The sequence below is a fragment of the Pseudoalteromonas sp. P80D2 genome (assembly GCF_036680945.1).
GTDB lineage: Bacteria > Pseudomonadota > Gammaproteobacteria > Enterobacterales > Alteromonadaceae > Pseudoalteromonas > Pseudoalteromonas shioyasakiensis.
In genome coordinates, this window is sequence record NZ_JAZDAR010000034.1 from 1 (window position 1) to 57,671 (window position 57,671).

Here is a 57,671-nt window from a genome sequence, read left to right on the forward strand (position 1 = left end):
AATCCCCATTACGATAAATAGGTATATTAGTTTGCTTATTATGGGTGATGAAAGTCGCTTTTTGCTTACGCTGAATTTTATAAAAAAAATTATGGAAATTAAAGACAGTAAAATAACTTGTAGTATTCTTTGATGGTTATGATAATCAAAAGAAATTACAGGAATAAATGGTAGAAGCGTTGAAAGGAAATAAAGTACACAAAGAAGTGTTACAAAAGGAAATGTTTTCATCTTGAAAAGTTAAAGCGCCTCTGAGAGGCACTTTAACAAAATTAAATATTAAGACTGTGGGCAGCTTTTTGGAGCTAAATCTTTGTTATCTGCAGATAAGCCTGTTGTAGCACAAGTCCAAGCTCCTGTTGAGTTATCTCTAGTCCAAGTCACAACTGCGCTAGCTAGTTGTGATGGTGCATTTACAATAGTACAAACAATTGTTGAGTCAGATGCTGTAATTGTACAATTTTTCGTTGAGGTGTTTTTGATACTTTTAAGATCGGAAACACCAGAAATTGTTTCACCGTTGTTTTTCTTGATTTCAAACTCGGTCTTCGCACCAGTAATTTCAGCTAAACCAGCTGTTAATTTTGATGATGCTTGGTAGTCAGAGTATGCAGGAAGTGCTACTGCAGCAAGAATACCGATGATTGCAACTACAATCATTAATTCAATTAGGGTGAAACCCTGTTGGTTTTGTTGTGTCATTTGTTCCTCTCCTAAAGGATATGATGATTTAGTAAGTTTAGCTGTAACTTCAGCGTTGTAAAACCACAGCTCAATTTACAGGATAAATCTTACAGTTTTACTTAAAACTACTTTTATTAACCTTTAAATGTTAACAAAGCAGCAAAAACTTTACTTGTTAAGCGTGTATAAATTTACTTTAGCATCAATAAATGTTTTTGGAAGCTATTTTCCTGTTCAGTAAGCAGTTTTTCAGAACTTTCCTACCTTTGTTTGATGTAAAATAAGCTTAGTTACACATATTTGTACTATTTATAGACACCGCATCCTTGCAGGAACTTATTGAATTGATTGCAATCTTGTGTAGGTTCAGGACGTGCGTATACAAAATAGTCAAAAGCGCTGAAAAGATATTGATTTTTTGTTATCTGTTCGGCTTTTTACGTATTTAATGCTTTTTTTATTTTCTTGTCAACGAATTAGGTAAAACATTAAATACGTATAAGAGAAATTTTAGCCTTTAAATCTCATTGAAAGATCGATTGATTGTAAATTTTTTGTAAGTGCGCCACTTGAAATAAAGTCAACACCGGCCTGTGAATAAGCTTTTAAAGTTTCAAGTGTCATGTTGCCAGATACCTCAAGCTTTGCTCGCTTGTCTGTAAGCACAACAGCTTGTTGAATTTGCTCTACAGTAAAGTTATCAAGCATGATGATATCAGCACCAGCTGTTATCGCTTGTTCAAGCTCAGCAAGTGATTCTACTTCAACTTCAACTGGTTTAGTCGGGTGGTTTAATTTAGCTTGAGCGACTGCTTTATCAATACCACCACAGGCTGCAATGTGGTTTTCTTTAATTAAGAACGCATCAAAAAGGCCTATGCGATGATTCGCGCCACCACCACATTTCACAGCGTATTTTTGTAGCGCACGTAAACCTGGAATTGTTTTACGAGTGTCGAGTAGCTGCGTAGTCGTGCCCTCAAGCTCTTTTACATAATGAGCTGTTGTTGTTGCTGTACCTGAGAGTGTTTGTACAAAGTTAAGGGCAGTGCGCTCTGCGGTTAAAATTGCGCGAGCTGAGCCTGATGCTGTAAATAGTGTACTATTTGCTGCTACTTTGTCGCCGTCATTTACGAGTACTTCAACATTTACTGTAGGGTCGACTTGCTTAAATACTTCTAAAATAATGTCTTTACCACAAAACACACAGTCTTCACGAGTAATTACTTTGGCATCGGCTAGCTCGTTTTCTGGAATTAGTTGCGCGGTAATATCACCGTCATTTGCGCTTTGGTAATCTAAATCTTCATCAAGGGCGAGTTTTACCAGTTGGCTAATTAGAGTGTGAGGGACTGACATGTCGAAAGCTCATTGTTTATTAATAAATTGGCGAAATTTTACTATGTTTAACCCCTTAATAGAAGACAAAGATCGGCCACAGTAAAGCATCCTTACTATTACTTTAAGTGATTGAATCAAAGCAACTAGACCCTGAGATTTTAACCCTTTACACTATTTAACTTTGTTGTCATCGTTAGTTTTTAATATGCATATAAATGAATTGGGTCAATTAAACAATGTGTTACAAAGGCCCTGTACACATTACGATGAGCGCCCTGAGGGCGAGGTATCATTGCTTGTTATCCATAATATCTCATTGCCAGCTGGGCAGTTCGCAACGCCTTATGTTGATGACTTGTTCATGGGGGCAATTGATTGCACGGCACACGAAAGCTTTATTGATTTAAAAGGCTTAAGAGTGTCTGCGCATTGCTTTATTCGTCGCACTGGTGAAATTATTCAGTATGTGCCTTTTGAAAAAAGGGCTTGGCACGCTGGTATCTCAACGTTTGAAGGTCGAGAGCGCTGTAATGATTTTAGCGTGGGCATTGAGCTTGAAGGTACCGACAACCAAGCGTATACCCAAGCCCAGTATAATGCATTACACTTAGTAACTAAGGCGTTGATGGCAAAGTACCCTGAGATAAACCGTTCACGCATTGTTGGCCATTGTGATATTGCACCGGGCAGAAAAACTGACCCTGGAGCGAGTTTTGATTGGCAATACTATTTTGATTTAGTGTTTTAGTTAAAGGATATAGGTAAAAGCATGATCTTAATTTCAATAATTATTGCTTTGGTAATTGAGCGTTTAGGGGCTCGAGCTAACTACTGGCAAATCGGTTTTTATGCCAATACCTATCTTAAGCACTCGCAAAAACAACTCTCAGAAAAAGGCTTATTTAATTCACCAATTGGCTTTTTGATTTGGTTAATGTTGCCTGTCGTGGCTGTTGCATTAATTTATCAACTATCCGAATTTATCATCTGGCAACTAGCTGTGAATGTTGCTGTTCTGCTGGTGTGTTTTGGCTGTGCTAAGCAACGTGCTCTATATAAGTCTTACTTAAATGCGTTAACCCGCAACGATCAAGAAGCGGCTACCTTATTTGCATTACAGATGGGTCAAAAGAAGACAGAAGATGATCCTCAAGGTGAAACTTTTGGCCAAACTTTAGCTTGGTTAAATTTTCGCTTTTACTGTGCAGTTATTTTTTGGTTTGTGGTTTTAGGTGTACCTGGCGCGGTTCTTTATGCGCTAGTTCGAACCTTTGCTGATAAAGTAAGAGACGACCACCAAGTGGCTTACGCTAAACGTTTTAAACTGATCCATAGCTTACTATTTTGGCTCGATTGGTTACCAGCACGGGTTGCAAGCTTTGGTTATTTAGTGATTGGTAACTTTAATAAAGGTACCAGTTGTTGGCTGAAGTATGTGCTCGACTTTACAGTGAGTAACCGAAAAGTAGTTACGCAAACTGCACTTGCCGCTGAGCAAATTGAGCAGCAACATTTTGGCTGCACTTACGAAGCCACTTGCATGATGAAGCTTGTAAAAAGAAATGTATTGTTCTTTTTAGTGATCATAGCAGCATTAACCCTGTTTGGTGGGTTGGCTTAGCCGCGATTTTTATATCGCGTTTTGATTTATAGGTGTGTACGAGTTTTGTCGCGGGGTAAACCCGCTGCTACAAAGCTACTCAATTCAACTAACATCTAAAACCTGACCTCTAAAAGCTTTTGTCGCGGGGGGAAACCCGCTGCTACAAAGCTGCTCAATTCATCTAAAATCTTAAATCTGGCCTCTAGTAGCTTTGTCTATCAATCTGGTCTGACCATTTATTTTTTATTGTTTTTTCCTTCAGAAAAAGCCACTTTAATCCATACTGTTTAATCTTTAGACGAATTACGTTAGGGTGTAACTAGGCGCTGAGCGTAGTGAAATTGACAGAAATACGGGTTTTTGATAACGTATGCGACAAATTTGGTATGACCAATTTACCTTTTTGGTCAAGGCACAAGGCTAAATACCCGATATTTATGGGGTTAGCGCATAACAATGCGGACGTTAATAAATGTCTTTAAAGATTAAAGCAGCAAAATTATCTGATGTTATTTTACAACAACTTGAGAATATGATTCTTGAGGGGTCGTTAGCGCCAGGCGAAAAGCTGCCTCCTGAACGTGAATTAGCGAAACAATTTGAAGTATCGCGACCTTCATTGCGTGAGGCGATTCAAAAGCTAGAAGCCAAGGGGTTAGTAACGCGTCGCCAAGGTGGTGGAACGTTCGTAAAAAATCAGCTTGAAGAGGGGCTCACTGATCCGCTTTTTGATTTGATTAGTAAGCATCCAGAGTCACAATTTGATTTACTCGAATTTCGTCATGCCCTTGAAGGAATCGCAGCATATTATGCAGCTATGCGTGGTACCACCAATGACTTTAAAAAAGTAAAACAAAGCTTTGATAATATCGCGCTCGTTAATGACGACATTGTGCAAAAAGCAAAAGCAATTAATGCATTCCATTTTAGTGTGGCAGAAGCGTCTCATAACGTTGTACTGCTACATTTAGTACGTGGTATGCAGGCCTTGCTAGAGCAAAATGTATTGCAGAATTTAACTGTACTGTTAAAAAAACCACAGATCAGCCAGCAGCTCGCAGAACATAGACGACTGTTGATGGATGCGGTTATTGAAGGAAACCCAGAGCAAGCACGTCTTGCTAGTAATGCTCACTTAGCCTTTATCGAAGAAGCCTTGCTTGAGGCTGGCAAAGAGCATTCGCGGATTGAACGTAGTTTAAGACGCACCAAACAACATTAAGCAAGTGATTAGCTAAGTTTAGTTAACTACTTAATTTAAGATTTATTAAAATAATTAGTATTTTAAACATAAGGAAACCTCCATATGTCTGAAGTCAATAAAATTGACGTAGACGCGCTAGAAACACAAGAGTGGTTACAAGCCCTTGAGTCTGTTGTGCGTGAAGAAGGTGTTGAACGTGCTCAATTCTTACTTGAGCAAGTGTTAGAGCAAGCCCGTTTAGACGGTGTTGATATGCCTACTGGCACAACCACTAACTACGTTAATACCATCCCGGTAGATCAAGAACCTGCTTACCCAGGTGACGTAAACATTGAACGTCGTATTCGTTCAATTATTCGTTGGAATGCGATCATGATCGTATTACGCGCGTCGAAAAAAGATCTAGACTTAGGCGGCCATATGGCTTCTTACCAGTCTTCAGCTGCATTCTATGAAGTATGTTTTAACCACTTCTTCAAAGCACCAAACGATGTAGATGGCGGTGATTTAGTTTATTACCAAGGTCACATTTCTCCAGGTATCTATGCACGTGCATTTGTTGAAGGTCGTTTAACAGCTGAGCAGCTTGATAACTTCCGTCAAGAAGTTGATGGTAAAGGTCTTCCTTCATACCCACACCCTAAGTTAATGCCTGAATTCTGGCAGTTCCCTACGGTATCAATGGGTCTTGGTCCAATTGCATCAATCTACCAAGCTCGTTTCTTAAAATACCTAGACGGTCGTGGCTTAAAAGACACTAAAAACCAACGCGTGTACGCTTTCTTAGGCGACGGTGAGATGGATGAGCCAGAATCACGTGGTGCAATCTCATTCGCTGCACGTGAGAAGCTAGATAACCTATGTTACCTAATCAACTGTAACTTACAGCGTTTAGATGGCCCAGTAATGGGTAACGGTAAGATCATTCAAGAGCTTGAAGGCTTATTCAAAGGTGCAGGCTGGAACGTGATTAAAGTTGTATGGGGTAGTGGTTGGGATATCCTACTTGCTAAAGATACATCAGGTAAATTACTGCAGTTAATGAACGAAACTATTGACGGTGATTACCAAACATATAAAGCAAAAGACGGTGCATATGTTCGTGAGCACTTCTTCGGTCGTTACCCAGAAACAGCAGCACTTGTTGCTGATATGACTGATGAAGAGATCTTCGCACTTAAGCGTGGTGGTCATGAGCCATCGAAACTTTACGCTGCATTCAAAAAAGCGGAAGAAACCAAAGATCGTCCGACTGTTATCCTAGCTAAAACTGTAAAAGGTTACGGCATGGGTGAAGCGGCTGAAGGTAAAAACATCGCGCACCAAGTTAAGAAAATGGACATGACCCATGTTGAGCACCTACGTTCACGTTTAGGTCTACAAGATTTAGTTTCTGATGAAGAAATTAAAGACTTACCATATCTTACTCTTGAAGAGGGTTCTGAAGAGTACAAGTATCTTCACGCACGTCGTGAAGCGCTACAAGGTTACACACCTAAGCGTATTCCTAAGTTTTCTGAAAGCTTAACATTGCCAGAAGTTGACGCGTTCAAGCCACTACTTGAAGAGCAGAAACGTGACATCTCTACAACAATGGGCTTTGTACGTGCACTTAACGTGTTACTAAAAGACAAAGGCATTGGTAAAAACATCGTTCCTATCATCGCTGACGAAGCGCGTACATTTGGTATGGAAGGTTTATTCCGTCAAATCGGTATTTATAACCCGCATGGCCAAAACTACACGCCGCAAGACCGTGACATCGTTTCTTACTACAAAGAAGCAACATCAGGTCAGGTACTACAAGAAGGTATCAACGAGTTAGGTGCAATGTCATCATGGGTTGCTGCAGCAACATCATACAGCACTAACGATTTACCAATGATCCCATTCTACATCTACTACTCAATGTTTGGTTTCCAACGTGTAGGTGATATGGCGTGGATGGCCGGTGACCAACAAGCACGTGGTTTCTTACTAGGTGCTACGGCAGGTCGTACTACACTAAACGGTGAAGGTTTACAGCACGAAGATGGTCACAGCCACATTCTTGCTAACACGGTTCCTAACTGTATTTCTTATGATCCGACATTCGCATACGAAGTAGCGGTAATCATGCAAGACGGTATCCGTCGCATGTACGGTGAAGACCAAGAAAACGTGTTCTATTACCTAACGCTAATGAACGAAAACTACCATCAACCAGCAATGCCAGAAGGCGCTGAAGAAGGTATTCGTAAAGGTATCTACAAGCTTGAAACTGTGGCTGGCGATAAATCGAAAGTACAGTTACTAGGTTCAGGTACTATCATGATTGAAGTGCGCAAAGCAGCACAAATCCTGAGCGAAGAGTATGGTATTGGTTCAGATGTATTCTCTGTAACATCATTCAACGAGTTAACTCGTGACGGTCAAGACGCTGAGCGTTTCAACATGCTTAACCCTGAAGCAGAGCAAAAGACTGCTTACATCACGAACGCATTAACAGATGCCGTGACTGTTGCAGCAACAGACTACATGAAGAACTACGCAGAACAAGTTCGTTCATTCGTACCAAGCAGCAACTACAAAGTGTTAGGTACTGATGGTTACGGTCGTTCTGATAGCCGTGAAAACTTACGTCGTCACTTCGAAGTGAATGCTGGTTATGTTGTGGTTGCAACACTATCTGAGCTTGCTAAACGTGGTGAAGTTGAGAAGTCAGTGGTTGTTGAAGCAATCAAGAAATTCGACATCGACACAAACAAAGTTAACCCGCTATACGCATAAGAGGTTCCAATGAGTATTGAAATTAATGTACCAGATATCGGTGGCGATGAAGTTGAAGTAACCGAAATCCTTGTTAGCGTTGGTGATAAGGTTGAGGTTGACCAGTCGTTATTAACGGTTGAAGGCGACAAAGCATCAATGGAAGTACCTGCTGCACAAGCAGGTACGGTTAAAGAAATTAAAGTAGCTGAAGGTGATACGGTAACTACTGGTTCACTTATCATGATCTTCGAAGGTGAAGAACAAGCTGCGGCTCCTGCAGAGGCTAAAGAAGAAGCGCCAGCTCCAGCAGCTGCGCCTGCAGCTTCTGCTACACAGGAAGTAACTGTGCCAGATATCGGCGATGATGAAGTTGAAGTAACTGAAATCATGGTTGCGGTAGGTGACACGGTTGAAGAAGAGCAATCTTTATTAAGCGTTGAAGGCGATAAAGCATCAATGGAAGTACCTGCTCCAATGGCGGGTACGGTTAAAGAGATCAAAATCGCGACTGGCGATAAAGTGAAAACGGGCTCTCTAATCTTCGTTTTTGAAACAGCTTCAAGCGGTTCAGAAGCGCCAGCTGCAGAATCAGCACCAGCTGAAGCTTCGCCGGCAGCAGCGGCATCAAGCACTAAAGAAGTTAACGTGCCTGATATCGGTGGTGACGAAGTTGAAGTAACCGAAGTGATGGTTGCTGTTGGCGACAAGGTTGAAGAAGATCAATCAATCTTAAACGTTGAAGGCGATAAAGCATCAATGGAAGTACCAGCACCATTTGCCGGTACTGTTAAAGAAATCAAAGTAGCTGCTGGGGATAAAGTATCAACTGGCTCACTTATCTTTGTATTTGAAGTAGCGGGTAGTGCACCAGCTGCAGCGGCTCCTGCTCCTGCAAAAGCTGAAGCAGCGCCTGCTCCTGCAGCAAAAGCGCCTGCGGCTGAAAAGCCTGCATCAGCACCTGCAAGCAGCGAAGGTTTTGCAGATAACAAAGCGTATGCACATGCATCACCAGTTGTTCGTCGTTTAGCGCGTGAGTTTGGTATTAACCTAGCAAACGTAAAAGGCACGGGTCGTAAGAATCGTGTTGTGAAAGAAGACGTACAAAACTACGTGAAAGACCTTGTGAAGAAAGTTGAGTCAGGTCAGCTATCTGCAGGTAAAGGTAATGCCGGTGGCGGTGAGTTAGGTCTTATCCCTTGGCCTAAGGTTGATTTTGCTAAGTTTGGTGAAATTGAAGAGAAGAAACTTTCTCGTATCCAGAAGCTATCAGGTGCTAACTTACATCGTAACTGGGTGCAAATCCCGCATGTTACACAGTTTGACGAAGCTGATATCACAAGCCTTGAAGCATTCCGTAAAGAGCAAAATGCCCTTGCTGAGAAGAAAAAGCTGGGTGTTAAAATCACACCACTTGTATTTGTGATGAAAGCAGCGGCGAAAGCATTGGCTGAATTCCCAACGTTTAACTCTTCACTGTCTGAAGACGGCGAAAGCTTAATCTTGAAGAAATACATCAATATCGGTGTTGCAGTTGATACGCCAAATGGCTTAGTTGTTCCAGTGTTCAAAGATGTTGATAAGAAAGGCATCATTGAACTTTCTCGTGAGTTAATGGATATTTCTAAGAAAGCACGTGACGGCAAGCTAACTTCATCTGATATGCAAGGCGGTTGTTTCACAATCTCAAGCCTTGGTGGTATCGGTGGTACAGCGTTTACACCAATTGTGAATGCGCCAGAAGTTGCTATCTTGGGTGTATCTAAGTCAGAAATGAAACCTAAGTGGAACGGCAAAGAGTTTGAACCTAAATTAATGGTTCCATTATCAATGTCATACGACCATAGGGTTATTGACGGTGCACTAGCAGCACGCTTTACTGTGACGCTAGCAAGCTACATGAGCGATATTCGTCAACTAGTGATGTAATCGTCTCGTAAATTATAAGAATCAAATCCCAGCAAGTTGTTTTTTGCTGGGATTTTTACCATTGGCAATGATACAATCTTTGCCATAGAACAATCTTGGTATAGATATCTGCTCTCCCTTTCTGCCTTGCAGAAACATGGCAGTTAAACTTAGGGGCAGTGTCCCGTTCAAACATTTAAGGTAATAGCATGAGCAACGAATTAAAAACTCAAGTTGTTGTACTAGGCGGTGGTCCTGGTGGTTATTCTGCGGCTTTCCGTGCTGCTGACTTGGGCTTAGAAGTTACACTGGTAGAATCTCGCAACACATTAGGCGGTGTATGTCTAAATGTGGGTTGTATTCCTTCAAAAGCACTTTTACACGTAGCTAAAGTGATTGATGACGCAGCTGAAATGTCATCTCACGGCGTTACTTTTGGCAAGCCTGAAATCGATCTAGACAAAATCCGTGATTGGAAAGAGTCTGTAATCGGTCAACTAACTGGCGGCCTAGACGGCATGGCTAAAATGCGTAAAGTGAAAGTAGTTAGCGGCTACGGTAAATTCACTGGCAGCAACACACTTGCTGTTGAAGGTGAAGACGGTACAACAACAATCACTTTTGACAATGCTATTATTGCAGCGGGTTCTCAACCTGTTAACTTACCTTTCATCCCTGAAGATGACCGTGTAATTGACTCAACTGGTGCGCTAGAGCTTAAAGACGTTCCTGAGAAACTACTAGTTTTAGGTGGTGGTATCATTGGTCTTGAGATGGGGACTGTTTACCGCGCACTAGGTTCTGAAATCGACGTAGTTGAGTTTGCTGATCAATTAGTACCAGCAGCTGATAAAGACGTTATCAAGATCTACCAAAAATACGTTAAGAACAAGTTCAACGTAATGCTTTCTACTAAAGTTGTTGGCGTTGAAGCGAAAGAAGACGGTCTATACGTTTCATTCGAAGGCAAAAACGCACCAGCTGACGCAGTACGTTACGACAAAGTACTTGTAGCTGTAGGTCGTACACCTAACGGTAAATTACTTGACGCTGATAAAGCAGGCGTTAACGTTGATGAGCGTGGTTTCATCAATGTTGATAAGCAGCTTAAAACAAACGTTGATCACATCTTCGCTATCGGTGATATCGTTGGTCAGCCAATGCTTGCGCATAAAGCAGTTCACGAAGCTCACGTTGCTGCAGAAGTTATCTCAGGTCAGAAACACTTCTTCGATCCTAAGTGCATTCCTTCAATCGCATACACAGATCCAGAAATCGCATGGGTTGGTGTAACTGAGAAAGAAGCTAAAGAGCAAGGCTTAAACATCGAAACTGCGGTATTCCCTTGGGCTGCTTCTGGCCGTGCAATCGCTTCAGCACGTACTGAAGGTCAAACTAAGCTAATCTTCGATAAAGACTCAGGTCGCGTTATCGGTGGTGCTATGGTTGGTATCAACGCAGGTGAAATGTTAGGTGAAATCGGCCTAGCAGTTGAAATGGGCGCAGACGGTGAAGACCTAGCGTTAACTATTCACGCTCACCCAACGCTAAACGAATCAATCGGTCTAGCTGCTGAAATCTTCGAAGGTTCAATCACTGACCTTCCAAACAAAAAAGCAGTTAAAAAGAAGTAAGTTCTTTTGACTAACCGTTTTAAAAACCCAGCTCCTGCTGGGTTTTTTGTTTTCTTAGAGGTTAGATATCAGATGCCAGTCGTTAGTTGATCGAGAGAGTTGTTTTATTTTTTGTAATTGAACAAAAGATTGTTATACATGAAATGAATTATACTTGTTTAACCACTAACCACTAACCACTAACCACTAACCACTAACCACTAACCACTAACCACTAACCACGAACGACTTAGATCAATATCTATTCCCCATATTTTTAGCTACAATACGCGCCGTTTAATTATCTGGTAAATACAGTGGCTACTATCTCAAATAATTCGGTGTTAATGCTTCGTGCTCAGCAAATGACTGAGTCTCGTCGTGAATTCAAAGCGCGAGGAGCAAAGTTAACGCGTTGTGAGCGTTGTTTATTAGCGGAACACTATTGTATTTGTGAAGGCGTTGAGCAAGCTCAGTGTGATGCCGCGGTCTGTTTACTTATGTACCATAATGAGAGTTTTAAGCCGTCAAATACTGGTCGTTTAATTGCTGAAATCGTGCCAGATAACCATGCCTTTAAGTGGGATAGAACAAATCCGGATGAAGCCTTATTAAGCTTGTTGGCAAATCCTCAGTATCAGCCAATGGTTATTTTTCCTGCCAGCGATGTTGATGATGAAGCGCGGGTGATCACCGAAGTAACTCCTGTTGAAGGTAAGCGTCCTTTGTTTATCTTTTTAGATGGGACTTGGCGCGAAGCAAAGAAAATGATCCGTAAAAGCCCTTATCTAGATAATTTTCCTGTGCTTTCAATTACGCCTGAAAAGCTTTCGGATTACCGACTGCGTGTTGCCCCGCATGAGCATCAGCTAGGCACCGCTGAAGTAGCCATTATGGTACTTGCCCTTGCGGGTGAAGAAGATGCAACTCAAAAGCTTGAGCAACATTTTATTAAGTTTAGAGATGCTTATCTGCTAGGTAAGCGAAATAAAGGGCGACCAGAGCAATAACTCTTTACTAAATTTTAGGCAAAAGAAAAGCGCGTACTATCTCTAGTCGCGCTTGCGGAATCTTCTTAATTTTTTGCATCCTGCAATTGAATCTAATCAACTCCCTAAACTTTGCCAATCCATGCTATTACACTTTACTTATTGGTTCTGTGTAATATAAGGCAATCCCGCCTTGTTTCCTTGTTAGTCCTTTACATCCTTGCTGGTAAATACTTTACCACTCCCTTACGTGCCATCCTGACACTATCCCTTTATTTGCATATCCGTTGCGATGCCCTAACGGCCTGTCCTTTATTCCACTTTTTGAACTTCCTGTATAACAACGTCCTGTTGTTATGCCATTCCACATCATCCTGATGTTGTCCGTAGGTTGTCACTCCATTGCGTTACTCTTCCTGAGCCTGTCCTTGATTCCTTATTCTCCTAATGAACCTTATTCCGCGGTATTATGAGTAATGCTTCCTTATCCATCTACTCATTAAGCTTCTTGCTTAGTTGATGTAAGTAATTATAGAGAAATGGGCAAAGCTGAGTAGGTCAAAATCTTACTTAATCTGCTGGTTATTTTATTGTCATTTAAAGTATGTTGTTATATTTCAAATATTTATATAGTTTTGTGCAGTGTTTGCTGGTGGTTTTTACTCAATAACTGCCATGTGGGTGAGATATGTCTTACATGCAAATTCCTAAATGGCAGTTAGGTTGATTGAAATATAAGTTTAAACGGGTGCACTTTGCCCTAACTCTAGGTAAAATATTTTGATAATTGTTACTATTTAGGTGCTATAAAATGAAGAAAACAGCCTTAGTATTACTTAGCGCATTATTAAGCGCGCCTACATTTGCTGCAGATGTAGTAAATATTTACTCGTTTCGTCAACCATTCTTAATTCAGCCTATTTTGGATGATTTCACTAAGCAAACAGGTATTAAAACTAACGTGGTTTTTGCCAAAAAAGGGTTAATTGAACGTGTAAAGCGTGAAGGTAAGCACAGTAAGGCTGATTTAGTATTAACCTCTAATTTTAGTGCGCTGATTCAATTAGAGGACTTAGGCTTAACGCAATCAATTAATAGTGATGTGGTTAATGCGAATGTGCCAAGCACTTTTCGCGATGCCGACGGTCAATGGATAGCACTAACTAAACGCGTACGTAATGTTTACTCTGCAAAAGAGCGTGTTGGTGCACTTGCTGAATTAACTTACGAGGATTTAGCCGATCCAAAATACAAAGGGAAAATCTGCACTCGCTCTGGTAAACACCCTTACAATTTAGGTTTAGTTGCTTCTATGGTCGCTCACCATGGCGAAGCAAAAACTAAGCAATGGCTTGAGGGCGTAAAAGCCAATTTAGCACGTAAGCCGCAAGGTAATGACAGAGCGCAAGTAAAAGCCGTAAAAGAAGGTTTATGCGACCTGGCGTTAGGCAACAGCTATTATTTTGGCAAAATGATGCAAGATGAGCAGCAAAAATCATGGGCTGAAGCGGTTTATATTAACTTCCCTAACCAAACAAACCGTGGCTCTCATATCAATGTATCGGGCGTTGTTATGACCCGTTATGCTAAAAACCCTGAAAATGCCTTGAAACTGGTTGAGTATATGACCGACAATAAGGCGCAAAATATGTATGCTTCAGTTAATATGGAATACCCTGTAAAGCAAGGGGTTGCATTATCTGAGATGGTTGCATCATGGGGTGAGTTTAAAGAAGATAGTCTTCCTCTTGATGAGATCAGCAAATATCGCCCTGTGGCACTGAAGCTGATTGACGAAGTAAAGTTTGATTTATAACGAGGATATTTCTCGTAACACATTTTTATAAAAGCTGTTTTTTAACAGCTTTTATTTTATCTGGTATTAATCCACTTATGCATGTGAAGTTTTCGCTGTCGCGTTGGCAGCTTATAGCCTGGCTTATTGGCCTGTTGCTTGTTACGCCATTAGGCTTTTTATTATTTGAATCTCTGCAAGGAGATTCAGATGTATTTCAGCACCTTTTCGATACTGTGCTGTGGGATTATACCCGTAATACACTCATACTTATTGCAGGGGTAGGGCTGCTGAGCTGTGTAATTGCATTGCCGTTAGCTTGGTTAACTGCATATTGCGAGTTTCCTGGGCGTAAGCAATTTGAATGGGCGTTAATGCTGCCATTAGCAATGCCAACTTATCTAATCGCCTATGTGTATACTGACTTACTAGATTACGCTGGGCCAGTACAAATCGCCCTTCGAGACTGGTTTGGTTGGCAGTCACCAGACGATTACTGGTTTTTTGATATTCGTACATTAGCTGGGGCTATTATTATGATTGCCTTGGTACTCTATCCTTACTTATTCCTTATTTTTAAAACGGCACTCAGAGAGCAGTCTTTTAAACTAGTACAAGCTAGTCAGCTGATGGGGTTATCGCCATTACAAAGCTTTTTACGCGTTAGTTTGCCTCTTGGTCGTGGGGCTATTGTGGCAGGGGTTACATTAATCAGTATGGAAGCTATGGCTGATTTTGCTACCGTTAATTATTTTGCTGTCAGCACACTGACGACCGCTGTTTACGATACATGGCTTGGCTATTACTCATTAACCGCTGCGGCGAAAATTTCAGGCATTATGTTACTGATTTTGTTTTTAACCATCATGGTTGAGCGTTTTAGTCGTCGTAATCAAGCTGTGTATGAGCGTCAGTCAAGCGTTAACAGTGCAACCTTGTATCGCTTAAAAGGCAGTGCCGCATGGGCTGCAAGCTTGGCTTGCACAGTTGTGCTGGTATTGGCTTTTATCCTACCGGTTGGGGTGTTAGTTAAATACGCCATTGTCTATGCAGATGAAGCATGGAATGGGGCATTTTTTAATTACGCTTGGCAAAGTTTTAAAGTGGCTGTTGTGGTGAGTATTGCAACTATCCTATTGAGCTTATTGGTATTGTTTTATCAGCGCATTGCGAAACAAGCTTACCCTCTGATCCCAGGGCGTTTAGCAAGTACTGGCTACGCCTTACCTGGTACCGTATTAGCGATTGCTGTATTACTTCCATTAACTCAGTTAGATGATGCATTAAATAATTGGCTTGAGCCTTTTGGTTTATCACCAGGGTTACTTTTGAGCGGCACTTTATTTGCGATGATCTTTGCTTACGTTGTGCGTTTTTATGCGATTGCACATGGCGCACTTGAAAGCAGTTTTTTACGTATTAGCCCTTCACTTGATATGGCTAGCCAATCAATGGGCAAAGGGCCCTTACAAACCTTGTGGCGAGTACATTTACCGCTATTAAAACGCGGCATTTTAACAGCTGGCTTATTAGTGTTTATTGAATGCATGAAAGAATTACCGGCCGCTTTATTACTTAGGCCTTTTAATTTTGAAACCCTGGCCACCCATGTTTTTCAATATGTTAGTGATGAGCAATTGGAGCTTGCGTCAATTTCAGCCTTGTTTATCGTGTTAGTTGGGTTAATCCCTTTGTATTTCGTTAATCGTTCGATGGAGCAAAATCACTCATGAGTCATTTGATAATTAAAGACTTAGCTTATCAGTACAATGCGACTCAGGTGTTGAGTGAACTAAACCTCAATGTTGAACAAGATGAAATCGTCTGTTTGCTTGGCGCAAGTGGCTGCGGCAAAACTACTACCTTAAAGGCAATTGCCGGAATTTTACAGCCTGAGCAAGGCTATATGAGTATTGATTCAAAAGTGGTTAACGATAGCGGGCTGTTTGTTGCACCGGAAAAACGTAATATTGGCATGATGTTCCAAGACTATGCGTTGTTTCCTCATTTAACGGTAAGCGACAACATTGCGTTTGGTCTTAGCAATATGAGCAAAGCGCAAAAGCGCGAGCGTGTAGATGAAATGCTTAGCCTTGTTAAACTCGATGGTTGTGCACAGCGATATCCGCATCAGCTTTCTGGTGGCCAGCAGCAACGAGTGGCAATAGCCCGTGCACTTGCTTACAAACCAAGTTTATTATTACTTGATGAGCCATTCTCGAATATTGATACACAAGTACGTTTTGAGCTTATCGCCGATATACGCCGCATTATTAAAGCTCAGCAGGTTTCGGCGGTATTTGTTACCCACTCAAAGGAGGAAGCTTTCGCATTTGCCGACACGCTTGCGGTTATGCATGGTGGAAAAATCGCCCAACAAGGCTCTCCTGAGCAGTTATTTAGTCAACCTAACTCAAAGGTGGTTGCAGAGTTTCTTGGTACGGGCATATACTTAACGGCAAAAGTATTAACGCCAACTGAATACGAAACGGCGTTTGGTGTGGTTCACTCATTGACAGCGAACAATGCAGATTGTCAACAAGGTCAAGTGTATATAAGGCCGCATCATATTCAGTTGTGTGAAGCTGCGCACAGTGACGCAAACAGTTTAACTATCTTGCACAGGCGTTTTATCGGTACGCGTTATGTATATCGTATCAATATTACAGGGCAAGAGTGTGAAGTTGCTGCAGAGCAAGACCGCGTGTTAGCTGTTGAGCAGCCTGTAAAAATAAAAATAATGCCGCACACAGTCAATTTTTTTCATGATTAGTAATAAATAACAATCTTGAATCCTTGGCTTTGTGCAAATAACGAGAAGCTAAGGATTCACTATGGCGCAAGCGCAATCTGGGATTTGTGCTGAAGCAAACTTACATGGTTTGCACCTGTTTTTTAATGTTTACGATGGCCATGATGAGTCATTACGTAAAAAACTAAAACGCGTTAGCGTCATTCAAGATGAGTTTGCTGATCAGTTCTCAGAAGCCATGCTATCGTGTGTGGTTGCCCTTGGTGCTCAGTATTGGCCGCATATTTTGCCCGAGTTTATCCCTAGCCAATTGCAAAGCTTTCCGAATGTGACTCATAGTGAGCATGTGATGAGTGCTCAGCCATTTGACTTGTTTGTGCAAATTCGTTCAGACCGTGAAGATGTAAACCATCTATTTGCTCTGCAAATTCTAAAATTATTAACGCCGGATGTTGAGCTGGTGGAGCAGGTCCGTAATTTTCGGTTTTTAGATGGACGTGATTTTAACGGCTTTATTTATGCAGGCGATACACCTCATGGCCGTCAAAAGCGTAGTACAGCACTTATCGATAAACCGGGTCACTTTGAAGACCAAGGCAGTTATATTCATGTTCAGCGCTTTGTGCATGATTTGAGTGTCTGGCAGCATTTATCGTTGTCTGAGCAAGAGCAAATTATGGGGCGCACGCGTCTAGATAATACCTTGATTGTGCCTGCTGTAGAAACTAGTCATGCGGTTCGTAGTGAATTAAAAGATGAGCATGGCCAGCCACTATTGCTAAACCAAAGCATGCCATTTGGTGATGTGCATAAGCAGGGAATTTTAATGGTTTCGTGTGCTGCGCAAGGGGATGCGTTTGAGCAGGTACTAAAGAGTCGCTTGGGGCAGGGCGATTGCTATGATCATTGGCTCGATTTTACTCAAGCCGATATGGGATCTGCGTTTTTCGCCCCGTCAGTAAACTTCTTAAAGCAACTTTAAACGGTATCAAATAAAGTGCGCACGCGATCGAGCGTCACATCGATTTCAGAAATCTTCGCAGGGGCGATAAAAATAGTGTCGTCGCCTGCAATGGTACCGAGTACACCATCCGCCTTACCGAGTGAATCAAGTAAACGAGCAATTAATTGTGCTGCGCCTGGACTGGTGCGAATAATAATCATCATTTCGTTATGCATAATATCAATAACAAGCTGACGCAGCGGGCTTTTCGCTGTTGGCACACCCATTTCAGCCGGTAAGCAATAGACCATTTCTTGTTTTGCATTACGAGTACGTACTGCACCGAACTTGCTTAACATGCGAGAGACTTTACTTTGACTAATATTATCAAAGCCTTGCTCTTTTAATGCTTCGACAATCTCACCTTGTGAGCCGAAGTTTTCTTCTTTTAATAGCGCTTTAAACGCTTTGATCAGTGCTTCTTGTTTGTCTTGTGGTTGCATGTTGCCGTTTCTTTATTCATAAAATGTAGGGTAATTCTACACAACTCTGCATATTTATGCAGTATTAGTTTACAAAGTCGTCCAAAATGCTGTGTCTTTACAGCCAAGTTTACAACTATGGTCGAAATTATACGCGAAATAAGCAGGATAAATTTGTTTTTAGTCGCTAATTTCATTATCTTTAGGGCCACAAATATTTCCTACCTCAAATTACGGAGAATTCCAATGAAAGTTGCTGTTTTAGGCGCAGCTGGCGGTATCGGCCAAGCATTGTCTTTATTATTAAAAACAAGTTTACCTGCAGGTTCTGAATTATCGTTATACGATGTTGCCCCTGTTGTTCCTGGTGTAGCGGTTGATCTTTCTCACATCCCAACAGACGTTAAAGTTGAAGGCTTTGGTGCTGACAGCCTAGACGCAGCATTAGCTGGTTGTGATATCGTTCTTATCCCAGCGGGTATGCCACGTAAGCCAGGCATGGACCGTGCGGACCTTTTCAACGTAAACGCAGGTATCATCAAAACATTAGCTGAAGGCATCGTTAAAAACTGTCCTAAAGCGTTAGTAGGTATCATCACTAACCCAGTAAACGGCACAGTGCCAATCGTTGCTGAAGTATTCAAAAAAGCGGGTACTTACGATGCTAACCGTGTATTCGGTATCACAACGCTTGACGTGATCCGTTCAGAAGCATTTGTTGCTGAACTTAAAGGTTTAAGCGCAACTGACGTTAAAGTTCCAGTGATCGGCGGTCACTCAGGTACTACAATCCTTCCTCTTCTATCTCAAGTTGAAGGTGTTACTTTCACTGACGAAGAAGTTGCGGCATTAACTCCACGTATCCAAAACGCAGGTACTGAAGTTGTTAACGCTAAAGCGGGTGGCGGTTCAGCGACTCTTTCTATGGGTGCAGCTGCAGCACGCTTCTGTATGTCTTTAGTTAAAGGCTTACAAGGTGAAGAAGTAGTTGATTACGCATACGTTGCAGTTGAAAACGGTGACGCAGCATACTTCGCACACCCAGTTCGTCTAGGTAAAAACGGCGTTGAAGAAATCCTTTCTTACGGTGAGTTAAGTGCATTCGAAGAGCAAGCTAAAAACGACATGCTAGCTACACTTAACAAAGACATCCAAGAAGGTGTTGATTTCATCAACGGTTAATTCCGACAGGTGATAGGCGATTTTTTAAATCGCCGAAAACAAAAAAGCCTGCAAATGCAGGCTTTTTTAATGGCTCGAATAAATAGCGTTTAGTGATCGCGGGCAACGGCGATACGGGCCAAACTCTCTAGTGCTTGTTTGTACGGTGTATCTGGTAAGAACGCAATACAAGCAATTGCTTTGTCAGCTTCTTGCTCAGCTTTTTGCATTGCAAACTCAAGGGCCTTAGTGTCAGCTAATGCCGCTAGAATGCTCTCTAAGTGGTCCATACCATTACCAAGCTCAATTGCTTCGCGTACTAGCTTAACTTGCTCTGGTGTGCCTTTTTGCATTGCGTAGATAAGCGGTAGGGTAGGTTTACCTTCAGCTAAATCATCGCCAATGTTTTTACCAAGTTGCTCGGCATCAGCATTGTAATCTAGAACATCATCCACTAATTGGAATGCAGTGCCAAGATGCATACCGTATAAGTTTAATGCTTCAAGGGTTTGTTCGTCTTGCTCGGTAATAATTGCAGCAAGGCCGGTTGCAGCTTCGAACAATTTTGCCGTTTTGCTGTAAATAACCTGCATATAGCTTTGTTCTGTCGTGTCAGGGTCATTACAGTTCATTAGCTGTAATACTTCACCTTCAGCGATGACATTGGTTGCATCAGCTAAAATTTGCATGATTGGCATTTTACCTAGGCCAACCATAAGCTGAAATGAACGTGTATAGATAAAGTCACCCACCAAAACGCTCGCTGCATTACCAAACTCTGCGTTGGCTGTAGGCGTACCACGGCGCAAATGTGACTCGTCGACAACGTCGTCATGCAATAAAGTTGCGGTATGAATAAATTCGATGATAGTGGCAAGCGTAATATGGTCTTTGCCCTCATAACCAAGTGCTTTTGCCGCTAAAATGGCCAACATAGGACGAACGCGTTTACCGCCACTGTTTACTATGTATAAACCGAGTTGGTTAACCAATGCGACATCTGAGCGCATTTGGGCATGTATAAGTTGATTGACGTCATCCATTTCATTTTCGATTAACGTCTGGATAGCTTTTATATCCATTGATCTCCGAGCCAATATTTATGGGTATACGGGGCTGATTGTACAACAAAAAAAGCGCTTGCTCGATATTTTGTGATGATTCAGTAAAAAAACACTGTAAAGTTTTTTATTTGAGATCAATTTTGCCAAGATAAATTTATAACCTTGATTAATAAGTGATCAGCTTTTTGAATTTTCAAGGTGCGTATTATTAGCGTAATTTAATTGTCATGAGATCGTAAAAACCGCTTGGCATGTGGTGTTTTTAGGATAGAATAGGGGAAAATATTGAATTGCTCTCAATGCAGCTATTTTTTATTCATTTTATCGAAAAAGAGGCTTGCTAGTTTTTGCACATTAGCGTAAACTTCGCGCCCTATTGAAGAATATTTTAGTTGCGTCGATTTGAGGGCGCACAGACGGAGTTAATTATGTACGCGGTTTTCCAAAGTGGTGGTAAACAGCACCGTGTGACTGAAGGTCAAACAATTCGTCTTGAGAAATTAGACGTTGAAACTGGTGCAGCAGTTGAATTTGATTCAGTACTTTTAGTTGCTGATGGTGAGAAAATCGAGATCGGTGTACCGTTCGTAAACGGTGGTAAAGTAACAGCTGAGGTTGTTTCACACGGTCGCGGTGAGAAAGTTAAGATTGTTAAATTTAGACGTCGTAAGCATTCTCGTAAGCAAATGGGCCATCGTCAATGGTTCACTGAAGTTAAAATCACTGGCATTAGCGCTTAATTAGAGGTACTGAGAAATGGCACATAAAAAAGCAGCTGGTAGTACTCGTAACGGTCGCGATTCAGAAAGCAAACGCCTAGGTGTTAAGCGTTTTGGTGGCGAATCAGTTCTAGCGGGTAGCATCATTGTTCGTCAACGTGGTACTCGTTTCCACGCTGGCGCAAACGTAGGTATCGGTAAAGACCACACTATCTTCGCAAAAGCAGATGGTAAAGTTCAATTCGAACAGAAAGGTCCTTTAAACCGTAAATACGTAAATATCGTAGCTGAGTAATCATCTCGATATTTGAAAAACCCCGCCTTTGCGGGGTTTTTTGTTTTAAGGCACATAATAGTGCGTATAAATATATACCTAAGCGCCTTGGCATTGGGTGCTGAATAGGGCACTTAGGTATATAATAGAGTTATTAACAAGCCAATCTTAAAGTGAGTAATCATGAAGTTTGTAGATGAAGTAGAAATTCGTTGTGACGCGGGTGATGGCGGCAGCGGTGTCGTATCTTTCCGACGTGAAAAATATGTACCAGATGGCGGTCCTGATGGCGGCGACGGCGGCGATGGCGGCAGCGTTTATCTACAAGCCGATGAAAACTTAAATACGTTAATTGATTACCAATTTGAGCGTTTTCATAAAGCAGAGCGCGGCACAAATGGCCAAAGCCGTAACATGACTGGTAAAAAAGGCGCTGATTTAACGCTTAAAGTACCTGTTGGTACACGTATCATTGATGTTGATACTGAAGAGTCATTAGGTGATCTGACTAAGCATGGTCAAAAGGTTGTTGTTGCAAAAGGTGGTTTCCATGGCTTGGGGAACGCACGTTTTAAATCAAGTACAAACCGTGCGCCACGTCAAAAAACACTAGGTACACCTGGTGAAGTTCGCAGCTTACGCTTAGAGCTAATGCTACTTGCTGATGTTGGCTTACTTGGTTTACCAAATGCTGGTAAATCAACGTTTATCCGCAGTGTTTCTGCAGCTAAACCAAAAGTGGCAGATTACCCGTTTACGACGCTTATTCCTAATCTTGGTGTAGTACGCCCAGATGCGAATAAGTCATTTGTAATTGCTGATATCCCAGGTCTAATCGAAGGGGCTTCGGATGGCGCAGGCCTTGGTATTCGCTTCTTAAAGCACTTAGAGCGTTGTCGTGTATTACTGCATATCATTGATGTTATGCCTGTTGATGGCACAAATCCAGTTGATAATGCCTTTGCGATTATTAATGAGCTACACCAATATAGTCCTAAGCTTGCTGAAAAGCCGCGCTGGTTAGTATTTAACAAAATTGACCTATTACCAGAAGATGAAGCTGAAGCGCTGTGTAATGAAATTGCCGAAGAGCTAGGTGAAGAGGTTAATGTTTACCGTATCTCTGCTGCAAATAAGCAAAATACCCAAGCACTATGTCATGACATTATGGCGCTACTTGATAGTATGCCGAAAGAGAAATTCGCTGAAGAAGAGAAAGAAGAAGTTGAATTTAAGTGGGATACTTATCATCAGAAAGCAACATCTCAAGACGATGATGATTGGGATGACGACTGGGATGATGATGATTACGATGTAGAAGTTATCTACCAACGATAAAATTTAAAACTGAAAAGGAGCCATGCGCTCCTTTTTTATTAATAAGAAAAAAGTATTAAGGTTTAGTGTGAAAATTTCAATGATTGCTGCTATGGCAAATAACAGAGTAATTGGCCAAGACAACCAAATGCCATGGCATTTACCCGCCGATCTGCAACACTTTAAAAAAGTAACCATGGCAAAGCCTGTGATCATGGGCCGTAAAACATTTGAATCAATAGGTCGGCCTTTACCGGGTCGTCAAAATATTATTATCACACGTAATGCTGATTACACAGCTGAAGGTATTGAGGTGGTTACTTCACCAGAGGCTGCGCTGGAATTGGTTGCTGATGTTGAAGAAGTAATGATTATAGGTGGCGGAAATATATACGAACAATTTCTATCTCAAGCAGATCGTCTATACTTAACATTCATCGATCTTGAAGTGGCCGGTGATACGCAGTTCCCAGATTACGAAAGTGTTGCTAATTGGACAGTTGCCGAGCAAGAAAAGCATCAGCCTGATAACAAAAACCCTTACTCGTATACTTTTGTAACCCTGTACAAAAACTCGTAACATTATTGCGGTAAAATTAATTAGTTGGTACAATATTACACAATCTTGGTAAGAAGAAAGTATTACATAAGGGCAAAATATGATGAAGTTACCAAATATGTTACTTGCAGCGGCTGTTGTTTCAGCGTCAGTTGCGTATACAGCACCAGCAAAAGCTGATGATCAATTAGCGGTTTCTATCTGTGAGTACATCGCAGCTGATGATAAAAACCGTTTACGTAGTAAGCTTAAAAGCTCACGTGTGAAAATTCGTAACATCTTTGATGCTGTAAAATGTAACGGCAACAATATGCTTCGTCATGCAATTGAAAGCGGCGCTGCGGATGCTGGTGAATACATCGTTAAGAACTTATCTAAAAGCTCTTTAGAAGACGGTGCAGACATCGCATGGGCAGAATCAAACGGCCACGGTGGTTCTCCACTAATCGCTGTTATTAAAGACCGCGCAGGCCTTTAATTGAAACGCCAATAGAATTTAAGAAACCGCACTCGTTGCGGTTTTTTTATGCCTGAAAAACGCTTCGTTAACTTCATACCTACTCGCAATAATTCGTTATTATTTTGTATTAAATAATGCGCCTGCATGGGTGCGGGAGGCAGGAAAATATTAAGAGTAATCACCTCAAAAGATCATTTAATTAAGCAAATTGATATAAATAGATAGAAAAAAACCGTGTTTGCTTTTACAAACACGGCTTATATATTTGTTAGCTCGTAGCTCGTAGCTCGTAGCTCGTAGCTCGTAGCTCGTAGCTCGTAGCTCGTAGCTCGTAGCTCTTAACTCGTATACAGCTTCTTAAACTTTAAACGCATCCACCGATAAACGTAGTTCTTCCGCTAATTTAGCAACTTCTGAACTTGAAATATTGGTTTGGTTTGCGCCTTCAGCTGTCTGTTCAGCAATTGCTACAATCGACTCTAAGCGTTCGCTAATTTCTTGTGAAACTTGCTGTTGCTCATGAGCAGCTGTTGAGATCTCTTCACTTACGTTATGAGCTTGCGCAACGGCTGCAGTGATTGAATCAAGGGCGGTATTTGCAAGGTCTGATTGCTCAACACATGACTCAGCTTGTTGTTTACCTTTCGACATTGCTGATACAGCAGCCTCAGCGCCAACCTGAAGCGATTCAATCATAGCTTGAATCTCTTGAGTCGACTCTTGTGTTTTGCTCGCTAGAGAGCGCACTTCGTCAGCAACTACGGCGAAGCCTCGACCTTGTTCACCGGCACGGGCTGCTTCAATGGCTGCATTAAGTGCAAGTAGGTTTGTTTGCTCTGCAATGCCACGAATAACATCTAAGATGCCACCAATTGATGCGCTATCTTTGTGTAACTTATTGATAACTTGTGAAGCATCATCAACTTCACGGGCAAGTTGTTCAATAGTCGCTTTGTTTTGTGAAGAAATGCCTTTAACACGGTCAGCTTCTTTATCAGCGTTCTTGATTTCGCTAAGTGCCTGTTGAGCACTGCTGCTTACCGCTTGTGATGTACTGCTCATTTCCGTGGTTGCTGTAGCAGCTTGTTCAACTTGTGCTTGTTGGTTACGAATAGCTTGGCTTGATTCTTCAGTGATTGCTGAAGTTTCTTCAGAGGCCGCAGCAAGCTGGGTTGAGCGAGAGATAATGCCTTGAATAAGTGTACGTAAACTTTCGATTAGCGTATTACAACTACGTGATAGCTCACCAAACTCGTCTTTAGCTGAGTCGTCTAAGCGTTGAGTCATGTCGCCGCTAGCAACAATATCAAGAATACGGTTTACTTCAGAAAGTGGTTTTGTAATACGGCTAACAGTAATTGCTGCAACAGCAATAGCAATTAAAGTGGCGATAACCATGGCAATCCAAGTCCAGATGGTTGCCGTAGATACGTTACCACTTACATCTTGCTGTAAGTCAAAGGCAAGTACCGTTGCTTGGTCAACAAGCTCTTTAAGTTGTTTTAGGGCCTCAGTGGTTGATTTTTCTGCATTGGCTAGCTCAGCTTGAGTTTGTGCAATTGCATCAATTAAACGCTTTTTATTTGCTGATAGGCTGTTGTTGCCACGTACGTTATTTACAAGGTTTTCAACATAACTGTTTAGGTCATTATATAAATCAGCATTGCTTTCAATGATAGCAGGGCGAATAAGGCCTAGGCTGCGCTCAACTTCTTCTAAGTAATAAACTTGTTCGTTTTTCACGATATCTAACGTGTTAAGAGTTTTAACTGTTAGCATATCGGTACTGTTAGTCACTACCGACTGGAAGTTGTTTTCCATGTTGTTAGCAGCTTGGTAGGCACGTGAATGGTTCTCTTCAAGACCATCAATATCAATGATATCAAGCACAACAGAGTTAGCATCTTCTGCGCTGATCTCAATATCTTCAAGCTGGGTGCGCAGCGTATTGTTAAGTTCAAGTTGCGTTTGTTTATCCTTAAAAAGGTTATCGACAGACTTGGCAAAGCGCTTATAAGTTTGCTCAACTTCTTGACTGCTTTGTTTTAATTTCGGGTCGTTACTCACTATTTGTTGTAGGTCTTGATAAGAGCTATCGTAACGCTTTTTCTGCTCGGTAAAGTTCTTGCGAATAGTTGCTAATTCATCTTGTGATGTGGTGTAAAAGCTAGCTTGCGCTGACTTACTCATCAGGATGAATTCAACCTGCAATTCATAACTTTTATCGAGAGCCGGTAATGACAGCTGATTAACTCGCTGTGTCGATTGATCAATGTTGGTAATTCTGATCAACGAGTTACCACCAATAAATAGCAGGAGTAACGTAATAACAATAAAGCCACCCCAAATACGCTGTCTAACGGTCAAGTTCATATGTAATTCCAGAAAATAGTACTAATCATCACTTATCGGCAAGGTTGCCAATTAGTTAAGTATTTAAATTTAATTAGCTTTAAATTAAATTAACTTTAATTGTTATAAATCTAACAGATGTTCAGCTATTTTTCAGTTTATTTAGATAAAAGAGTGGGATTTTTCGACAAAACAGTCTTTTTGACTGAGTTCCATGAGGGTCATCGCGCCTCCCCATACACAGCCAGTGTCGAGGGCATGAATATTTTCGGCTTTAACTTTACCTTCTAAAGCAGCCCAATGACCAAATGTGATCTGTTGCTTGAGCTTACTTATACTCGGATGCTCAAACCAAGGGATTATTGAGCTATCTTCACTAATGCTGGTTTTATTGCTGAAGTCGAGTTCACCAAGCAAATTAACGAAGCGCATGCGCGTGAAGTAATTAACGATATAACGAAATTTAGCCTCGTTAGGTAGCGTTGATTGCCATTCTAATGGGTGGGGGTCATACATATTGGCAAAGTAATGATGGGCATCATTACCTTGGTAGCAACTTTCGGCAAAGCGAGCGCGTTTTAATGCTTTTTTTATTGACCAATTTGGGTTTAAGCCAGCATGGCTTATCAGCATGTCATAGCGTTCAAGCCAAATAGCTAATGGCTGTTGTTGCAAAAAGTGAATATATTTAGGGAGCTTTGGGCTGTCAAAAACATCTGCAAGCTTATCTTTTAGATTTGCTGGTTTATTTAGATAATGACAAGCAATTAGGTGTAAATCATGATTACCAAGAGTAATAGTTACACTGCCTTGCATAGTATGAAGGCGCTCGAGGCAAGCGAGTGAATCAGGGCCTCGAGCAACAATATCGCCAACTAAGTAAAGGTGATCTTGGCTTGGGTTGAAGTTGACACGTTTTAGTAACGCATCAAATTCACTGTAACAACCTTGTAAGTCACCAATTGCGTAGTCAGCCATTATTACCTAGTGCAAAATGTTTGGGCGGGCTAAACGAAACACCTCGATTGGCGCTTCAAACTCAGTGCCAAATTCGTTACGCATAGTGTAATGGCCTTGCATCGTCCCAACAGGGGTATCAAGCACTGCACCACTGGTGTATTTATAGCTTTCACCTGGGGCAATGGTCGGTGTTTCACCCACAACCCCTTCACCTTGTACTTCCACTTCTTTGCCGTTGGCATCGGTAATTAACCAGTAACGACTCAATAGCTTAGCACTGCATAAACTGTGGTTTTTAATGGTGATTGAGTAAGCAAATACGTATTTATCTTGTTCAGGCTCTGATTGACCTTCTACATAGAAGGTTTCAACCGACACCTTAATTGGAGAACCTAAATTACTGCTTGTTGTCATAAATCCAATTAGCTATATCAATAAATTGTTGTAAAGACAGGCTTTCAGCACGCAGAGTGATATCAATGCCTATGCTTGTTAGTTCTTCAGCTGTCAGTAAGTTAGATAAACTATTACGCAGAGTCTTACGGCGTTGATTAAAGGCTTCTAAACATACCGTGTTTAATAGCTTAGTGCTTTTAGCTGAACGTTGCTCAGGCTTTTTAGGGATCAAGCGAATAACCGCTGAATCTACTTTAGGTGCTGGTTTAAAGCACTCTGGCGGCACATCAATCACTGGCATTGCGTGACAGTAATATTGTGTCATTACACTTAAGCGACCAAAGGCTTTACTGCCCGGGCCTGCGACCATACGTTTGACCACTTCTTTTTGCAGCATAAAATGCATGTGCTCTACGTTATCCGCGAACTCAAATAAATGGAACAGCAGTGGGGTCGAAACGTTGTATGGTAAGTTACCAAAAATCTTTAACTTTTCGTCAGACTTGATCAAAGAGCTAAAATCGAATTTCATTGCATCGCCTTGATGCACTGTTAACTTTGGCCCTAAGAATGGGTGGCTCGTTAAACGTTCTGCTAAGTCTTTATCTAGCTCAACAACCGTTAGGTGGCCACTTAAATCAGCGACTGGCTCAGTGATTGCACCAAGGCCCGGGCCGATTTCTACTAAATTGTCTTCAGGTTTAGGATCGATAGCCGTGACGATTTTGTCGATGATCATGTCATCGTTTAAAAAGTTTTGACCAAAACGCTTACGAGCGCGGTGTCCTAAATGTACTTTATCTGTCATTGATTCTGTGCTTTTTCATGGGCGAGCTTAATTGCTTCGCGGATCGCTAATTCAAAACTACCTACATCAGCAGTGCCTGTGCCGGCTAAATCGAGAGCCGTACCGTGATCTACTGAGGTGCGAATAAATGGCAGGCCAAGGGTGATGTTGACCGAATTGCCGAAACCTTTGTATTTTAGCACAGGTAATCCCTGATCGTGATACATTGCAAGCACGGCATCTGCTTGCGAAAGGTATTTATCTTGGAACAGGGTATCAGCAGGCAATGGTCCAATTAAGTTCATGCCTTGATTATTTAACAGCTCTAACGTTGGCGCTATGGTATCAATTTCTTCAGTGCCTAAATGACCATCTTCGCCAGCATGTGGGTTTAGACCACATACGAGGATACGCGGTTTTTCAATACCAAACTTAGTTTGTAAGTCATGGTTTAAAATAGTGGCAACTTTACTTAAACGTTCAACGGTGATTGCGCGCGATACATAAGCAAGCGGTATATGCGTTGTAACAAGCGCCACACGTAAGCCTTCTGTAGCTAACAACATCACTACATCGGCAGTATTCGATTGCTGCGCAAAATACTCAGTGTGACCGCTGAATGAGATACCTGCTTTGTTGATAATCCCTTTATGCACAGGGCCTGTAACAACAGCGGCAAAGGTACCATCCATATTTTTTTCACTGGCAATGCGCAGTGTATCCAGCACATATTGACCATTGGCGTCATTAAGTACGCCCACTTCAACATCAGAGCCTAAATCTACTTGGTGTAAGTAAACGCTGCCTGCAGGGGCAATGCTTGGTGCTTGGCTGTCATCGAAGTCAATTAAATTGATATCTAAACCAAGCAACTTAGCTCGCTGTTTTAACAGCGCGCCATCAGCAATCACCACCAGTTGGGCATCCCACTGGTGCTGGGCTAACTTGATAAGTAAATCAGGGCCAATACCGGCTGGCTCACCTGGGGTAATTGCAATTCTAATGGTCATAATTTTTATTCTGTTGGGAAAATATCAACGTGCGCTTGTTCACGCATTTCTTGCTGCCAGTTGAAACTTTCTTCTTTAAATTTACGATTAAACAGTAGTTGGTGAGCGCGGTTACGCTTAGCTTGCTCTGTTTTATCAGCTACACGCTTATCAAGTAGCTGTACAATGTGCCAACCAAACTGTGTTCTGAATGGCTCACTGATTTCATTTTTATCTAGAGAAAGCAGGGTATTTTTAAATTCTGGTACATAGGTGCTTGGATCAGTCCAATCGTACTCACCACCTTTTAATGCTGAACCCGGATCTTCAGAGTATTCTTTAGCAAGTTCACCAAAGTCAGCTTTACCTTCACGTAGCTCTTTAGCAAAACCTTTTAGCATGTCACGCGCTTTTTCTTCGCTTAAGATGATAGAAGGCTTAATTAAGATGTGACGTGAGCGAACCTCTGTTGTTTCAACAACTTGGCGACCACGAACATCTTGCACTTTAATGATGTGGAAACCAGCACCTGAACGAAGCGGGCCAACGATATCGTCTTTTTTATGGCCTTTTACCGCTTCAGCAAATAGTGATGGCATTTCGTTGATGCTCATCCAACCTAGCTGACCACCTTCAAGGGCTTTTGAACCGCTAGAAGATGAAATAGCGATACGCTTGAACTCTTTGCCTTCTTTTAAAAACTCGATAACTTTATCTGCACGTGTTTTAGCACTGGTGATTTCATCAGCTGTTGCATCACTTGGGATATCAATCAAGATATGACCAATATCATACTCTTCGGCATTCTTGCCTTGAGTTTCCATGATTTTAAGAAGGTTATCGATTTCTTGTGGGCTAATGTAAATACGGCGGTCAACGTTCGCACGCATTACTTGTTGCGTGGTGATTTCTTTACGAATTTCTTCACGGTATGCTGGGTAGCTCTCGCCTGATGCCTCGATAGTGCGACGTAAATCAGCGATTGTACCGCCTTGCTCACGAGCCATATTTTCAAGTGTTTGGTCTAACTGAGAGTCAGAGATTTCTAAACCCATGCGCTCAGCAAGTTGCATCATCAGAGTTTGGTTTACTAAACGCTCGATTGCTTGAATACGAAGCGTATCATCAGAAGGTAATTGCTGACCTTGCTCTTGAGCTTGAGTTTTTACGCGATTGATAATGGTGTCTACTTCACTTTGTAAAATAACACCTTGGTTAACTACACCAACGACTTTGTCAATTTCGACAGGTTTTGCGAAAACGCTTTGGCAAAGGCCAACTGTTAATAATGCAGATGCAAATAATTTTTTTAAATTCATACTTTTTCTAATACTCTTGCTAATAGTACTGCGGTACTAGTTATTAAGAAAATACGGTCTACGATAGCCAAAAATACCTTGTTGTAATAATTTTTGTGCATCATAACGGCTTTTACTTCCAAGCCCTTTTAATACGATATTGAAGCCAATACTGGTATCAAAGGTTGCTTGCTCTTGACCAATCGCCTGGTTCAAATCTGTTTCGATTTGACGACGGCCTGTGATTTGAAACGCCCAACAGCACGATTCATACTGAAGACCGCTGAAAACCTCAATGCTACGACCACTTTCTAAATCGCGGTGATAGCTGCCAACAAACTGCCAATCTTGCGATAGCGGAATGCTGGTAAATAGACCAACTTGCTCGATTGTATTGCCTGAGACATCATTTGCATAGCGATGGTTCAATTGCACGAGCTGTTTATCGTCACCTTTATAATCTAAGGTGATATTTGATTGAATAATTTCTTTACCATCAGTGTCGTATTGAATACCACCTGATAGATACCAGCGACGGTGCCAATGTAACATGGTTTGCGCTGCGAACAAGGCATTGTAGTTAGTATCAACATTAATACCTTGTGATGTAGGCTTTGCATCATCACTTAAATAGAAGATTTGGCCTGCGCTGAAATTAAATACTTCTTCGTTTTCATTGCTAAATAAGCGAGTAGTCGCACCTAACGTAAATTGGTTCGCAGTGGCAATACGGTCGATACTTGAGAAACGACGGTCTCTAAATAAACCAAAAAAGTCATCTTGTAATTTTGCCGTATCGTAAAGGCCAATATTTGATTGGTCTTTATTTGGCGTATACAAGTACTGAATTTGTGGCTCAAGAGTTTGAATACCATCTTTGAAGAAAAACGCAGTATCACGCTCAAAATTTAATTGGCTGTATAAACGCACTTTTGGCAGGGTGCGGGTGACTTTTTCGTCGTAGTCTGTCCCTGCTAAATCACCATGCTGGTTATATTCAGTATGCAACACGCTGAACTCAGATAAAAATGACCATGCGTATTCTTGATAACCAAAGCTTGCTTTAGGTTCTATGTGAACACGGCTTGCTTCATCAATAACTGCGTCATCATTCGTGAAATAACTAAGCTCACCATCAAGGGTTAAATCAACACCATAAAAATCATACGCATCAGTTTGCGAAAAACTAATTTGTGGCAGTGCCGCATACGATTCGCGGTGATCACCAAGTACTTCAAAACTCTGTAGCTTAATATTGGTGCGCCAAGTGTCACCTAAGTGGGTGAGTGAACCCGTGCGGTATAACTGAGTGTCTGTGCGAGTCGCGTAGCCAGAATTTAAATCGGTTAAGTAATTATCATCACTAACGTTAGTAATATCGATATTACCGCGCCAGTTCTCACCAAAGTAGCTTTGCTGCTGCCAATGGAATAGATAACGAGAGTCAACATTTGGCTCTTCATCATCTTTATCTAGGTACTCAACGGCAATGAGACCGTTGTTTTGCTCAGTTAAATAACGGAACTCACCAATCATTTGCAAGCCGCGCTTAGACATATAGCGAGGCGTAATGGTGGCGTCGTAATTTGGAGCAATATTCCAGTAATACGGAGTGATGGTTTCAATACCGTAGCGGCCTGAACTAGAGAAGTTAGGCGTTAATAAACCTGATTTACGGCGGTCATCTAACGGAAACGTAAAATAAGGAACATACAGAACCGGCGTATCAAATACCCGTAATACGGTATTGTGAGTTTCGCCCCAGCCATCTTCACTTGATAAGTCAATTTCGTCAGCTTCAATCGCCCACACCGGTGTTTCGCCTGGGCAAGTAGTAAAGCTTGCGTTCATCAGGTTTAGGCCAGACTCGTTGACTGTTAGTTTTTCTGCGCCACCATGACCAAGTTGGTCGGTGAGCTTATAATCAGCACCAAGCAAGCTTAATTCAGAATTATTTAAATCCGCATTGAGCCCAGAACTATTAATTTGGCTTACTTTATCGCGATAAACGATAGGGCCGGTTGCATTAAGTAACCCACGTTGTTTGTCAATCAGTGCACTTTGTGCGGACAAATTCATCGTTAGGGTGTTAATATCTACATTACCGGTAAATTCTGCGCTTTGGGTACCCAATAGTTCAATATCATCGGATTTGATATCGATCATATTAAGTTCAAGGCCAGGGAGCGGTTGCCAAGCTCTGGTTTGCATTGAAGTGCCACAAAAATTGTGTGTCAGTTCAGTTTCGGCGAACGATGGTGCGCTAAGTACGCTTAGCATCATTATGCCCCAGGTTTTGCTCATTTAATGACCTTAATGCTCTTTGGTTGGATATAAGCTAGACATAATAAAGGAAAACAATGGCAAATACAGTAATTGACTTAGTGAAAAATAGATATCTTACTAAATGAATCGTTATAAAAGTTTACAGCAGTTTTTGAATCCTCATTTTAAAGAGGATGAATATCAATTAGCCGCCATCACAGGGGATGCGAGTTTTCGCCGTTATTTCCGCGTAAATACAAGTGATCAGAGCTATATTGTCATGGACTCAGATCCAGATAAATTAGATAACACGCCTTATATAGAACTCAATAAAGTGTTTTCTCAGCATGGGTTTAAATTACCAAAAATTCTTCAAGCAGATGAAAAGCAAGGCTTCTTCTTGCTGAGTGATTTAGGCAATACTCATTTGGCTGATTTACTGGGCGACGAAGACCGCACTTTACACTACAAACATCTAATAAAGTTAAGTGCACAATGGGCGCAAATCCCGCCAGCCCAATACATGAAAGTATTTGATGGCGAGTTTTTACAATTTGAACTGAGCATTTTTAGAGATTGGTTAGTCGATAACTTTATTGGTGAGCAACTTTCTGCTGATGAGCAGCAAATGTGGCAACAGGCTTGTGAGTTATTAGTTAACAATGCGCTTGAACAACCAATTGTTACAGTGCACCGAGACTTCCATAGCCGCAATATTATGCGCACGGGGCAGCAATGGGCAATTATCGATTATCAAGATGCGGTACAAGGGCCAGTGTGTTATGACCTTGTGTCGTTATTAAGGGATTGCTATTTCAAGTTACCAGAGCAAGAGCTAGATTACCTTTTACATTACGCTTATGACGAATTCAGCGAGCAACAGCTATTGCAAGACACCTCATTTGCGATGTTTAAGCGCTGGTTTGACTTAACCGGCGTGCAGCGTCATTTAAAAGCTGCAGGTATATTTTGCCGCTTAAAATTACGTGACGGTAAGTCTGGTTATTTGAATAATGTGCTGCCAACCCTTACATACATTAGTAATGTCAGTAAAGAATACCCAGAGTTAACAGCCCTTGGCCAGTGGATAGAGCAGACTATTATTCCACAGACTAAGCAGCGTTTAACGAAAGAGTCCAAATGAAAGCAATGATCCTAGCGGCGGGCCGTGGTAAACGCATGATGCCGCTAACAGAAGCGATGCCAAAGCCGATGCTAAAGATTAACGGCAAGCCATTATTAGAGCATCATATTAATACCTTACGCCAAGCAGGCATTACCGATATTGTCATTAACCTTGCTTGGCAGGGCGACAAAATAACAGAGTATTTTGCTGATGGTTCGCAGTTTGGTGTATCGATCACTTACAGCCAAGAGCAGGCTGGGGGGCTTGAAACCGCCGGGGGCATCATTCAGGCATTGCCGTTATTGGGTGAGCAATTTATTGTCATCAATGGTGATGTGTTTACTGATTATGATGTGACTTCGTTGATGCAGCTTCATCTGCAAGCAGGGGAAGCGCATATTGTCCTTGTAGAAAACCCTGCGCATAATCCTGATGGTGATTTTGCACTGAGTCACCTAAGCCCAGATAGTCAAAAGTATACTTTTTCCGGTATAAGTCGCTATCATGCTGATTTCTTTAAAGGTCTCAGCGCAGGTATTCGTCCACTTGGGCCCATTTTGCGAGAAAAGCTCAGTGAACATCAAGTTTCGACTGAGCTTTATTTGGGGCAATGGGATGACATTGGCACACCTGCCAGACTCGACGAAATCAATCAACGTTTCGCTTTGTAATAACAACAGAGGTTTGCCAAATTATGTGGGGAAAAGTACTCGGTTTTTGTTTTGGCTTTATGTTTGGCAAATTTATAGGAGCCTTACTGGGCCTATACCTAGGCCATATGTTCGATCGCAGCTTAAAACAAGACTTTGATAAAGCAGGTGGTTTTTCTGGTTTGTTTAAAGGCGATGATATTAACGAGCGCCAAGCACTTTTCTTTTCTAGCTGTTTTGCGGTGATGGGGCATATTGCCAAATCGAATGGTCGCGTTAGTGAAACGCATATTCGTGCGGCAAGTTTGTTTATGGACGAAATGGGCTTATCGGGTGATGAGCGCAGAGAAGCACAAGATGCCTTTCGTAGTGGTAAAGAAAGCGATTTTTCATTAAAAGAAACCGTTCATGACTTTAAAGAGCGCTTTGCTCGACGCCATGATTTATTGCAACTGTTCCTCGAAATCCAAATTCAAATGGCCTTTTCAGATGGCCACCTTGCAGAGCAAGAAAAGCAACTATTGCAAGAGGTGAGCAAGCAGTTAGGTATTTCACGTACTCAGTTCGCATTTTTATTAAAACGCTACCAAGCCGAATTTGCATTTCGTCAGCAACAACAGCGTTTTTATGAACAGCAGCGTCAACAAAGCCAGCAAAATCGCAGCAGTCATAGTGAACAAAGAGGGCACAGTGTGCCACCGAATAATGGTATGAATCGCGCCCAAGCGTTGGCTCTATTAGGCTTAAACAGTGATGCTTCTGCGAGAGATATTAAAGTAGCCTATCGAAAGCTCATGGCTCAGCATCACCCCGATAAGCTGGTATCGCAAGGTTTACCAAAACATATGATGGAAGTTGCGGTAAAGAAAAGCCAAGATATTCAAGCGGCTTATGAGTATTTAAAAAAGGCGGCGTAAAAAGCCGTCTACCTCTTTAAGCAGCCGCTGGTGCTGCTCAGGCTCTGAAGGCACACCAAATAACTCTCTTTGACGGTAGTCATATTTAGCGTGTTTTCTTACCCAGCGTTTTCTGTCTTTTACACTTTGCAGGGTGTCAGGGTTACCCTCACTATAAAAAATATCCAGTAAGGGTGGGCTGATAGTTGAAAGCGTCGCATTGAGATGCTGGTTACGAACACTGTTAGGTAAATAACTACCTAGGCTAATAAAAGCGTTTAGTTCGTTATTTGGAAAGCTAGCATAATGCTCTATCAATAGCCCCGCACTGGCACCTTGTGCCACCACAATAATATTGCCGCCTTCATCCATTGCACTGTTATACAAGGCATTGAATCTGGCAATTAGCTTTAATTTGTAATCATCAAGCACGGCTTCACTGATATTGGGCTCACCCGTAACAAAATGCGGCGCTTGTTGCGTTTGGGCTGGTGGAGCAGAAGCTGCTTGCTCATCGCTTTGTTCATTACTTTGTGTTGTTGACTCAGGTTCAGAGCTCTCAGGTGACTCGGGCGTTGTCATATCGGCAGGATGCCAATCAATGTCAGGCATGGTCATGGCAAGGGTTGCATAGCCAATTTCGTTTAACTGCTTGCGCAAAAAGTTAATACCAGCATTATTAGTGGGTAAGTGCTGCCAATCAGGAATGATTAGCACAATTCCGCGTTGACTGGCTGTCATCGATTGGCGATATAAGCTAATGAACTCATCTTCACCGGCAAGCAGAGTGCGTACTTCATCGCTTGGTAAAAAGCGTTGAATATCGTTAGTGACCAAACTTGACCAAGGGGTGGGTTTAATAAAATCGGCAGCATTCACATTACCCATCAACGCAAAACAGGCTGCGTAAAGTAAGCGATGTGCGGGTTTTAAATTCATGCCGATATTACCTGAGTCTTTAATTAAATCAGTTATTGATTAACTATCGGCAGTATTTATTAAATATTTAGCGAATTGTCTTAAAACTCAGGAGCGGCTTCAAAAATCAATGTTTCACCGCTGGCTGGGTGAGCTAAGGTAAGCATTTCAGCATGCAGTTGTAAGCGAGGAGCCATGGCGAATGCCTCAGGGTGAGCATATAGCTTATCGCCTAAAATAGGGTGACCCAATGACAGCATGTGCACACGTAGTTGGTGAGAACGCCCAGTAATTGGGGTCAGCTCAACACGAGTTGCATTCTGTTCATACTCAAGCACTTTAAAGTGGGTTAATGACGGTTTGCCATTATCGTGATCAACCATTTGCTTTGGTCGGTTCGGCCAATCACAAATAAGTGGCAAATCTACCGATCCTGTTTCTTGCTCAAGCTTACCAAATACGCGAGCAATGTAGCGTTTTGCAGTTTTTCTATCTTGAAACTGAATGCTTAAATTACGATGCGCTTCTTTGTGCATAGCTAAACAAATAATGCCAGAGGTAGCCATATCAAGGCGATGAACAATTTTTGCCGTTGGAAAAACGCGGTTAATGCGAGCAATAAGGCAATCGGCGTGTTTTGGGTCTTTTCCCGGCACAGTAAGTAAACCACTTGGTTTATTCACAATAAGCAAGTCATCGTCTTGATAAACAATACTTAAATAAGGTGTCATTGGGGGATTATAATTGAGTAACACAGCTAGCCTCGATGATATGCAAGGACGCTATTTTAAAGGAGTATAAGCGCATACACAATGCCAGTGCTGGTTTTCGAGTAGCAGCTAAGATACAGTAAATTCAGCTATGGAGTTTAAATAAAAGGACAAGTGAATGTTTCGCCTTGGTTTAATTCGCAGTAAACCTTGTACACGTTGTGGCCTAGAAGTAAATGACCTAGAGCCAGAGTGCCCGCACTGTAAAGGTTTTTCAGACCTACAAGCTGTATATTTGAAGCAAGCTTACAAAGACGATTTAATAAAAAGAAACAATAGCTTAGCTAAGTTATTTTGCAAGCTAGCGGCAGTGGCCGTAATTATTACCCTTGTGGTGTTTTTTGCATAAAAAACGCGATGTGAAAGCACATCGCGTTTGTAGTTTTGAGTTTAGAGCTTCAACGTTAGTGTGAAACGACAATTAAACGAATTGCATCCAGTTTAACTTGGGCTTTTTCGATGTAAGTCGTGAGTTCGCTACGCTGCTTATCAAAGAAGCTCAGCTCTTCATCACGAATATTCGGGTTGATCTGCTTAAGTGCCGTTAAACGAGCTTGCTCTTCACCAAGGGCAGTTTGCATTTTCTCTAGTGATTCAGCACGCAGTGCTTCTAGCTTGGTTTGTGCCATGCCTTGTGCGCTGGTGATCATTGGGTGAATGGCACTTTGTAGCGCGCTTGCTAATTTACTTGCAGTTTGGCGACCAACCGCAGACAACTGCTGATTGAAAGCATCAAAAGCAACATTATCAGCCAGATTGTTACTGCCCTTATCTAATAAGATACGAATAGGCGTTGGTGGCAAGAAGCGGCCAACTTGAAGTGCTTTAGGCGCCATCGCCTCCGCAATGAAAATAAGCTCAACAAAGAAGGTACCAGCAGGAAGCTTTTTGTTTTTCAGTAACGCCACAGAGGCAGTACCAAAGTCATCATCACAAATCATGTCTAGGCTGCCTTGCACCATTGGGTGATCCCAGCTGATGAAATGGGCGTCTTCTTGCGAAAGCGAAGTGCTGCGATCAAACGTTACTGTGATGCCATCATCTTTTAAGCATGGGAAAGATGGATTTAGCATGTGCTCAGTTGGTTTTAAGATAATGGTATTTTCACCTTTATCTTCTTGGCTTACCCCAAAGGTGTCGAACACATTGATCATATAGCTTGGCAGCGTGAATTGATCGTCTAACTCTTCGATATCAGCTACAAGGCTTTCTGCTCGACCTTGGCCACTTGAGTGCAGCTCTAGTAAGCGGTCACGACCACTTTCCATTTGCTTACGAAGCTTAGCATTTTGACCTGCCACTTGTTCTAGTAGTGGGTCTAGCTCTTCTTCGTCGCAATTGTGTGCACCAATAAACTCAAGCAATTCTTCGCCATACTCTTTATACAGCATTTGCCCTGTTGTCGAGGTTGTTTCAAACGCATCTAAGCCTTCGTTGTACCAACGAAGTAACACCTCTTGTGCGGTGTTTTCAAAATACGGCACGTGAATGTTTACGTCTTGAGTTTGACCAATACGGTCAAGACGACCAATGCGTTGCTCAAGTAAGTCTGGATTAAGTGGTAAATCAAACAATACTAGGTGATGCGAGAATTGGAAGTTACGACCTTCAGAACCAATTTCAGAACAAAGTAGAATCTGCGCGCTGTCGTATTCATCGGCAAAGTAAGCCGCAGCACGGTCACGTTCAACAATCGACATGCCTTCGTGGAAAACAGAGGCTTTAATTGCTTCACGCTCACGTAAAATCTGTTCTAGGCTAAGTGCGGTTTCGGCTTTAGCACAGATAAGCAGTACTTTTTCGTGTTTAAGGGTTTTTAAGGTTTCGATTAACCAATCAACACGTGGGTCAAATGCGCCCCAGCTAGCATTTTCACCTTCAAACTCTTGGAAGATCTTTTCAGGGAATAGAGCGCGAAGTGCCGTTAGTTCAGCATTTTGAATGCCGCCCATGTTACCCAGTACCGACATCGCCGTTTTATATTGTTTAGGCATTGCCATAGGGTATGCATGAAGCTTACGGCTTGGGTAGCCATCAATACCGCTGCGGCTATTTCTAAATAAAATACGACCCGTACCATGGCGGTCCAGCAGCATTGATAAAATTTCGTTGCGCGCCGTTTCATCACCTTGCTCCGCTTTCGCTAAAATGTCAGTGATGTCGGTTTCTTTTAATAGCTCTTTTAATGTAGCACGAGATGCATCATCAAGGCCTTGTTCCCCCAGTAATTGATTAGCAGCTTCAGCAACCTCTTTGTAATTGCTTTCTTCTTCAACAAACGCATCGTAGTCGTAGAAACGATCTGGGTCGAGTAATTGCAAGCGGGCAAAGTGACTGCGGTGACCAAGTTGATCTGGCGTCGCTGTTAATAAGATAAGGCCCGGAATATCTTGGCTTAACTCTGCCATGCGTTGGTATTCAGTGCTTGGCTTACCATTATTGATACTTAAATGGTGCGCTTCATCAACAACCAATAAATCCCAATCAGCCAGAGTTGCTTGCTCAAACCAGCGTTTTTTCTTGCTTAAGAATTCAAGGCTAGTAAGTACTAACTGTTCTGTTTCGAATACGTTTGGAGAGTCTGCGAATGCTTCATCACAACGTTCTTCATCAAAGATTGAAAAACGTAAGTTAAAGCGGCGTAGCATTTCTACTAACCACTGATGCTGTAAGTTTTCAGGCACAACAATCAATACGCGGCTAGCACGGCCACTGATGATTTGTTGATGTAAAATCATACCTGCTTCAATGGTTTTACCTAAACCCACTTCATCAGAAAGTAATACGCGTGGTGCAAAGCGTTTACCCACTTCTTGTGCAATATAAAGCTGATGCGGGATAAGGTTTGCACGCTGACCAATTAAACCTTTTAAAGGCGATTGTTGGCGCTCAAACTGGTGCTGCCAAGTTTGGTAGCGCAGCGTATAACGGTCAAAGCGGTCCACTTGGCCTGCAAATAAGCGGTCTTGTGGTTTATTGAATTTGATAAAGTGATCTAAAAAGGTTTCTTTTAACTGCGCTTTTTCACCATTATCAACGCGAATGCCGTGATAGCATAGTAATTCGCCTTGCTCTTCAACAGACTCGACTTCTAATTCCCACTCTTCAACGCTGCGAATAATATCACCTGGATTAAATGCGACACGAGTAACAGGTGCTTCTGTTAAAGAATAAACTCTGTTTTCTCCACTGGCTGGAAATAAAATGCTGACCTGACGGCCTTCAAGGGCAACAACGGTGCCTAATCCTAAATCTGACTCAGTATCACTGATCCAACGCTGACCTAAGGAAAAATTCATGTATGTCTCGTCTATGAAGAAAAAAGGCGGCTATGTTACCTGTAACGCCATGCTACTTCAAGGCAGTAAACTCGCCGCACACAATTAAATTTAGTCAACCTTTTTAAGCCATTATTAACGGTAAAAATTGTATGTATTTTAACCAGTTAAATAATTGTATATTTGTTTGTCATAAAAAGGACTTTTGTCGTAAATAGACTAAACTGAGTATATACCTGACGAATAAACCATAGCTTCATCCGCCGCTTGTTTAGTTTATTGGGTATAGCATAAAAATCATAAAACGTAAGGAAAGTGCTATGGAAAAAGCTTCGAACCTTGATAGTAAAATGTATGTGCTCGATACCAATGTGTTACTCCACGAACCCCTCGCTTATTTATCTTTCCAAGAACATGATGTTGTTATCCCCATGACAGTATTAGAAGAGCTCGACCACATTAAAGATAGGAAACATGACGTTAGCCGTGACGCCCGTGTTGCTATTCGTGGTTTAGATGAAGTGTTAAAGGACGCTTCGCCAGAGCAAATGTTGCAGGGTGTCGCGCTTCCTAGTAACAAAAAGGCTAAATCAGAATCTCGTGGCCGCTTAATTATCGTTAATGACCATTTATTTGCAGACAGTATTTCGGGGTTACCGGGCAACGAAAACGACCACCGCATCATCAATTGTGCTGTTCATTTACAGAAGCAACACAGCGATAGCAAAGTGGTGCTTGTCACTAAAGACATCAATATGCGCCTAAAAGCGAAAGGGGCAGGGCTTAAATTTGTTGAAGACTACAGAACTGACCAATTAATTGACGACATTGCTTTGCTAACTAGCGGCTATAAAAAAATTGAAGGTGATTTTTGGCAACAGGTTGGAGAATGCGAAACGGAGCAGCAAGGCCGAGATACCTACCATCATGTTGCAAAAAGCACGATTAGCGATGTGTTTTGTAATGAATATATTTTAGATGAAAGCGACCACTTTGCGGCTCGAGTAACAAGCTACGATGATAAACAAATTACTTTAAAGGATATCAGTGTTGAGCGCTTGATGAGCCATACCGCTTGGGGCGTTAAGCCAAAAAATGTTTATCAAGGGATGGCACTTGATGCGCTACTTGACCCAAGTATTGAATTGGTGATTTTAACTGGTCCCGCTGGCTGTGGTAAAACCTTACTTGCTCTTGCCAGTGCCCTTGAAATGATTATTGAAAAAGGCATTTACGATAAAGTGATTGTTACTCGTAATACCCCAGAAATTGCTGAATCAATTGGCTTTTTACCTGGCACTGAGGAAGAGAAAATGGCGCCGTGGTTAGCTGCCATTACCGATACCTTAGAAGTGCTGCATAAAGGGGATGAGAATCCGATTTCGAGCCGTAATTACATTATGGAAAAAGCTAACGTACAGTTTAAATCAGTAAACTTTATGCGTGGCCGCAGTATTCAAAACGCGGTTGTTATTTTACAACCCCGAATTGGGGGTATTTTAAAGTTTTTACCCCCTTGTTTTTATTGGCCTGTAGAAAAAGTAAAAAGAATTTCCAAAAAAATTGATTACCTTAGCTACTCTGAGCAGTCTCTCAACAATAAACCTTTACTCAAAATTTGTAATTTACAAGAAAAGTACAACACAAAGCCTAGCAACGATTCAATCTTTTGGGAGGCTGCGTAATGAAAAGCTCTATTGATAATCGAAATCCTCGTGTACTAGACACATCTGCATTAGTACATGATCCAAAATCTATTTTTAGCTACAAAGATGATATTTACATCTGTCTAACTGTCCTTGAAGAGCTTGATAACCTGAAAGAAAGAACTAATAAATCGGTAAGTGCCGATGCCCGTATGTGCATTAGAATGCTTGAAGACATTATAAATGGACATACAGCCGAGGAAATGGAAATAGGTATTCCTTTACCATCTACCGAAACAGCCCAGAGAGGAAAGCTTTTCATTGGAATTGACACTCAATTGGATCTGGCTAAGGAGTTAAAGCACGGGATAGGAAGTGATGCTGATAACAGAATAATTAATTATGCTTTATATCTTCAAAAAGAACTCAATAAAGACGTAACAATTGTTAGCCGTGATATTAATATGCGATTGAAAGCTCGAACAGTTGGGGTTAGGGCTGAGGACGTTGCCGTAGATAATCAAATATCAGATATTGATCTTTTATACACAGGAGTACAGGCTTTTGAAGGCGATCTTTTTGATCGAATTGAATCAGATAAAGATTTCAAAGTCTCAGGAGAGGTTTATACATTCCCAATAAGCTTGTTCAACGATGAAGTTCAGCCAAACATGTATTGGTACGATGAAGCCGGACACATTGGTCGGATTTCAGAAGTAACAGATACTGAGGTATACACAAAATTATTGCCGCGTAAGCAAGAAAAGATATGGGGCATATTGCCTAAAAACCAGCGTCAGGCGGTAGCTTTAAGCCAATTAACAGACCCTTACTATGATTTAAATATCATCCTTGGTCCTGCTGGCTCCGGAAAAACTTTTTTGGCAGTTGCTTCGGCGCTGCATCAAGTATTGGAGTTGAAAAAGTACAAAAAAATCGTTGTGGTGCGCTCCAGAGACTTTATGGACGACGATCCGGGATTCTTACCGGGGGATTTAACTGAAAAATCAATGCCTCTTCTGGCAGGTATTACTGACGCATTAATTTCGATGCACTCGGATGATAATCATGAAGGAAATATTCACGCTACAGTTGAACATGTGATCGAAAGAGCTAATATAGAATTTACCAGTATGGCTTATTTTCGTGGCCGTTCAATAGACGATGCTGTTTTAATAATTGATGAAGCACAAAATATGACCCGTGCTCAAATTAAAGGAATGCTTAGTCGCGGTGGCAAAAATTGTCGGACAATCGTATTGGGCAACCTAGCCCAGATTGACGATAAGTTTGTAACACCTGCTTCTTCTGGTGCAAGTGCGGCTGTTAATGTGTTTCGTCATTATGAAAAAGGATCAGTGCTGATTTTTGATGAAGTAGAGCGTAGTAGCTTGGCTGAATTCACTGAAAAGAATATGTAGGCATCAAACTACCATTCACATTTCCTTATAATATTGCGACAATGGCCACTGCTTTTTGCAGTGGCTTTTCAGAGAAGCCCGTTCCCACGAAAACAGGACGAAATGGATTTACTCTGAACTAAAAGATTAAATATTCACATAAAAACTGAGTGACATAGGTGCGTGGCCTAGCGTTGCCGTTTTTTGGTGTATTGATGTCTTTTAAAAAAGAAGACCTGCTAGTAAATATAAAAAGGCAGGCAAAACGATTATCTAAATTATTAACTATTCCCCTTGGACAAGCCCAAGAAGGGGCAGCTATTTGTCTATATGGCTGTGACAGTTACAGCGATTTACTAGTAAAAATAAAAGCTGAATCCTTTGACAACCCATTGATAGCACTGTCTGCACTCTCACCAAACTCGGAAATATTTTTAGTAAAAATATTAGCTAGCCACCTAGATAGCATTATTGGAAATTTTGAAAAAAAATTTCCCGGCTCCAATATAAATGAAGAGATGGTCGTATCCTTGTTTGGGCTTAGCTTTTCAGAGTTCAAACTCAAAATATCTACCTAAAGTTGTACAAATACGTAAGTTGTCATTTTGTTTTTTGGCGATATTATAATAAGAAGGCTGAACGGACAGCCTACGCCTACACATGTTTTTCGCCTTGAAAAACGTGAACAGTGAAGCGGAGCATCCGTAAAAATTTGGTTATTTGAACAATAAATAAAGCAATGTGTTGGTAGGCCATTGTTTATTAGAAAGTTGTTTGGAGAACTAAATGATCTCACTTTATCAATTAAAGAATAAACTCAATAAACAAGCAAAAGAGTTTGCTGAGTTATTAGAGTTTCCTGATCTTTACGCCCAAGGCCTGTGGGCTAGAGGTGTTTATAACTGCCCTCATTTTTCTGATACCCATAATAGCCTCACTGAAGCATTTGAACAGAAAAAACTGGATTCAATTCTAAAGCACGATTCCCTGAAATACTTAATGATCAATGAATACGATGATCAAGAAATTATTGAATCGCTTCATAAAGAAATTGAGTCAATGGCAAACCGTATTGAAAGCCTGATGCTGGTAGATATCGAAACATTAGAGTTAGTTTCAGTGATATACCAAGTATTAGGGTTGCCAGAAGATGCCAAGTTTATTGTAAACACTGGTGCTGACTTTAGGCTGGAGTGGCGACCATATTTCGATGCTTTTGATGATCCGTTGATAGTTCAATATGCAGATTTAAAAGTTCATGGTTGTTATTTCAGGCTCATAGCTTCAAAGTTTCCGGTTGAAAAGCTTTCCTTGAATGACATTAAAAAATACATGTACATCAATCATGTAAACCATGATAGTGAGTTCGAAGGCTGTATTTCTGAAGGAAATACATTTTCTAAGCATGAGCACTGGCTGGTGTTGACACTTGAATTATTCCGTAGCGGCAAAGTAAATAAGGCTCAGTTCAATCCAACAACCTTCAAAATCGAAGGTATGCGCTATTTGGTATATGGCTTCCCACTGATTCCTTCCTTTGTATCTGATTGGCACAAACCTGATTTATGTCTACAGGTTAAAAATCTAGATGGTGATCAAAAGTTCATTGTTCGTATCGATCAGCAAGCTCTTGTTTTCCATGCACGACGTGTCGATACCAATTTTTTTAACACCATCGATTATGAAAAATATATTTCGTTGTATCAGTCTAGCGTTCTGTCACATTTTGATGCTGACAACAATTTACTAAAAGTTAATGGAGTTAAGTACCTTAGTTTTTTCCGCCCGTTTTGCCTAGAAGATAAGAAGGAAGCAAAAGCATGAGACCAAGAGTAAAACTAACTAACGCAACACTTATCTCAATTAAATCTGACTTAGAAGATAAGGTTGAACAGGTGCTTTACGCTACTTTTGCTGAGGATAGTAAGAACGGTAAAAAAGGTGAGGCTTTGTTTTCCACGAAAGTCATGGAAGTAAACGGTCTTGAATATAGAACTTTTGGTGCTGACTTTTATATCTTAGATGCAGAACCCCAAAAGTTTGATGTAGATGTATTTGAGTTCAATTTAATGCATGAGTGTATGTACTCTCCAAATGAGCTATTAGAGTTGCGAGAAATGCTCCCTGCTGGCTATTAGTAGGGAGTAACAAATGGACAAAACATATTTAAAGGATGCTTACATACTCTCGGTCTATGACTATAAAGACTTTGAAAAATCATTTCTTGGGGAGTTTTTGTCAGGGGTTGTTATTGACGATGAAACATTCAGATTTCGGCCATTTGAGCAAATGGTAACTTCAAAGATTGTTAGCAAATCTGCTGATGAGGATAAGTTAGAAATATACACACATAGTGAGAGTTGTTATGTGATTGATGCTGACCATAAGTTAATTGATATTTCGTTTGTTGAACTGGTTGTTATGAGGGCGGGAGCTTATTCGGTAGATCGAGTTTTAGAAATGAGAGAGCAACTTAAGTCTCAAAATAAAAGCCATTGAATAACGAAGATAAGAAGTCTGATGAGATTATTATTTGTCACTTACCTCTTTGAAAAAGTTGACGTTAGTCAAATATTCATAAATGTTTACATGACATCAATTTACTTATTCGAAAATTTGTATTAGCATAGACATGTATATTTTTATGAGAATTTTATGTCTAAAGCATTTTCAAAAGTCTTAGTGATAACGCTTATGCTGTTTGCCTTTGTAGGGCAAGCATTTGCGTATTCTGCTATGCCTTGCGAAATGCCATCAGGTTCTCATGAATCACACATGAACATGAACATGAACATGGATCATGGTGATATGAATAAAAGCAGTAATGGTCAATCAGAAGATTGTTGTGACGTTGAATGTATTTGTCCTGCAAATGCTTGCTCATCTACGACAGTCCTAAATTCCAGTGTTGACTCGACAGATATTCAAATATTGAGTGAATCTGTAGCTGCTATGCAATCTAAACAACCTCATTCAATTTCCACTTCCCTTTATCGTCCACCAATTTTTGCCTAATACAGGATTAGTGCGTCCAAATTTCGCACACATGTAATTAATTTTTCTGTTAGTCAATATAGCGTCGTAGCGCTATAGCTATTTTCCAGCGACGTCTGGGGGCAAAAATGATCAATAAGTATTTAAAAATAGCAGTTGTAATGCTGCTTTCACCTGCGTTTGCAAACGCTAATGAACATAAGCATGCACACAATAACGACGTAACACCTTTGGAGTTAATCGTTTATAAAACCCCAACTTGTGGGTGTTGTAAAAAATGGATAACTCATATTGAAGACAAAGGGATCGTTGCGCATTCCAAAGATTTCCGAAACATCGGCAACATCAAAACTAAGTATGGTATCAAACCTAATTACCGTTCATGCCACACGGCAGTGAGTAGAAATGGGTTTGCCTTTGAAGGTCATGTACCGGCTAAGTTTATTCAGCAGTTCTTGTCAGAAGAGCACCCCAATGCGATTGGATTATCTGTCCCAGCAATGCCTGTTGGCTCTCCGGGTATGGAAGTCGGCGACCGCTTTATGTCATATAACGTATTAATTTTATTTAAAGATGGAACGAGTAAAGTATATGCAGAAGTTAAGGCTTATGAGGAGCAATTCTAATGAGATTAAATGTTTCAAGCCTTACTCTACTTTCAACTTCGCTAATTCTCGGCTTGTCTGTATTCTCAGCTCAAGCTGAGAAAGTAGTGTCACTTGAACAAGCTATCACCTTGGCTCAGCAAAATGATCCTTGGCTTCATGGGAGTCGGTTAAAACAAAGCGCGGTTGAAAATAGAAGTATCGCTTCAGGTACTTTGCCTGACCCCAAAGTATCACTAGGGATAATGAATTTACCAACAGATACTTGGGACTTAGATCAGGAAGGAATGACTCAACTAAAGGTTGGTGTTTCTCAAATGTTTCCTAGAGGTGATAGTTTAAAGATTAAACAAGAGCAATTAAAAATTGAGTCAACGAAATTTCCACTGCTACGAGAGGATCGTAAGGCTAAACTGATAAGCCAAGTATCACAGTTATGGTTAGATGCTTACTTAGCCCAACAAACCATTAAATTGATTGAAGCGGATTGGGCGCTCTTTGAGCAGATGGCGGAAGTTACTAAAGCTAGCTACTCAAATGTTGTTGGTAAAACCAGACAACAAGATGTTATTCGTGCTCAATTGGAAATCGTGCAGTTAGATGACCGATTAACTTCGCAAAAGCAGAAACTAGAAACAACAATCGCTCGCCTTAATGAGTGGCTTCATATCTACGATGCTGCTGGCTTGAATGAATCATTCAACTTTGATACGCAACCATTAGAGTTTAGGGTTTCTAAAAAGTTGCCTACAATTCATTTGAACAATTCAACAGTCCTAAAAGCATCTAATTACTCAAGAAATCTATTGGCTCAGGAGCTTTCGAATCACCCAGCCATACTTGCAATTGATATAAAACGCAAAGCTTCAGAAAAAGCAGTTGAGTTAGCTAAACAGCAATATGAACCGCAATGGGGTGTTAATGCTAGTTATGCCTATCGGGACAATATGCCCTCTGGTGATAGCCGAGCTGATTTATTTTCTGTTGGAGTAACGTTTGATTTACCCTTGTTCACCGAGAACAGACAAGATAAGCAAGTTGCAGCTTCTATTGCAGATTCAGAGACTATTAAAACCGAGAAACTATTACTGACAAAGCAAATGATCAGTATGGTGGAAAAGGAGCTTAGACAGCTTAAGCGTTTATCTGATAGGCAATCTATCTATCAAGAACAACTCCTTAAACAAACTCATGACCAAGCAGAAGCGTCATTGACAGCTTACACAAATGATGATGGCGATTTTGCCGAAGTTGTTCGAGCAAGAATCGCAGAATTAAATGCCAGAATATCAGCCTTAAGAATTGATGTTGACGCACTTAAAACAGTTGCTCGTATCAACTATTTCTTTGCACGTTCTCAATCTAACTCAAATGCTGAACATAAGTCGATGCAAACTTCACACAAAACTAATCAGCACTTATCCAATCAGCAATTTGGAGAAAAATAATGTCAACGAATACTAAAACACCAAATTTGAAACTAGTAGCCGCCATCATCATTGGTGCTGCGCTAGGCGCAGGAGTATTGAGCTTATATCAAGGTGCAGGGTCAAACAGTAATACAGATGAAACAACATCAGCAGAGAAAAAGCCTCTGTATTGGGTTGCACCGATGGATTCTAATTACCGCCGGGACAAGCCCGGTAAGTCGCCTATGGGGATGGATTTAATTCCTGTGTATGAGGAAGAATCATCTGGTGATGATTTTGGTCCCGGAGCCGTAAAAATCGCGCCTCATGTAGTGAATAATCTTGGGGTTCGCACTGCACCTGTTGAGCTGAAAAATATGCATACTGAAATATCAACGGTTGGTTACGTTCAATATGATGAAGATAAGCTAATTCATATCCACCCACGTGTTGATGGTTGGATTGAAAAACTCTATGTCAAAGCGGCAGGTAACCCTGTAGAGAAAGGGCAGCCTCTTTATACACTGTATTCTCCTCAGTTAGTTAACGCGCAAGAAGAACTTTTAATAGCTTTAAAGCGCGACAATAGTTCCTTAATTTCGGCGGCGAAAGATCGCCTTAAAGCGTTACAGCTTTCAGCAGATTTCATTCAAAAGCTAGAAAAGACTAGAAAAGTTCAGCAAACCATCACCTTTTATTCACCACAAGCAGGTGTTGTTGACGGTTTGAAGATTAGAGAAGGCTTTTATGTCAAGCCGGGAAACACCTTATTAAGCATTGGTCAACTAGATCAAGTTTGGGTTGAAGCAGAAGTGTTTGAACGTGACGCAGCCTTAATTAAAGAAGGACTGCCTGTATCAATGACACTGGATTATTTACCCGGAGAGGACTGGGCTGGTGTCGTTGATTATGTTTATCCAACATTGAATAGTAAAACACGCACACTCAGAGTGAGACTGAAGTTTGACAACCCAGACTATCAATTAAAACCAAACATGTTTGCACAAGTCTCTATTCACGCTAATCAAGCTGATAGCACGATACTCGTACCTAAAGAAGCCGTCATTCGCACAGGTAAACAAGACAGAGTTGTACTTGCCTTGGGGGATGGGCAATTTAAGTCTATCGAAGTGACAATTGGCCGGGTTGATATCGATAGTATCGAAATCTTAGAGGGTCTTAATGAAGATGATGTTGTGGTGACATCTGCTCAATTCTTGATTGATTCTGAATCAAGTAAAAACTCTGATTTTAAACGAATGACTCATGACGAAGTGCCTAGCTCTGTTTGGATGGAAGGCGAAATCAACAGCGTCATGGCGGGACATCGTATGGTTAATATTACTCATGGTCCTGCTGAGGCTTGGGATTGGCCTGAAATGACAATGGACTTCGATGTAGGTGAAAAGGTAGATATTGATTCACTGAAGTCTGGTCAATCTTTGCACTTTGAAGTGAGCAAAACCGAAGAGGGTGGATATGAAGTTACTGGAATTCATATCATGAGTGAGCCTGCTGATATGAGTGAAGAAGTATCATCAGCAACAGTATCAGGTTTAATTAATGCGATTGATATTGATACACGGATTCTAAATATTAGCCGAGGCCCAATAGAGAAGTGGGATAGACCTGCTGCGACGATGGATTTTATCGTCGCGGACAATATAGAAATAGTTGATTTCAATGTTGGTGATAATGTCACTTTCACTTTTGAGGTTAGGGATGACTTAGTTATCACTGAAATCTCTCTTGAATCAGATGAACAACACGGCAAGGAAAATAAAGCTGCTGTTGATCATTCTAATCATTAAGTGGGAGAAAAATAATGATTGAATCAATTATTAGATGGTCTATCGGCAATCGTTTCTTTGTTTTGTTGATTACCTTAATTATCGCGTTTGGTGGTTTGTATTCATTACAAAAAACGCCAGTAGATGCACTCCCAGATCTTTCTGATGTGCAGGTGATAATTAAGACGAGTTATCCGGGACAGGCACCACAAGTTGTGCAGGATCAAGTGACATTTCCACTTACTACAGCGATGCTATCAGTGCCGGGGGCGCAAACTGTTCGTGGTTACTCATTCTTTGGTGATTCCTACGTCTACATTATTTTTGATGATGATACTGATTTGTATTGGGCTAGAAGCCGAGTACTTGAATACTTAAGCCAAGTAGCATCAAGCCTGCCTGATTCGGCAAAACCTCAATTAGGACCTGATGCAACAGGTGTGGGTTGGGTATACATTTACGCTTTAACAGATAAGTCTGGAAACCATGATCTAAGCCAATTAAGAAGCATTCAAGACTGGTTCTTAAAGTATGAACTACAAACTGTTCCGGGCGTGTCCGAAGTTGCCGCCGTTGGTGGTATGGTTAAGCAGTATCAAGTGCAAGTAGATCCTGACAAATTGAGAGCTTACGATATTCCTCTAAGTTTAATACAAATAGCCTTACAAAAAGGGAACAAAGAAACTGGCGCATCCGTTGTGGAAATGGCTGAAGCTGAATATATGGTTACCGCAACGGGGTATATTCAATCAGTTAGTGATATAGAGAAAATTCCACTTGGTATTAACGAACAAGGCACGCCGTTGCGTATTGGTGATGTTGCCAACGTTAACCTTGGTCCTCAAATGCGCCGTGGTATCGCAGAACTTAATGGCGAAGGCGAAGTTGTTGGTGGTGTTGTCGTTATGCGCTTTGGTGAAAACGCTCAACAAACCATAAATGGGGTAAAAGAAAAGCTTGAGTCGCTCAAATCTTCTTTACCAGAGGGGGTGGAGGTTGTCCCTGTCTATGACAGATCGAAGTTAATAGATCGTGCTGTTGATAACCTTTGGAGCAAGTTGCTAGAGGAGCTTGCGGTCGTGGCTATTGTCTGTGTTGCTTTCCTATTTCATCTTCGCTCATCAATTGTGGCAGTTGTTACTCTACCATTAGGTATATTGGTGTCATTCATCATCATGTATATGCAAGGCATCAATGCCAATATTATGTCTTTAGGCGGTATCGCTATTGCTATTGGTGCGATGACTGATGGTGCAATAGTGATGATTGAAAATATGCATAAACATATGGAGAAAACACCACTAACAGATGAAAACCGTTGGCAAATTGTAGCTAAGGCTGCGAGTGAGGTAGGCCCTGCATTATTTTTTAGCTTGCTGATCATAACTGTCTCATTCTTACCTGTGTTTATCTTAGAAGCGCAAGAAGGAAGAATGTTTTCACCGCTCGCCTATACAAAAACCTATGCAATGGCTGCATCAGCAGGCTTGGCAATAACATTGGTGCCTGTTTTGATGGGCTACTTTATTCGAGGCAAAGTCGTCTCTGAAAAGAAAAACCCATTAAATCGATTATTGATTGCTATCTACATGCCTGTTTTAAAGCAAGTCATGAAGTTTCCAAAATTGACAATAGTCGCAGCAGTATTAGTGACTATCGTTGGTTTTTGGCCTGTCGATAAAATTGGTAGTGAATTCATTCCGCCATTGGATGAAGGCGACCTTATGTATATGCCTACTACATATCCCGGCATTTCAATCGGTAAAGCAAGAGAGTTATTGCAGCAAACGGACAAGCTTATTCGCACTGTGCCAGAAGTTGAAAATGTATTCGGTAAAGTAGGACGAGCTGAAACCGCAACTGACCCTGCGCCTCTAACCATGATTGAAACCTTTATTCAATTGAAGCCACGGGAGGAGTGGCGAGAAGGCGTGACAACTGAGTCGTTAAAAGCTGAGTTTGATAAGTTGGTTAAATTTCCGGGCTTAACCAATGCTTGGGTCATGCCAATCAAGACCCGCATTGACATGTTAGCTACAGGTATAAAAACGCCTGTCGGTATTAAAGTCGCCGGACCAGAACTTGATGTAATTCAGGATATCGGCCAACAAATAGAACAACTCTTGCCAGAAGTGACAGGCACAGCGTCAGTTTACTCTGAACGAGTTGCAGGTGGACGATATATCAAGGTTGATATTTCACGAGATAAATCAAGTCGCTTTGGGTTAAATATCGAAGATGTCCAACAAGTAGTTTCTACTGCGATTGGCGGTATGAATGTGACACAAACGATAGAAGGTCAAGAGCGTTACCCTGTTAATCTGCGCTATCCGCAAGATTATCGAGATTCTCCTGAGCAGCTAGCACGATTACCTGTTGTAACACCAAGTGGTCAACGCATTGCACTAGGTGATGTTGCTGATATTCGAGTAGAGAATGGCCCACCGGGTATTAAAAGTGAGAATGCCAGAATCAATGGTTGGACTTTCATTGATATTGATAGCGTTGATGTAGGTACTTATGTTGAAAATGCTAAAGAACACTTAGCAAATAACCTGACATTACCAGCAGGCTATTCAATTACTTGGGCTGGACAATACGAATATATGGAAAGAGCGAAAGAAAAGCTCACCTATGTATTGCCTTTAACACTCGCCATTATTGTTATTCTGCTTTACCTGAATTTCAGAGCGTTTAGTGAAGTGGCTATCATTATCGTTACCTTGCCGATGGCAATGATCGGTGGGTTATGGTTGATGTATCTAGAAGGGTTTAATTTCTCAGTAGCTGTTGGTGTGGGCTTTATCGCTCTAGCTGGTGTTGCGGTTGAGATTGGCGTGATAATGCTGGTTTATCTTAATCAAGCACTTGCTGAGCTTAAGGAAAAAGCGGTGGAGCGAGCAGAACTCATCTCAGATGATGCATATCAAGATGCATTATTGCACGGTGCTGGCTTACGAGTTCGTCCAGTAATGATGACGGTAGCTACAATCATTATAGGTTTAATGCCTATTTTATATGGTACTGGTACAGGTTCTGAGGTCATGAGCCGCATTGCTGCTCCTATGGTAGGCGGAATGACAAGTGCTGTGCTGCTCACGCTTATTGTACTCCCTGCAATTTACTCAATCATTAAAAAGCCTGAAGTAAATGCCTTTAACAAAGAGCTTTCTAACGTGGAGCCTGAGAATAATGCTTAGCACGGCTAGAAAATATCACAAATGGCTAATGGCATTTGTCGGAATACAATTCCTCTTCTGGTCTATTACAGGCGTGTATATGGTGACTATGGATATTCACTATATACACGGCGAAACCTTGGCTAAGAGTGAGGAAGCCAAAATAGATTTAGCAAGTATGGATTACTCCATTGTAAAGCTAGCTGCGGATTATCCTAAAGCTAGCCAAGTTACACTTACTCAAAGTATGGGCCGTCCTTTGTATTCTTTTATTAATGGAGAAAATGGAAAAGTAGCAATAGATGCTAAAACTGGAGCTGTTCAGGCCCTTGTAGATGAAACCAAGGCTAAAGAAATCGCACAATACCATTATGCGCTGAATCATCAAATCGACAGCATAAGGTTGATTAAGTCAGCGACAAACTTGCCTGCTGAGTTGTCCCCAAGGCATTTACCTGTTTGGAGAGTGACGTTTGAGCAATTCTCCACACCGACATTTTATATAAGTCAACAAACAGGATCACTTGTTGCCAAGCGTCATGATTACTGGCGATTGTTTGATTGGATGTGGCGGTTCCACATTATGGATTACTATGATGGAGAAAACGTATCAAACTGGTTTTTGTTCTTGGTCGCAACTCTAGGTCTAATGGGAGCAATTACTGGCGCAGTATTGACTTATTACCGAGTGCTTTCCCCAAATAAAAAGAGAGTCATTTGATGCGACTATTTAAGTTAAATACAACGATACACAAGTGGCTTTCTTTATTTGTTGGTTTACAACTGCTTATTTGGTTGGGAACGGGCCTTTACTTCAATTTGATGGATCACAGTAAAGCCAGTGGTAATGAACTTAGAGTTCATTCTCATCATGAAGGTAGCATTACAGGCTTTGACCTATTCCCTATTAAAGACATTACTAGTAATGCTCCGCAGGAAGTAAACCTTATATGGGTTTTACATCAGCCTTACTATCATTTTGTGTTCGATAAGGGGCAGCATAGCTATCAAGAGCGCCACTCAAAGCTATTTGATGCTGTAACAGGAAAGCCATTTAATTTGTCTGAAGAACAAGTACTAACTTTGGCAAAAAACTCCTACTCAGGACAGGGTAAGTTAACTACTCCAGTGTTATCTCAACCTCCGTTTTCTGATCACGTAAGGCAGCAAAATCCTATGTGGCAAGTTGCCGTTGAGGATGAGAACAATACAACTATTTATTTAGATAGTATTACAGGTCAAGTACTTCGCCATGCCAATGATGATTTCAGATTGAAAGATCTGATGATGAAGCTTCACTTTATGGACTATGGCAATTCTGGAGGATTTAACCATTGGTTGATCATTGCATTTGCTTTTGCAACGCTATTCCTTTCAATTACTGGTGTTACTTGGCTGATACAACAGTATAGAAGTGGTTTACTGAAGCTAGGTTGGGGCACTAACAGGCAAAAAGTGGCAGTGACGTTTTCCAATGAAAATACTATTACTGACATCTCAGCAGTTGGTCGCTCAACTGTATTAGAAGGGCTAGCTAGTTCACATGTATACCTTCCTTCAGGTTGCGGTGGTGGCGGTACTTGTGGCAAATGCGTGTTCTTAAGTTCAACTAAATTACCTATCACACTATCTGAACAGGAACATTTATCTCAGGAGCAACTTAAGGAAGGTTATCGGCTTGGATGTCAGCATAGGTTCTCTGAAATTAGTTCGATTGAAGTTAATACTGATCGCAATATTGAAAATCATGAGCTAGTTGTGGTTGCGACTAATTTCATTACTCCTTTTATCAAGGAAGTGAAATTTAAGCTGAAATCAGGCAAACAGTTGGCATTTAAAGCTGGTGCATATATGCAATTTGATGTGCCAGCAGGGATGAATAGCTTACGTCCAGATGATATGCCAGAGTGCTATGAAAAATACTGGGATAGCTACTATCATGGAAAATTTTCTCATAACGGTGTAACTCGCCACTACTCATTAGTTAACTTTGACGAGGAGTCTGATGAGTTAATGTTTAATATCCGTTGGCAGACCGCAAAGAATGGTTTTAAAGCAGGAATAGGTTCAAGTTATTTAGGTTCACTCCAAGTAGGTGAAACGATAACTGCAAGAGGCCCTTTTTCTGATTTTTATGCCACTTCAAATAAAAAAGTTAGTCGCGTGTTTATAGGTGCGGGTTCAGGACTTGCACCACTGAGGTCTATTATTTTTGAACAGTTGAAAAAGCATAAAGATAAAAGTGGTTTGACTCTTATCTATGGTGCGCGAACTGAAGATGACTTGCTATACCATAATGAATTGAAGTCACTGAGTGAGAAGCATAAAAACTTCTCTTATATTCCTACTCTTTCTAATCCTTCAGAAGAATGGCAAGGGCACTCAGGCTATGTTCAAAAAGTACTTCTGCCGTATATGAACCAAAAATCAGAACTGCTTTTGGCTGAGTTTTACTTGTGCGGTCCAGAAGCAATGATGAGTGAAGTGGAAAAAATAATTACAGATGCTGGGATTCCAAGTAATCAAATTTTCAAAGATAAATTTAGTCGTTAATCCATTAAATAAATAGAGGTATATATGAAAACATTAATTAAATTTTTAACCGTAATCAGTGTCGTTTTTAGTAGTGCGGTATTTGCGCATGTGCATCTTGAAAAAAGTGTGCCTGCTGATAATGCAATGCTAATGAATCCTCCAGAAGAGTTAACTTTGGTGTTCACCAAAGAGGTACGGGTTGTAAAAGTTTCATTGGCCAATAAACAAGGCGAAGAATTTAAATTTGGATTCGAGCCTTCTAAAGTCGCTACTAGCAAATTTACATGGAAACTACCTAAATTAGCTCCTGCAAACTATGCTGTGGATGTAACCTTCTTAGGTAACGATGGTCATAAAATGAAACATAGCTTCGGCTTTATGGTTCACTAAAATAGGCGGTGTGATTGATATGGAAATGTATATCTGGAATACAGTCATTGTACTGTCAAAAATTGTATTTTACGTCGGCTTTGCCTGTATTGCTGGTTATACATTTTTCAGGCAAATATTTGAGAATAATGAATCTCATACTAATGCTGTAATAGCGAATTTAACGTGGACAAGAACTTATATAGTTATGGCTTTGATCGCTAATATTACTTGGTTCTTTGCCAGTACTGGTGCAATGGCAGAAGAGGGAATTCAGGGGGCGATAGACGCTGATATATTGGCTATTATGTGGGACTCCTCTGTCGGCACTGGAGCTTTGCTTCGAGCGCTTGGGCTAGTTACCGCAATAATCGCTTTAGCTTTAAGGTTCAAACTCGCTGTGAACTCGTACTTAAAACAAAGCGCTTTAATGTTGAGTTTATTAATCCTTGCATACTCATTCACGTTACTGGGTCATATTTCTGAGTTAGGCACAATTGAAAAAGGCTTGCTTATTTTGCATGTGCTCGTTATGGCATGGTGGTTTGGGGCGTTATTGCCACTAAAACAGGCTTGCCATCAGCTAAGTTATGCAGAACTTCATTTGCTGATGGAAAGCTTTGGCAAACAAGCAAGTTTTACATTGAGCCTATTGTTGGTAGCAGGCCTCTGGCTCGTGATTCAATTGGTCGGAAGTCTTGATGCACTAATAAGCTCAAGTTACGGACAAACACTGTTGTTTAAATTGGCCCTTGTAGTGTCTATTTTGGCACTTGCTGCTAAACATAAACTAATACTCGTTCCACAACTTAAAAATAGTCAAGGCAGAGAGGCTTTATCTAAATCTATCTCGATAGAAATGGTAGTAGCTTTTGCCATTTTATCTGTAACGGCTGGGCTTACTAGTGTTGTTGGCCCTGCAAATTAAAACCTAAAAGAGAAAATGAAAATGAAAACAATAAATATCCTACTCGTTTTATTAATGACGTTTAGTTTCGCAGCAAACGCTCATGGTGATAAGAATAAAGACAAAGGATTGTTTAAAGGTGTAGATACACCAGCCGCAAAAGTTGTTTTGGCATTTCATCAAGCACTTGAAACTGGCAATCAAAAACAGGCTAGAGCGCAGTTAGCGGATGATGTCACCATTTTCGAGGGAGGCCGCGTTGAAAGGAGCGCTGATGAATATGCTCATCATCATATGTTGTCGGATATGAAGTATTTAGCAGCGATGAAGAGCGACACACTTGAACATCAAGTGACGATACTTGGAAATACAGCTATCTCTGCCTCGCGTAGTCAAACTAAAGGTACTTACAATGGTGAAGAACGTGATTATCAAGGGATGGAAACAATGGTTCTCGAAAAGCAAAACGGTGAATGGAAAATTAAGCACATTCATTGGTCACACTAATTTATTGGTCAAACCTCGGAGAGTAAAAT

52 protein-coding genes (1 of these 52 running past the window's edge) are annotated in these 57,671 nt (G+C 41.2%); 38 read left to right on the top strand and 14 right to left on the bottom strand.

Annotated features, from left to right (window positions below; genetic code table 11):
* Nucleotides 1–279: 279 nt before the first annotated feature.
* Both VRK28_RS08930 and nadC read right to left on the bottom strand, forming a co-directional pair.
* Complete coding sequence (locus tag VRK28_RS08930) at nucleotides 280–702, bottom strand: pilin (RefSeq protein ID WP_063527326.1); 423 nt, start codon at nucleotides 700–702, stop codon at nucleotides 280–282.
* Between the two features lie 492 nt (nucleotides 703–1,194).
* On the bottom strand, nucleotides 1,195–2,043 hold the full coding sequence (gene nadC / locus VRK28_RS08935) for a carboxylating nicotinate-nucleotide diphosphorylase (RefSeq protein ID WP_332393789.1): 849 nt from the start codon (nucleotides 2,041–2,043) through the stop codon (nucleotides 1,195–1,197).
* A gap of 187 nt (nucleotides 2,044–2,230) precedes the next feature.
* Here nadC and ampD point away from each other — a divergent pair, with 187 nt between their 5' ends.
* The 11 genes from ampD to VRK28_RS08990 all read left to right on the top strand — a co-directional run bounded on the left by ampD (nucleotide 2,231) and on the right by VRK28_RS08990 (nucleotide 17,619).
* On the top strand, nucleotides 2,231–2,773 hold the full coding sequence (gene ampD / locus VRK28_RS08940) for a 1,6-anhydro-N-acetylmuramyl-L-alanine amidase AmpD (RefSeq protein WP_063529433.1): 543 nt from the start codon (nucleotides 2,231–2,233) through the stop codon (nucleotides 2,771–2,773).
* Nucleotides 2,774–2,794: 21 nt separating this feature from the next.
* Complete coding sequence (gene ampE, locus VRK28_RS08945) at nucleotides 2,795–3,646, top strand: beta-lactamase regulator AmpE (RefSeq protein ID WP_063529432.1); 852 nt, start codon at nucleotides 2,795–2,797, stop codon at nucleotides 3,644–3,646.
* A gap of 454 nt (nucleotides 3,647–4,100) precedes the next feature.
* On the top strand, nucleotides 4,101–4,850 hold the full coding sequence (pdhR, locus tag VRK28_RS08950; RefSeq protein WP_036965924.1) for a pyruvate dehydrogenase complex transcriptional repressor PdhR: 750 nt from the start codon (nucleotides 4,101–4,103) through the stop codon (nucleotides 4,848–4,850).
* Nucleotides 4,851–4,934: 84 nt separating this feature from the next.
* Nucleotides 4,935–7,601 (top strand): pyruvate dehydrogenase (acetyl-transferring), homodimeric type, encoded by a 2,667-nt coding sequence (gene aceE, locus VRK28_RS08955; protein ID WP_332393790.1) that lies wholly within the window; start codon nucleotides 4,935–4,937, stop codon nucleotides 7,599–7,601.
* A gap of 9 nt (nucleotides 7,602–7,610) precedes the next feature.
* Nucleotides 7,611–9,509 carry a pyruvate dehydrogenase complex dihydrolipoyllysine-residue acetyltransferase gene (gene aceF, locus VRK28_RS08960; protein ID WP_332393791.1) on the top strand — a complete coding sequence of 633 codons (1,899 nt, stop codon included), beginning with the start codon at nucleotides 7,611–7,613 and terminating at the stop codon, nucleotides 9,507–9,509.
* Nucleotides 9,510–9,697: 188 nt separating this feature from the next.
* The gene (lpdA, locus tag VRK28_RS08965; protein WP_332393792.1) at nucleotides 9,698–11,122 is read left to right on the top strand and encodes a dihydrolipoyl dehydrogenase; all 1,425 of its coding nucleotides are present in this window, start codon (nucleotides 9,698–9,700) and stop codon (nucleotides 11,120–11,122) included.
* A 326-nt stretch (nucleotides 11,123–11,448) separates the two neighbouring features.
* Complete coding sequence (locus VRK28_RS08970; RefSeq protein ID WP_332393849.1) at nucleotides 11,449–12,111, top strand: tRNA-uridine aminocarboxypropyltransferase; 663 nt, start codon at nucleotides 11,449–11,451, stop codon at nucleotides 12,109–12,111.
* Nucleotides 12,112–12,901: 790 nt separating this feature from the next.
* Nucleotides 12,902–13,906: a Fe(3+) ABC transporter substrate-binding protein gene (locus tag VRK28_RS08975; RefSeq protein WP_055197654.1), complete on the top strand. Its 1,005-nt coding sequence runs from the start codon at nucleotides 12,902–12,904 to the stop codon at nucleotides 13,904–13,906.
* 77 nt (nucleotides 13,907–13,983) lie between these two features.
* A complete protein-coding gene (locus tag VRK28_RS08980; RefSeq protein WP_332393793.1) occupies nucleotides 13,984–15,618 on the top strand; it encodes an ABC transporter permease in 1,635 nt (544 codons plus the stop codon).
* Nucleotides 15,615–16,658, top strand: coding sequence for an ABC transporter ATP-binding protein (locus VRK28_RS08985; RefSeq protein WP_332393795.1), 1,044 nt, complete (start codon nucleotides 15,615–15,617; stop codon nucleotides 16,656–16,658). The genes VRK28_RS08980 and VRK28_RS08985 overlap by 4 nt, the downstream gene beginning before the upstream one ends.
* A gap of 61 nt (nucleotides 16,659–16,719) precedes the next feature.
* Nucleotides 16,720–17,619 (top strand): Dyp-type peroxidase, encoded by a 900-nt coding sequence (locus VRK28_RS08990; protein WP_166340490.1) that lies wholly within the window; start codon nucleotides 16,720–16,722, stop codon nucleotides 17,617–17,619.
* On the opposite strand, the gene argR is transcribed toward VRK28_RS08990, so the two are convergent.
* On the bottom strand, nucleotides 17,616–18,083 hold the full coding sequence (gene argR / locus VRK28_RS08995; RefSeq protein ID WP_054551012.1) for a transcriptional regulator ArgR: 468 nt from the start codon (nucleotides 18,081–18,083) through the stop codon (nucleotides 17,616–17,618). The two genes, VRK28_RS08990 and argR, sit on opposite strands and share 4 nt — an antisense overlap.
* Nucleotides 18,084–18,308: 225 nt before the next feature.
* Between argR and mdh the strand changes: the two genes are divergently transcribed.
* The gene (gene mdh, locus VRK28_RS09000; RefSeq protein WP_054562778.1) at nucleotides 18,309–19,244 is read left to right on the top strand and encodes a malate dehydrogenase; all 936 of its coding nucleotides are present in this window, start codon (nucleotides 18,309–18,311) and stop codon (nucleotides 19,242–19,244) included.
* A gap of 89 nt (nucleotides 19,245–19,333) precedes the next feature.
* Here mdh and ispB read toward each other — a convergent pair whose 3' ends face one another.
* Nucleotides 19,334–20,305 carry an octaprenyl diphosphate synthase gene (gene ispB / locus VRK28_RS09005; protein ID WP_054562777.1) on the bottom strand — a complete coding sequence of 324 codons (972 nt, stop codon included), beginning with the start codon at nucleotides 20,303–20,305 and terminating at the stop codon, nucleotides 19,334–19,336.
* A 410-nt stretch (nucleotides 20,306–20,715) separates the two neighbouring features.
* Between ispB and rplU the strand changes: the two genes are divergently transcribed.
* The 5 genes from rplU (at nucleotide 20,716) to VRK28_RS09030 (ending at nucleotide 23,634) form a co-directional block, all read left to right on the top strand.
* Nucleotides 20,716–21,027 (top strand): 50S ribosomal protein L21, encoded by a 312-nt coding sequence (gene rplU, locus VRK28_RS09010; protein WP_036965957.1) that lies wholly within the window; start codon nucleotides 20,716–20,718, stop codon nucleotides 21,025–21,027.
* A gap of 16 nt (nucleotides 21,028–21,043) precedes the next feature.
* Complete coding sequence (rpmA, locus tag VRK28_RS09015; RefSeq protein ID WP_054551015.1) at nucleotides 21,044–21,301, top strand: 50S ribosomal protein L27; 258 nt, start codon at nucleotides 21,044–21,046, stop codon at nucleotides 21,299–21,301.
* Between the two features lie 162 nt (nucleotides 21,302–21,463).
* Nucleotides 21,464–22,618 carry an Obg family GTPase CgtA gene (gene cgtA, locus VRK28_RS09020; protein WP_054551016.1) on the top strand — a complete coding sequence of 385 codons (1,155 nt, stop codon included), beginning with the start codon at nucleotides 21,464–21,466 and terminating at the stop codon, nucleotides 22,616–22,618.
* A 79-nt stretch (nucleotides 22,619–22,697) separates the two neighbouring features.
* Nucleotides 22,698–23,177, top strand: coding sequence for a type 3 dihydrofolate reductase (folA, locus tag VRK28_RS09025; protein WP_082401652.1), 480 nt, complete (start codon nucleotides 22,698–22,700; stop codon nucleotides 23,175–23,177).
* Between the two features lie 79 nt (nucleotides 23,178–23,256).
* The gene (locus VRK28_RS09030) at nucleotides 23,257–23,634 is read left to right on the top strand and encodes a DUF3718 domain-containing protein (RefSeq protein WP_062566166.1); all 378 of its coding nucleotides are present in this window, start codon (nucleotides 23,257–23,259) and stop codon (nucleotides 23,632–23,634) included.
* Nucleotides 23,635–23,973: 339 nt separating this feature from the next.
* Here VRK28_RS09030 and VRK28_RS09035 read toward each other — a convergent pair whose 3' ends face one another.
* The 7 genes from VRK28_RS09035 to lptD all read right to left on the bottom strand — a co-directional run bounded on the left by VRK28_RS09035 (nucleotide 23,974) and on the right by lptD (nucleotide 32,702).
* Entirely contained in the window at nucleotides 23,974–25,989 is a 2,016-nt protein-coding gene (locus tag VRK28_RS09035) for a methyl-accepting chemotaxis protein (protein WP_054562774.1), read from the bottom strand.
* Between the two features lie 141 nt (nucleotides 25,990–26,130).
* The gene (locus VRK28_RS09040; RefSeq protein WP_332393797.1) at nucleotides 26,131–26,946 is read right to left on the bottom strand and encodes a symmetrical bis(5'-nucleosyl)-tetraphosphatase; all 816 of its coding nucleotides are present in this window, start codon (nucleotides 26,944–26,946) and stop codon (nucleotides 26,131–26,133) included.
* Nucleotides 26,947–26,952: 6 nt separating this feature from the next.
* Nucleotides 26,953–27,342 (bottom strand): Co2+/Mg2+ efflux protein ApaG, encoded by a 390-nt coding sequence (gene apaG / locus VRK28_RS09045; protein WP_054550996.1) that lies wholly within the window; start codon nucleotides 27,340–27,342, stop codon nucleotides 26,953–26,955.
* Nucleotides 27,326–28,132, bottom strand: coding sequence for a 16S rRNA (adenine(1518)-N(6)/adenine(1519)-N(6))-dimethyltransferase RsmA (gene rsmA, locus VRK28_RS09050; protein WP_054550997.1), 807 nt, complete (start codon nucleotides 28,130–28,132; stop codon nucleotides 27,326–27,328). The genes apaG and rsmA overlap by 17 nt, the downstream gene beginning before the upstream one ends.
* Nucleotides 28,129–29,121, bottom strand: coding sequence for a 4-hydroxythreonine-4-phosphate dehydrogenase PdxA (gene pdxA, locus VRK28_RS09055; protein WP_054562772.1), 993 nt, complete (start codon nucleotides 29,119–29,121; stop codon nucleotides 28,129–28,131). Before pdxA ends, rsmA begins: the two co-directional genes overlap by 4 nt.
* A gap of 5 nt (nucleotides 29,122–29,126) precedes the next feature.
* Nucleotides 29,127–30,419, bottom strand: a complete 1,293-nt coding sequence (gene surA, locus VRK28_RS09060; protein ID WP_055021167.1) for a peptidylprolyl isomerase SurA — start codon at nucleotides 30,417–30,419, stop codon at nucleotides 29,127–29,129.
* 36 nt (nucleotides 30,420–30,455) lie between these two features.
* Nucleotides 30,456–32,702 (bottom strand): LPS assembly protein LptD, encoded by a 2,247-nt coding sequence (gene lptD / locus VRK28_RS09065; RefSeq protein ID WP_054562770.1) that lies wholly within the window; start codon nucleotides 32,700–32,702, stop codon nucleotides 30,456–30,458.
* A 103-nt stretch (nucleotides 32,703–32,805) separates the two neighbouring features.
* Between lptD and VRK28_RS09070 the strand changes: the two genes are divergently transcribed.
* Genes VRK28_RS09070 through djlA form a run of 3 tightly spaced genes read left to right on the top strand, consistent with a single transcriptional unit; the run spans nucleotide 32,806 to nucleotide 35,356 of the window.
* A complete protein-coding gene (locus tag VRK28_RS09070; RefSeq protein ID WP_054562769.1) occupies nucleotides 32,806–33,807 on the top strand; it encodes an aminoglycoside phosphotransferase family protein in 1,002 nt (333 codons plus the stop codon).
* A complete protein-coding gene (gene murU, locus VRK28_RS09075) occupies nucleotides 33,804–34,460 on the top strand; it encodes an N-acetylmuramate alpha-1-phosphate uridylyltransferase MurU (RefSeq protein WP_062566163.1) in 657 nt (218 codons plus the stop codon). Before VRK28_RS09070 ends, murU begins: the two co-directional genes overlap by 4 nt.
* A 23-nt stretch (nucleotides 34,461–34,483) precedes the next feature.
* On the top strand, nucleotides 34,484–35,356 hold the full coding sequence (gene djlA, locus VRK28_RS09080) for a co-chaperone DjlA (protein WP_062566162.1): 873 nt from the start codon (nucleotides 34,484–34,486) through the stop codon (nucleotides 35,354–35,356).
* Here djlA and VRK28_RS09085 read toward each other — a convergent pair.
* Both VRK28_RS09085 and rluA read right to left on the bottom strand, forming a co-directional pair.
* A complete protein-coding gene (locus VRK28_RS09085) occupies nucleotides 35,339–36,274 on the bottom strand; it encodes a DUF3530 family protein (RefSeq protein WP_332393801.1) in 936 nt (311 codons plus the stop codon). The genes djlA and VRK28_RS09085 overlap by 18 nt on opposite strands.
* An 80-nt stretch (nucleotides 36,275–36,354) precedes the next feature.
* Complete coding sequence (rluA, locus tag VRK28_RS09090) at nucleotides 36,355–37,008, bottom strand: bifunctional tRNA pseudouridine(32) synthase/23S rRNA pseudouridine(746) synthase RluA (RefSeq protein WP_082401641.1); 654 nt, start codon at nucleotides 37,006–37,008, stop codon at nucleotides 36,355–36,357.
* A gap of 133 nt (nucleotides 37,009–37,141) precedes the next feature.
* On the opposite strand from rluA, the gene VRK28_RS09095 reads away from it, so the two are divergent.
* Nucleotides 37,142–37,372: a hypothetical protein gene (locus tag VRK28_RS09095; protein WP_062566160.1), complete on the top strand. Its 231-nt coding sequence runs from the start codon at nucleotides 37,142–37,144 to the stop codon at nucleotides 37,370–37,372.
* A gap of 55 nt (nucleotides 37,373–37,427) precedes the next feature.
* Here VRK28_RS09095 and rapA read toward each other — a convergent pair whose 3' ends face one another.
* Nucleotides 37,428–40,322 carry an RNA polymerase-associated protein RapA gene (gene rapA, locus VRK28_RS09100; RefSeq protein ID WP_332393803.1) on the bottom strand — a complete coding sequence of 965 codons (2,895 nt, stop codon included), beginning with the start codon at nucleotides 40,320–40,322 and terminating at the stop codon, nucleotides 37,428–37,430.
* Between the two features lie 299 nt (nucleotides 40,323–40,621).
* On the opposite strand from rapA, the gene VRK28_RS09105 reads away from it, so the two are divergent.
* From VRK28_RS09105 to VRK28_RS09185, 17 genes are all read left to right on the top strand, one after another.
* Complete coding sequence (locus VRK28_RS09105) at nucleotides 40,622–41,986, top strand: PhoH family protein (RefSeq protein ID WP_175082561.1); 1,365 nt, start codon at nucleotides 40,622–40,624, stop codon at nucleotides 41,984–41,986.
* Nucleotides 41,986–43,368: a PhoH family protein gene (locus VRK28_RS09110; RefSeq protein ID WP_130166806.1), complete on the top strand. Its 1,383-nt coding sequence runs from the start codon at nucleotides 41,986–41,988 to the stop codon at nucleotides 43,366–43,368. Before VRK28_RS09105 ends, VRK28_RS09110 begins: the two co-directional genes overlap by 1 nt.
* 194 nt (nucleotides 43,369–43,562) lie before the next feature.
* On the top strand, nucleotides 43,563–43,925 hold the full coding sequence (locus tag VRK28_RS09115; RefSeq protein ID WP_016708261.1) for a hypothetical protein: 363 nt from the start codon (nucleotides 43,563–43,565) through the stop codon (nucleotides 43,923–43,925).
* A 208-nt stretch (nucleotides 43,926–44,133) separates the two neighbouring features.
* A complete protein-coding gene (locus VRK28_RS09120; RefSeq protein ID WP_016708260.1) occupies nucleotides 44,134–45,171 on the top strand; it encodes a hypothetical protein in 1,038 nt (345 codons plus the stop codon).
* Nucleotides 45,168–45,485 (top strand): hypothetical protein, encoded by a 318-nt coding sequence (locus VRK28_RS09125; RefSeq protein WP_045979610.1) that lies wholly within the window; start codon nucleotides 45,168–45,170, stop codon nucleotides 45,483–45,485. The genes VRK28_RS09120 and VRK28_RS09125 overlap by 4 nt, the downstream gene beginning before the upstream one ends.
* 13 nt (nucleotides 45,486–45,498) lie before the next feature.
* Nucleotides 45,499–45,846 carry a hypothetical protein gene (locus VRK28_RS09130; RefSeq protein WP_045979609.1) on the top strand — a complete coding sequence of 116 codons (348 nt, stop codon included), beginning with the start codon at nucleotides 45,499–45,501 and terminating at the stop codon, nucleotides 45,844–45,846.
* Nucleotides 45,847–46,002: 156 nt separating this feature from the next.
* Nucleotides 46,003–46,362 (top strand): hypothetical protein, encoded by a 360-nt coding sequence (locus tag VRK28_RS09135; protein ID WP_062566154.1) that lies wholly within the window; start codon nucleotides 46,003–46,005, stop codon nucleotides 46,360–46,362.
* 107 nt (nucleotides 46,363–46,469) lie between these two features.
* Nucleotides 46,470–46,967, top strand: coding sequence for a DUF411 domain-containing protein (locus VRK28_RS09140; protein ID WP_016708256.1), 498 nt, complete (start codon nucleotides 46,470–46,472; stop codon nucleotides 46,965–46,967).
* The gene (locus VRK28_RS09145) at nucleotides 46,967–48,394 is read left to right on the top strand and encodes a TolC family protein (RefSeq protein WP_062566153.1); all 1,428 of its coding nucleotides are present in this window, start codon (nucleotides 46,967–46,969) and stop codon (nucleotides 48,392–48,394) included. Before VRK28_RS09140 ends, VRK28_RS09145 begins: the two co-directional genes overlap by 1 nt.
* Nucleotides 48,394–50,166 (top strand): efflux RND transporter periplasmic adaptor subunit, encoded by a 1,773-nt coding sequence (locus tag VRK28_RS09150; protein ID WP_332393805.1) that lies wholly within the window; start codon nucleotides 48,394–48,396, stop codon nucleotides 50,164–50,166. The genes VRK28_RS09145 and VRK28_RS09150 overlap by 1 nt, the downstream gene beginning before the upstream one ends.
* 14 nt (nucleotides 50,167–50,180) lie before the next feature.
* Nucleotides 50,181–53,345 (top strand): efflux RND transporter permease subunit, encoded by a 3,165-nt coding sequence (locus VRK28_RS09155; RefSeq protein ID WP_055022009.1) that lies wholly within the window; start codon nucleotides 50,181–50,183, stop codon nucleotides 53,343–53,345.
* Nucleotides 53,346–53,424: 79 nt separating this feature from the next.
* The gene (locus tag VRK28_RS09160) at nucleotides 53,425–54,045 is read left to right on the top strand and encodes a PepSY domain-containing protein (protein WP_235419340.1); all 621 of its coding nucleotides are present in this window, start codon (nucleotides 53,425–53,427) and stop codon (nucleotides 54,043–54,045) included.
* Entirely contained in the window at nucleotides 54,045–55,877 is a 1,833-nt protein-coding gene (locus VRK28_RS09165) for a 2Fe-2S iron-sulfur cluster-binding protein (protein ID WP_332393850.1), read from the top strand. Before VRK28_RS09160 ends, VRK28_RS09165 begins: the two co-directional genes overlap by 1 nt.
* A gap of 24 nt (nucleotides 55,878–55,901) precedes the next feature.
* On the top strand, nucleotides 55,902–56,249 hold the full coding sequence (locus VRK28_RS09170; protein ID WP_004589258.1) for a copper resistance CopC family protein: 348 nt from the start codon (nucleotides 55,902–55,904) through the stop codon (nucleotides 56,247–56,249).
* A gap of 19 nt (nucleotides 56,250–56,268) precedes the next feature.
* Nucleotides 56,269–57,156 (top strand): copper resistance D family protein, encoded by an 888-nt coding sequence (locus VRK28_RS09175; protein WP_024596191.1) that lies wholly within the window; start codon nucleotides 56,269–56,271, stop codon nucleotides 57,154–57,156.
* Nucleotides 57,157–57,171: 15 nt separating this feature from the next.
* Nucleotides 57,172–57,642 (top strand): YybH family protein, encoded by a 471-nt coding sequence (locus VRK28_RS09180; protein ID WP_024596192.1) that lies wholly within the window; start codon nucleotides 57,172–57,174, stop codon nucleotides 57,640–57,642.
* A 27-nt stretch (nucleotides 57,643–57,669) separates the two neighbouring features.
* Nucleotides 57,670–57,671 carry a 2-nt sliver of a copper resistance system multicopper oxidase gene (locus tag VRK28_RS09185; protein ID WP_013465888.1) on the top strand. It continues 1,822 nt past the right edge of the window, so only 2 of the gene's 1,824 nt are visible here; the start codon is cut by the window's right edge — 2 of its three bases fall inside, at nucleotides 57,670–57,671; its stop codon lies off the right edge, out of view.

What these genes read in the sequence shown, in the direction of transcription:
- VRK28_RS08930 (WP_063527326.1), bottom strand. Translation starts at nt 702, where the DNA reads ATGACACAACAAAACCAACAGGGTTTCACCCTAATTGAATTAATGATT.
- nadC (WP_332393789.1), bottom strand. Translation starts at nt 2,043, where the DNA reads ATGTCAGTCCCTCACACTCTAATTAGCCAACTGGTAAAACTCGCCCTT.
- ampD (WP_063529433.1), top strand. Translation starts at nt 2,231, where the DNA reads ATGCATATAAATGAATTGGGTCAATTAAACAATGTGTTACAAAGGCCC.
- ampE (WP_063529432.1), top strand. Translation starts at nt 2,795, where the DNA reads ATGATCTTAATTTCAATAATTATTGCTTTGGTAATTGAGCGTTTAGGG.
- pdhR (WP_036965924.1), top strand. Translation starts at nt 4,101, where the DNA reads ATGTCTTTAAAGATTAAAGCAGCAAAATTATCTGATGTTATTTTACAA.
- aceE (WP_332393790.1), top strand. Translation starts at nt 4,935, where the DNA reads ATGTCTGAAGTCAATAAAATTGACGTAGACGCGCTAGAAACACAAGAG.
- aceF (WP_332393791.1), top strand. Translation starts at nt 7,611, where the DNA reads ATGAGTATTGAAATTAATGTACCAGATATCGGTGGCGATGAAGTTGAA.
- lpdA (WP_332393792.1), top strand. Translation starts at nt 9,698, where the DNA reads ATGAGCAACGAATTAAAAACTCAAGTTGTTGTACTAGGCGGTGGTCCT.
- VRK28_RS08970 (WP_332393849.1), top strand. Translation starts at nt 11,449, where the DNA reads ATGCTTCGTGCTCAGCAAATGACTGAGTCTCGTCGTGAATTCAAAGCG.
- VRK28_RS08975 (WP_055197654.1), top strand. Translation starts at nt 12,902, where the DNA reads ATGAAGAAAACAGCCTTAGTATTACTTAGCGCATTATTAAGCGCGCCT.
- VRK28_RS08980 (WP_332393793.1), top strand. Translation starts at nt 13,984, where the DNA reads ATGCATGTGAAGTTTTCGCTGTCGCGTTGGCAGCTTATAGCCTGGCTT.
- VRK28_RS08985 (WP_332393795.1), top strand. Translation starts at nt 15,615, where the DNA reads ATGAGTCATTTGATAATTAAAGACTTAGCTTATCAGTACAATGCGACT.
- VRK28_RS08990 (WP_166340490.1), top strand. Translation starts at nt 16,720, where the DNA reads ATGGCGCAAGCGCAATCTGGGATTTGTGCTGAAGCAAACTTACATGGT.
- argR (WP_054551012.1), bottom strand. Translation starts at nt 18,083, where the DNA reads ATGCAACCACAAGACAAACAAGAAGCACTGATCAAAGCGTTTAAAGCG.
- mdh (WP_054562778.1), top strand. Translation starts at nt 18,309, where the DNA reads ATGAAAGTTGCTGTTTTAGGCGCAGCTGGCGGTATCGGCCAAGCATTG.
- ispB (WP_054562777.1), bottom strand. Translation starts at nt 20,305, where the DNA reads ATGGATATAAAAGCTATCCAGACGTTAATCGAAAATGAAATGGATGAC.
- rplU (WP_036965957.1), top strand. Translation starts at nt 20,716, where the DNA reads ATGTACGCGGTTTTCCAAAGTGGTGGTAAACAGCACCGTGTGACTGAA.
- rpmA (WP_054551015.1), top strand. Translation starts at nt 21,044, where the DNA reads ATGGCACATAAAAAAGCAGCTGGTAGTACTCGTAACGGTCGCGATTCA.
- cgtA (WP_054551016.1), top strand. Translation starts at nt 21,464, where the DNA reads ATGAAGTTTGTAGATGAAGTAGAAATTCGTTGTGACGCGGGTGATGGC.
- folA (WP_082401652.1), top strand. Translation starts at nt 22,698, where the DNA reads ATGATTGCTGCTATGGCAAATAACAGAGTAATTGGCCAAGACAACCAA.
- VRK28_RS09030 (WP_062566166.1), top strand. Translation starts at nt 23,257, where the DNA reads ATGATGAAGTTACCAAATATGTTACTTGCAGCGGCTGTTGTTTCAGCG.
- VRK28_RS09035 (WP_054562774.1), bottom strand. Translation starts at nt 25,989, where the DNA reads ATGAACTTGACCGTTAGACAGCGTATTTGGGGTGGCTTTATTGTTATT.
- VRK28_RS09040 (WP_332393797.1), bottom strand. Translation starts at nt 26,946, where the DNA reads ATGGCTGACTACGCAATTGGTGACTTACAAGGTTGTTACAGTGAATTT.
- apaG (WP_054550996.1), bottom strand. Translation starts at nt 27,342, where the DNA reads ATGACAACAAGCAGTAATTTAGGTTCTCCAATTAAGGTGTCGGTTGAA.
- rsmA (WP_054550997.1), bottom strand. Translation starts at nt 28,132, where the DNA reads ATGACAGATAAAGTACATTTAGGACACCGCGCTCGTAAGCGTTTTGGT.
- pdxA (WP_054562772.1), bottom strand. Translation starts at nt 29,121, where the DNA reads ATGACCATTAGAATTGCAATTACCCCAGGTGAGCCAGCCGGTATTGGC.
- surA (WP_055021167.1), bottom strand. Translation starts at nt 30,419, where the DNA reads ATGAATTTAAAAAAATTATTTGCATCTGCATTATTAACAGTTGGCCTT.
- lptD (WP_054562770.1), bottom strand. Translation starts at nt 32,702, where the DNA reads ATGAGCAAAACCTGGGGCATAATGATGCTAAGCGTACTTAGCGCACCA.
- VRK28_RS09070 (WP_054562769.1), top strand. Translation starts at nt 32,806, where the DNA reads ATGAATCGTTATAAAAGTTTACAGCAGTTTTTGAATCCTCATTTTAAA.
- murU (WP_062566163.1), top strand. Translation starts at nt 33,804, where the DNA reads ATGAAAGCAATGATCCTAGCGGCGGGCCGTGGTAAACGCATGATGCCG.
- djlA (WP_062566162.1), top strand. Translation starts at nt 34,484, where the DNA reads ATGTGGGGAAAAGTACTCGGTTTTTGTTTTGGCTTTATGTTTGGCAAA.
- VRK28_RS09085 (WP_332393801.1), bottom strand. Translation starts at nt 36,274, where the DNA reads ATGAATTTAAAACCCGCACATCGCTTACTTTACGCAGCCTGTTTTGCG.
- VRK28_RS09095 (WP_062566160.1), top strand. Translation starts at nt 37,142, where the DNA reads ATGTTTCGCCTTGGTTTAATTCGCAGTAAACCTTGTACACGTTGTGGC.
- rapA (WP_332393803.1), bottom strand. Translation starts at nt 40,322, where the DNA reads ATGAATTTTTCCTTAGGTCAGCGTTGGATCAGTGATACTGAGTCAGAT.
- VRK28_RS09105 (WP_175082561.1), top strand. Translation starts at nt 40,622, where the DNA reads ATGGAAAAAGCTTCGAACCTTGATAGTAAAATGTATGTGCTCGATACC.
- VRK28_RS09110 (WP_130166806.1), top strand. Translation starts at nt 41,986, where the DNA reads ATGAAAAGCTCTATTGATAATCGAAATCCTCGTGTACTAGACACATCT.
- VRK28_RS09115 (WP_016708261.1), top strand. Translation starts at nt 43,563, where the DNA reads ATGTCTTTTAAAAAAGAAGACCTGCTAGTAAATATAAAAAGGCAGGCA.
- VRK28_RS09120 (WP_016708260.1), top strand. Translation starts at nt 44,134, where the DNA reads ATGATCTCACTTTATCAATTAAAGAATAAACTCAATAAACAAGCAAAA.
- VRK28_RS09125 (WP_045979610.1), top strand. Translation starts at nt 45,168, where the DNA reads ATGAGACCAAGAGTAAAACTAACTAACGCAACACTTATCTCAATTAAA.
- VRK28_RS09130 (WP_045979609.1), top strand. Translation starts at nt 45,499, where the DNA reads ATGGACAAAACATATTTAAAGGATGCTTACATACTCTCGGTCTATGAC.
- VRK28_RS09135 (WP_062566154.1), top strand. Translation starts at nt 46,003, where the DNA reads ATGTCTAAAGCATTTTCAAAAGTCTTAGTGATAACGCTTATGCTGTTT.
- VRK28_RS09140 (WP_016708256.1), top strand. Translation starts at nt 46,470, where the DNA reads ATGATCAATAAGTATTTAAAAATAGCAGTTGTAATGCTGCTTTCACCT.
- VRK28_RS09145 (WP_062566153.1), top strand. Translation starts at nt 46,967, where the DNA reads ATGAGATTAAATGTTTCAAGCCTTACTCTACTTTCAACTTCGCTAATT.
- VRK28_RS09150 (WP_332393805.1), top strand. Translation starts at nt 48,394, where the DNA reads ATGTCAACGAATACTAAAACACCAAATTTGAAACTAGTAGCCGCCATC.
- VRK28_RS09155 (WP_055022009.1), top strand. Translation starts at nt 50,181, where the DNA reads ATGATTGAATCAATTATTAGATGGTCTATCGGCAATCGTTTCTTTGTT.
- VRK28_RS09160 (WP_235419340.1), top strand. Translation starts at nt 53,425, where the DNA reads ATGGTGACTATGGATATTCACTATATACACGGCGAAACCTTGGCTAAG.
- VRK28_RS09165 (WP_332393850.1), top strand. Translation starts at nt 54,045, where the DNA reads ATGCGACTATTTAAGTTAAATACAACGATACACAAGTGGCTTTCTTTA.
- VRK28_RS09170 (WP_004589258.1), top strand. Translation starts at nt 55,902, where the DNA reads ATGAAAACATTAATTAAATTTTTAACCGTAATCAGTGTCGTTTTTAGT.
- VRK28_RS09175 (WP_024596191.1), top strand. Translation starts at nt 56,269, where the DNA reads ATGGAAATGTATATCTGGAATACAGTCATTGTACTGTCAAAAATTGTA.
- VRK28_RS09180 (WP_024596192.1), top strand. Translation starts at nt 57,172, where the DNA reads ATGAAAATGAAAACAATAAATATCCTACTCGTTTTATTAATGACGTTT.